At 70.5% G+C, this 42,071-nt stretch carries 41 protein-coding genes; 20 read left to right on the top strand and 21 right to left on the bottom strand.

The window, feature by feature from the left end; translation table 11 throughout:
- Nucleotides 1–187 precede the first annotated feature (187 nt).
- Nucleotides 188–1,417 carry an MFS transporter gene (locus tag AB0B28_RS21605; RefSeq protein ID WP_360124434.1) on the top strand — a complete coding sequence of 410 codons (1,230 nt, stop codon included), beginning with the start codon at nt 188–190 and terminating at the stop codon, nt 1,415–1,417.
- On the opposite strand, the gene AB0B28_RS21600 is transcribed toward AB0B28_RS21605, so the two are convergent.
- Nucleotides 1,412–2,563 carry an ROK family protein gene (locus AB0B28_RS21600; protein WP_360124431.1) on the bottom strand — a complete coding sequence of 384 codons (1,152 nt, stop codon included), beginning with the start codon at nt 2,561–2,563 and terminating at the stop codon, nt 1,412–1,414. The genes AB0B28_RS21605 and AB0B28_RS21600 overlap by 6 nt on opposite strands.
- A 100-nt stretch (nt 2,564–2,663) precedes the next feature.
- Here AB0B28_RS21600 and AB0B28_RS21595 point away from each other — a divergent pair, with 100 nt between their 5' ends.
- Nucleotides 2,664–3,803, top strand: a complete 1,140-nt coding sequence (locus tag AB0B28_RS21595) for an MFS transporter (protein ID WP_360124428.1) — start codon at nt 2,664–2,666, stop codon at nt 3,801–3,803.
- A gap of 44 nt (nt 3,804–3,847) precedes the next feature.
- Here the strand turns inward: AB0B28_RS21595 and AB0B28_RS21590 are convergent, their stop codons facing one another.
- From AB0B28_RS21590 to AB0B28_RS21565, 6 genes are all read right to left on the bottom strand, one after another.
- Complete coding sequence (locus AB0B28_RS21590) at nt 3,848–4,852, bottom strand: TerC/Alx family metal homeostasis membrane protein (protein WP_360124425.1); 1,005 nt, start codon at nt 4,850–4,852, stop codon at nt 3,848–3,850.
- 120 nt (nt 4,853–4,972) lie between these two features.
- Nucleotides 4,973–5,515, bottom strand: coding sequence for a hypothetical protein (locus AB0B28_RS21585; RefSeq protein WP_360124422.1), 543 nt, complete (start codon nt 5,513–5,515; stop codon nt 4,973–4,975).
- A 136-nt stretch (nt 5,516–5,651) separates the two neighbouring features.
- Entirely contained in the window at nt 5,652–6,392 is a 741-nt protein-coding gene (locus AB0B28_RS21580; RefSeq protein ID WP_360124419.1) for an SDR family NAD(P)-dependent oxidoreductase, read from the bottom strand.
- A gap of 155 nt (nt 6,393–6,547) precedes the next feature.
- On the bottom strand, nt 6,548–7,102 hold the full coding sequence (locus AB0B28_RS21575; protein WP_360124416.1) for a TetR family transcriptional regulator: 555 nt from the start codon (nt 7,100–7,102) through the stop codon (nt 6,548–6,550).
- A gap of 131 nt (nt 7,103–7,233) precedes the next feature.
- Nucleotides 7,234–7,626, bottom strand: coding sequence for a YchJ family metal-binding protein (locus AB0B28_RS21570; RefSeq protein ID WP_360124413.1), 393 nt, complete (start codon nt 7,624–7,626; stop codon nt 7,234–7,236).
- Between the two features lie 141 nt (nt 7,627–7,767).
- A complete protein-coding gene (locus tag AB0B28_RS21565; RefSeq protein ID WP_360124410.1) occupies nt 7,768–8,577 on the bottom strand; it encodes an SGNH/GDSL hydrolase family protein in 810 nt (269 codons plus the stop codon).
- Between the two features lie 192 nt (nt 8,578–8,769).
- On the opposite strand from AB0B28_RS21565, the gene AB0B28_RS21560 reads away from it, so the two are divergent.
- From AB0B28_RS21560 to AB0B28_RS21550, 3 genes are all read left to right on the top strand, one after another.
- Entirely contained in the window at nt 8,770–9,792 is a 1,023-nt protein-coding gene (locus tag AB0B28_RS21560) for a LacI family DNA-binding transcriptional regulator (protein ID WP_360124407.1), read from the top strand.
- A gap of 73 nt (nt 9,793–9,865) precedes the next feature.
- Nucleotides 9,866–10,201: a CU044_2847 family protein gene (locus AB0B28_RS21555; RefSeq protein ID WP_360124404.1), complete on the top strand. Its 336-nt coding sequence runs from the start codon at nt 9,866–9,868 to the stop codon at nt 10,199–10,201.
- A 2-nt stretch (nt 10,202–10,203) separates the two neighbouring features.
- Nucleotides 10,204–12,843: a tetratricopeptide repeat protein gene (locus AB0B28_RS21550; RefSeq protein WP_360124401.1), complete on the top strand. Its 2,640-nt coding sequence runs from the start codon at nt 10,204–10,206 to the stop codon at nt 12,841–12,843.
- Here the strand turns inward: AB0B28_RS21550 and AB0B28_RS21545 are convergent.
- Nucleotides 12,833–13,240, bottom strand: a complete 408-nt coding sequence (locus AB0B28_RS21545) for a MarR family transcriptional regulator (protein WP_360124437.1) — start codon at nt 13,238–13,240, stop codon at nt 12,833–12,835. The genes AB0B28_RS21550 and AB0B28_RS21545 overlap by 11 nt on opposite strands.
- A gap of 180 nt (nt 13,241–13,420) precedes the next feature.
- On the opposite strand from AB0B28_RS21545, the gene AB0B28_RS21540 reads away from it, so the two are divergent.
- Entirely contained in the window at nt 13,421–14,248 is an 828-nt protein-coding gene (locus tag AB0B28_RS21540) for an NAD(P)H-binding protein (protein WP_360124398.1), read from the top strand.
- Nucleotides 14,249–14,294: 46 nt separating this feature from the next.
- Nucleotides 14,295–14,711 carry an SRPBCC family protein gene (locus AB0B28_RS21535; protein WP_360124395.1) on the top strand — a complete coding sequence of 139 codons (417 nt, stop codon included), beginning with the start codon at nt 14,295–14,297 and terminating at the stop codon, nt 14,709–14,711.
- A gap of 7 nt (nt 14,712–14,718) precedes the next feature.
- Here AB0B28_RS21535 and AB0B28_RS21530 read toward each other — a convergent pair whose 3' ends face one another.
- Nucleotides 14,719–15,171, bottom strand: coding sequence for a nuclear transport factor 2 family protein (locus tag AB0B28_RS21530; protein WP_360124392.1), 453 nt, complete (start codon nt 15,169–15,171; stop codon nt 14,719–14,721).
- A gap of 304 nt (nt 15,172–15,475) precedes the next feature.
- Here AB0B28_RS21530 and AB0B28_RS21525 point away from each other — a divergent pair, with 304 nt between their 5' ends.
- The 3 genes from AB0B28_RS21525 to AB0B28_RS21515 all read left to right on the top strand — a co-directional run bounded on the left by AB0B28_RS21525 (nt 15,476) and on the right by AB0B28_RS21515 (nt 19,252).
- A complete protein-coding gene (locus AB0B28_RS21525; protein ID WP_360124389.1) occupies nt 15,476–17,347 on the top strand; it encodes a rhamnogalacturonan lyase in 1,872 nt (623 codons plus the stop codon).
- A 132-nt stretch (nt 17,348–17,479) separates the two neighbouring features.
- Complete coding sequence (locus tag AB0B28_RS21520) at nt 17,480–18,241, top strand: TipAS antibiotic-recognition domain-containing protein (protein WP_360124387.1); 762 nt, start codon at nt 17,480–17,482, stop codon at nt 18,239–18,241.
- A gap of 273 nt (nt 18,242–18,514) precedes the next feature.
- Nucleotides 18,515–19,252: a hypothetical protein gene (locus tag AB0B28_RS21515; RefSeq protein ID WP_360124384.1), complete on the top strand. Its 738-nt coding sequence runs from the start codon at nt 18,515–18,517 to the stop codon at nt 19,250–19,252.
- 5 nt (nt 19,253–19,257) lie between these two features.
- On the opposite strand, the gene AB0B28_RS21510 is transcribed toward AB0B28_RS21515, so the two are convergent.
- From AB0B28_RS21510 to AB0B28_RS21500, 3 genes are all read right to left on the bottom strand, one after another.
- Nucleotides 19,258–19,761, bottom strand: coding sequence for a hypothetical protein (locus AB0B28_RS21510; RefSeq protein WP_360124382.1), 504 nt, complete (start codon nt 19,759–19,761; stop codon nt 19,258–19,260).
- A gap of 77 nt (nt 19,762–19,838) precedes the next feature.
- The gene (gene fdhD, locus AB0B28_RS21505) at nt 19,839–20,660 is read right to left on the bottom strand and encodes a formate dehydrogenase accessory sulfurtransferase FdhD (protein WP_360124380.1); all 822 of its coding nucleotides are present in this window, start codon (nt 20,658–20,660) and stop codon (nt 19,839–19,841) included.
- Nucleotides 20,661–20,666: 6 nt separating this feature from the next.
- Nucleotides 20,667–22,976, bottom strand: a complete 2,310-nt coding sequence (locus tag AB0B28_RS21500) for an FdhF/YdeP family oxidoreductase (RefSeq protein ID WP_360124377.1) — start codon at nt 22,974–22,976, stop codon at nt 20,667–20,669.
- A 269-nt stretch (nt 22,977–23,245) separates the two neighbouring features.
- On the opposite strand from AB0B28_RS21500, the gene AB0B28_RS21495 reads away from it, so the two are divergent.
- The gene (locus AB0B28_RS21495; RefSeq protein ID WP_360124374.1) at nt 23,246–23,893 is read left to right on the top strand and encodes a cellulose binding domain-containing protein; all 648 of its coding nucleotides are present in this window, start codon (nt 23,246–23,248) and stop codon (nt 23,891–23,893) included.
- Nucleotides 23,894–24,085: 192 nt separating this feature from the next.
- On the opposite strand, the gene AB0B28_RS21490 is transcribed toward AB0B28_RS21495, so the two are convergent.
- Both AB0B28_RS21490 and AB0B28_RS21485 read right to left on the bottom strand, forming a co-directional pair.
- On the bottom strand, nt 24,086–25,978 hold the full coding sequence (locus AB0B28_RS21490) for a glycoside hydrolase family 3 N-terminal domain-containing protein (protein ID WP_360124371.1): 1,893 nt from the start codon (nt 25,976–25,978) through the stop codon (nt 24,086–24,088).
- Nucleotides 25,979–26,074: 96 nt separating this feature from the next.
- A complete protein-coding gene (locus tag AB0B28_RS21485; RefSeq protein WP_360124368.1) occupies nt 26,075–26,659 on the bottom strand; it encodes a helix-turn-helix domain-containing protein in 585 nt (194 codons plus the stop codon).
- An 86-nt stretch (nt 26,660–26,745) separates the two neighbouring features.
- Between AB0B28_RS21485 and AB0B28_RS21480 the strand changes: the two genes are divergently transcribed.
- Together AB0B28_RS21480 and AB0B28_RS21475 are read left to right on the top strand one after the other, a co-directional pair.
- A complete protein-coding gene (locus tag AB0B28_RS21480) occupies nt 26,746–27,633 on the top strand; it encodes an SDR family oxidoreductase (protein ID WP_360124365.1) in 888 nt (295 codons plus the stop codon).
- A gap of 140 nt (nt 27,634–27,773) precedes the next feature.
- A complete protein-coding gene (locus AB0B28_RS21475; protein ID WP_360124362.1) occupies nt 27,774–28,820 on the top strand; it encodes a GNAT family N-acetyltransferase in 1,047 nt (348 codons plus the stop codon).
- On the opposite strand, the gene AB0B28_RS21470 is transcribed toward AB0B28_RS21475, so the two are convergent.
- The gene (locus tag AB0B28_RS21470) at nt 28,817–29,995 is read right to left on the bottom strand and encodes an aminotransferase class I/II-fold pyridoxal phosphate-dependent enzyme (RefSeq protein WP_360124359.1); all 1,179 of its coding nucleotides are present in this window, start codon (nt 29,993–29,995) and stop codon (nt 28,817–28,819) included. The two genes, AB0B28_RS21475 and AB0B28_RS21470, sit on opposite strands and share 4 nt — an antisense overlap.
- Before the next feature lie 162 nt (nt 29,996–30,157).
- On the opposite strand from AB0B28_RS21470, the gene AB0B28_RS21465 reads away from it, so the two are divergent.
- Nucleotides 30,158–31,267, top strand: a complete 1,110-nt coding sequence (locus AB0B28_RS21465; protein WP_360124356.1) for an FAD-dependent oxidoreductase — start codon at nt 30,158–30,160, stop codon at nt 31,265–31,267.
- Here the strand turns inward: AB0B28_RS21465 and AB0B28_RS21460 are convergent, their stop codons facing one another.
- Nucleotides 31,268–32,026, bottom strand: a complete 759-nt coding sequence (locus AB0B28_RS21460; protein WP_360124353.1) for a sulfite exporter TauE/SafE family protein — start codon at nt 32,024–32,026, stop codon at nt 31,268–31,270.
- Between AB0B28_RS21460 and AB0B28_RS21455 the strand changes: the two genes are divergently transcribed.
- Complete coding sequence (locus tag AB0B28_RS21455; RefSeq protein WP_360124350.1) at nt 32,025–32,657, top strand: GNAT family N-acetyltransferase; 633 nt, start codon at nt 32,025–32,027, stop codon at nt 32,655–32,657. The two genes, AB0B28_RS21460 and AB0B28_RS21455, sit on opposite strands and share 2 nt — an antisense overlap.
- A 46-nt stretch (nt 32,658–32,703) precedes the next feature.
- Here AB0B28_RS21455 and AB0B28_RS21450 read toward each other — a convergent pair whose 3' ends face one another.
- Both AB0B28_RS21450 and AB0B28_RS21445 read right to left on the bottom strand, forming a co-directional pair.
- Nucleotides 32,704–33,774 carry a 3-deoxy-7-phosphoheptulonate synthase gene (locus AB0B28_RS21450; RefSeq protein ID WP_360124347.1) on the bottom strand — a complete coding sequence of 357 codons (1,071 nt, stop codon included), beginning with the start codon at nt 33,772–33,774 and terminating at the stop codon, nt 32,704–32,706.
- A gap of 233 nt (nt 33,775–34,007) precedes the next feature.
- Nucleotides 34,008–34,481: a MarR family transcriptional regulator gene (locus tag AB0B28_RS21445; protein ID WP_360124344.1), complete on the bottom strand. Its 474-nt coding sequence runs from the start codon at nt 34,479–34,481 to the stop codon at nt 34,008–34,010.
- Between the two features lie 219 nt (nt 34,482–34,700).
- Here AB0B28_RS21445 and AB0B28_RS21440 point away from each other — a divergent pair, with 219 nt between their 5' ends.
- From AB0B28_RS21440 to AB0B28_RS21430, 3 genes are all read left to right on the top strand, one after another.
- Entirely contained in the window at nt 34,701–35,516 is an 816-nt protein-coding gene (locus tag AB0B28_RS21440) for an SAM-dependent methyltransferase (RefSeq protein WP_360124341.1), read from the top strand.
- Nucleotides 35,517–35,606: 90 nt separating this feature from the next.
- Entirely contained in the window at nt 35,607–36,149 is a 543-nt protein-coding gene (locus AB0B28_RS21435; RefSeq protein ID WP_360124338.1) for a hypothetical protein, read from the top strand.
- Between the two features lie 51 nt (nt 36,150–36,200).
- Nucleotides 36,201–36,836, top strand: a complete 636-nt coding sequence (locus AB0B28_RS21430) for a LysE family translocator (protein WP_360124335.1) — start codon at nt 36,201–36,203, stop codon at nt 36,834–36,836.
- A 42-nt stretch (nt 36,837–36,878) separates the two neighbouring features.
- On the opposite strand, the gene AB0B28_RS21425 is transcribed toward AB0B28_RS21430, so the two are convergent.
- The gene (locus tag AB0B28_RS21425) at nt 36,879–38,231 is read right to left on the bottom strand and encodes a hypothetical protein (protein WP_360124332.1); all 1,353 of its coding nucleotides are present in this window, start codon (nt 38,229–38,231) and stop codon (nt 36,879–36,881) included.
- A gap of 75 nt (nt 38,232–38,306) precedes the next feature.
- Nucleotides 38,307–38,978, bottom strand: a complete 672-nt coding sequence (locus AB0B28_RS21420; RefSeq protein ID WP_360124329.1) for a haloacid dehalogenase type II — start codon at nt 38,976–38,978, stop codon at nt 38,307–38,309.
- Between the two features lie 123 nt (nt 38,979–39,101).
- On the opposite strand from AB0B28_RS21420, the gene AB0B28_RS21415 reads away from it, so the two are divergent.
- Together AB0B28_RS21415 and AB0B28_RS21410 are read left to right on the top strand one after the other, a co-directional pair.
- Entirely contained in the window at nt 39,102–39,548 is a 447-nt protein-coding gene (locus AB0B28_RS21415) for a hotdog fold thioesterase (RefSeq protein ID WP_360124326.1), read from the top strand.
- 137 nt (nt 39,549–39,685) lie between these two features.
- Nucleotides 39,686–40,372: a hypothetical protein gene (locus tag AB0B28_RS21410; RefSeq protein WP_360124323.1), complete on the top strand. Its 687-nt coding sequence runs from the start codon at nt 39,686–39,688 to the stop codon at nt 40,370–40,372.
- Between the two features lie 84 nt (nt 40,373–40,456).
- Here AB0B28_RS21410 and AB0B28_RS21405 read toward each other — a convergent pair whose 3' ends face one another.
- Nucleotides 40,457–41,263, bottom strand: coding sequence for an isocitrate lyase/phosphoenolpyruvate mutase family protein (locus AB0B28_RS21405; protein WP_360124320.1), 807 nt, complete (start codon nt 41,261–41,263; stop codon nt 40,457–40,459).
- Nucleotides 41,264–42,071: the final 808 nt, after the last annotated feature.

Genomic DNA, 42,071 nt, shown 5'->3' with positions numbered 1-42,071 from the left:
CCTCCCGCCTCCCGCCTCCCGCCTCCCGCCTCCCGCCTCCCGCCTCCCGCCTCCCGCCTCCCGCCTCCCGCCTCCCGCCTCCCGCCTCCCGCCTCGCCGAGGATGCTTGCCGGTCGGCCGGTTGGGTTGGTCACATTGCCTGGTCGCGATGCGAGTTGTGCTCACCACACGTTGGTACGTTCCGGTCGTGCCCAACAATGCCCCTGCCCCGGCGGCGTCCGACTCGTTGCGACTGCGTCGGCTGGTCGTGCCGATCTACGGGCCGACCGTCTTGATCTCGATCGGGATGGGCGCGATCATTCCGCTCATCGCGCTGTCGGCTCTCGACCTCGGCGCCTCGGTCACCCAAGCGGCGATCATCGTGGGGCTTATCGGGTTCGGGCAACTCGCCGGAGACCTCCCGGCCGGAGCGCTCGCGCAGCGGTTCGGAGAGAAACGCGTCCTGCTCGCCGCGTGCGTGGTCGAAGCGGCAGCGATGATCGTCGCCTCCCGCACCGGGTCGCTGTGGGTGCTCGCGGCCTGCGTGTTCGTCGTCGGCGTCTGCGGCGCCGTGTTCGGGCTCGCCCGCCACGCCTACCTCTCCGAAGCGGTCCCGATCGCCTTCCGTGCCCGTGCCCTCTCGACGCTCGGCGGGACCTTCCGCATCGGCTCCTTCATCGGCCCGTTCATCGGCGCGCTCCTCATCGAGCAGCACTCCTTCGGCGCCACCTACGCGTTCGCCGCGTGCACCAGCCTCGCCGGAGGCCTCCTCAGCCTCACCCTCCCCGACCTGCCCGACACGAAGCACCGCTCTCCCGCCGCGCGCGAACCGCGCCGCAGCATGTGGACGGTCCTCGCCGCGCACCGCACCGTCCTCGCCACCCTCGGGACCGGCGTCTTCCTCATCATGATCGCCCGGGCCTCGCGCCAGGCGATCATCCCGCTCTGGGCCGAGTCCCAGCACCTCGACGCCTCGACCACGAGCATCATCTTCGGACTCGCGGCCGGGGTCGACATGCTGCTGTTCTACCCCGGCGGCGCGATCATGGACCGCTTCGGCCGCATGTGGGTCGCGCTCCCGGCGATGCTCGTCATGGGCGCGGGGTTCATGCTGCTGCCGCTGTCGACCACGGCCATGACGATCGGCCTGGTCGCCTGCTTCATGGGCCTGGGCAACGGGATCTCGTCGGGGATCGTGCTGACCCTCGGCTCCGACGTGGCCCCCGACGAGGGCCGGCGTCAGTTCCTCGGCGGCTGGCGGCTGTGCGGCGACCTCGGCAGCGTCGCCGGCCCCGGGCTCATCAGCCTCGTCTCGCTCGCGTTCCCACTGGGCGCGGCCGCGATCGCGCTCGGGGCCATCACCTGGCTGGGCGTGGGCTGGCTCGCGAAATGGGTGCCGGTGTACGACCCGGCGCGCGAGCCTACGAAGGTCTCATGAGGACCGCTCCTCGGTCCAGGCCGCGATGCCGTGCTCGGAAAGGATGAGGTCGAACGCGGCCTCGGCCGCGCCGAGCAGCGACGCGTCCGGCCCGAGCGCCGAGTTCGACAGCCTCGGCGGATCGTCGCGCCGGAAGCCCATGAGACCGGCCTCGTAGGCCTCGGCGAACGCGTCCTCGGCGGCCCGGTGCAGCTCAGGGGCCAAGCCCCCGAGGCTCACCACGGCCGGATCGAACACGTTGACCAGCCCCGCCGCGCCGCGCCCGAGCACCGCCGCGCACTCGGCGACGGCCGCCCGCGCGCCCGGCTCGACCAGCGCGTCGATGAGGTACGCGCGCGGGTCGTCAGGTTCGGGCTCGCCGCGCAGACGGGCCACGGCGCGGCCGTCCACGGCCACGTCCCAGCAGCCGGTCGCCCCGCACGGGCACCGCACCGCCGGGTCGCCGAACGGCGCGTGCCCGAACTCGCCGCCCGCGCCGGACGCGCCGGTGACCGCCCGGCCGCCGTCGACGAAGATCCCGCCGATACCGGTCTCGATCTTGAGGAACAGCACGCTCTCGCCGGGGTGGGCGAGCCGGGCCTCGGCCAGCCCGGCCAGCGTGGCGTCGTTCCCGATCACCTGCGGCACCCCCGGAAGCAGCGGCGGGACCTCGACGTCGCGCCAGTTCAGGACGCTGGCCTGCTCGATCCGGCCGTGGCGGACCGTGCCCGCGGTGGAGACCGAGACGGCACGCACCCGCCCGCCGTGGCGTTCGGCGAGGTCCCGCACGACCTCCCCCACCGCGTCGAAGACCCGGCCGGGGCGCTTGGAGGGGTGCCTTCCGGCGACCGTCTCGGCAAGGCCCCCTTCGAGGTCGGCCAGCGCCACCCGCCAGTCGGACTGGCGGACGTCGACGACGGCCGCGAGTGGCCCGTCGGGGTGGGCGTGCAGCGTGGTGGTGGGGCGGCCGCGCCCGGTGGGCGGGGCGGGGCGCTCGGCCAGGAGGTCGATGGCGCGCAGGCGCGCGGAGATGTCGGTGGCGGTGCCGCTGCCCACACCGAGGTCGCGCGCGGCCTCGGCGCGCGTGATCCCGGGCCGGGCGCGTACGAGTTTCAGCAGGTCGAGCGCGCCGCTCCAGCGGGCGGCCTCGGCTCGGCCGACCTTCACCGGGCCGGCGCCATCGCCGGGCCCTGGAGTTCTCGCTTGCACCGCGTCACCACCACCATTTAGCCTCGACACACGAGTTTAAATTTCCCCGGAGGGCTTCATGCGAAGCTACAGCAACCCCGAAGTCGTCTCACCCCACACGGACGGCCACTCCCCCAACGCGACCCGAGACCCGGTGGACCGGGTGGTGCGGTTCGCGCAGATCGGGTTGGGCTACCTCGTGGCCTCGTTCGGGCCCTACCTGGCCGGGATCGCCGCCGAACTGGAGCGGCCGCGCGGCGAGTTGGTGTGGCTGACCTCGACGTTCGGCGCGGGCCTGGTCATCGCCGCAGTGCTCGGCCCGGCGGTGCTGCGCGCGGGCGCGGGCCTGGTGCTGCGGATCGCGTGCGGCATGGCCGCGATCGGGGCGCTCGGGATGGCGCTCACGCCGGAGCTGGCCCCGGCCGGGGCCGGGTCGGTGCTGGTCGGGCTCGGCTGCGCGGCGATCGCGCTGGCCACACCGTCGCTGCTGCGGGGACCGGGGGCGGCCAAGCGGATCGCGATCGCGGTGGGCATCGCGAGCGCGGCCGGGGTGTGCGCGCCGCTGGCGTTCGGGGCGTTGGAGACCTTGGGGCTGCCGGGACGCTGGGCGATCCTCGTCCCGATCCCGGTGCTGCTCGCGGCGCTGGTGCACGCCACGGTCCGCGGACCGGTGGACGGTCCGGCGCTGCGGGTGAGGCTTCCGGCCGGGCCCGCGGCCCTGGGGTGGCTGCGGATCGTGCTGAGTGTGGCGGCGGAGTTCTGCTTCGTGGTGTGGGCGGTCGCGCGCCTGGTCGACACCGGGGTGAGTCTGGGGACCGCGTCGGCGCTGGGCGCGAGCTTCGGGATCGGGATGGCCGTGGGCCGGCTGGTGGGGCCGCGGTTCCTCGACCGGCCGTGGGCGGTCGGCGCGGCGGCGGCGACCACCGCGGCGGGGACGGTCCTGGTCTACCTGGGCGGGCACGCGGCGGTCGTCACGGCCGGGATCGCGATCGCCAGCGTGGGGATCGCGCCGCTGTATCCGATGATGCTGGCGCGCCTGGTCGAGGTCCCGAACCTGACGGCGCGCCACTCGGCGTCGATAGGGTCGCTGGCCTCGGGCACGGCGATCCTGGCGGCCCCGGCCGCGCTCGGGTGGCTCGACACCTGGATCGGGTTGCGGGAGGCGTTCTTGCTGCCGATCCCGCTCATGGTGGTCCTGTTGCTGCTGGCGCGGAGATGAGGTAGGGCCCCGAGGCGTCGCCTCGGGGCCCGTATCGAAGGTGCTTACGCGTCTTCGGAGTCCTTCGACTTGGTGGCTGAGAGCGACCCGGCGTGGGCCTTCTCGTGGGGCTTGCCTCGGGTCTTGATGAGGCTCGCGACCGTGACCACGACGAGGACGCCGATGACGACGCCGAGGCTGAGCGGCGTCGGGATCTCGGGGACCGAGGTGTTGATGTCGACGTGCAGCCAGTGCATGATCAGCTTGAAGCCGATGAACAGCAGGATGAGCGACAGGCCGGTCGAGAGGTACACCAGGCGGTCGAGCAGGCCCTTCACCAGGAAGAACAGTGCCCGCAGGCCCAGCAGCGCGAACGCGTTGGCGGTGAAGACGATGTAGGCCTCCTGCGTCACGCCGAAGACCGCGGGGATCGAGTCGAGCGCGAACAGCAGGTCGACCGAGCCGATCGCGATCAGGACGATGAACAGCGGCGTCACGAGCCGCTTGCCGTCGACCTTGGCGAAGAGCTTGCCGCCGACGTAGTCCTTGGTGACCGGGAGGAACTTCTTGGCGCCGCGCACCATCAGGTTCGTCTCGATGTCGGGGTCTTCGTCGCGGTGTCGGAACAGCTGGATCGCGGTGTAGACCAGCAGCAGGCCGAACAGCAGGAACATGAACGAGAACGAGTTGATCAGCGCCGCGCCGAGCAGGATGAAGATCGCGCGCATGACCAGCGCGAGAAGGATGCCGAAGGTCAGCACCTTGTGCTGGTGGTGGTCGGGGACGGCGAACGTGGCCATGATGATCACGAACACGAACAGGTTGTCCACCGAGAGCGACTTCTCGATGATGTAACCGGCGAAGTACTCGGTGCCCGCCGAGTTCCCGTAGGCCGCGCCGAACCAGACGCCGAAGCCGATCGCGACGGCGATGTAGAAGACCGACCACGCGGTGGCCTCCTTGAACCCAACGTGATGCGGCCGCAGCGCTGCCAGCAGCAGATCCACCGCCAACAGCAGGACGATGAGTCCGATGGTCACGGCCCAGGTGAGTGGGCTGATATCAAGCACGCTACCTCCGTCAGATTGCCATCACAGCGACTGCGGGATGACATCACCCCCAGTGCACCGCATCCTAACGGCACTCAGCCCGCCGAGTCACGACTACCCCTCGCCCTGTACGCCCATGCCTCACCGGAGGGGCGGATCGGCCCTGAACTCGTCGAGCGCGGCGACCTGCTCGCGGGTGAGCTTGAGGATCGGCTTCTGCGGATTCGGGTAGATCTCGGCGGCGCGCCAGTGCTCGGCCCGGACGCTGGTGGCGTTCCCGATCCGCCGCATGTGCGCGTGCAGGGCGTCCACGAGCTCGAACGCGTCGAAGAGGTACACCCGCTCGATGTTCCAGGGCCGCGGCGCCTTTGACCTGGTCCCCCGGGCCCCTGTCATGACCAGGTAGTAGTCGAGCTCGTCGGTGTCGACGACGTCGAGCAGGCCTTCGTTGCGCGAGTAGTACTTGATGTTCACGGTGCACCCGACGAGCGGCCCGCTCCTGAAGGTCCCGTCCACGATCCTATGAGGAGCGTCGGTGAGCTCCACGTCGAAGATCTGCGCCCCGATCCAATCCGACAGATGCCCATGCGCGACCGGCCGCCCCACGATGTCGGTGATCCGGGCATCGATCCGATCCCGCTCCCGAAGCAGCATGGCGATCGACTTGAGTCCGGCGGTGTCCATCAGCGCTCCTAGGGCTCGACCCCTCCGGCACATGGTACCGACGCGGGGCCTTGGGCGCGAAAAGCAATGCGGACATGGGAAACCGCGCCGCGGAAGCTTCGGTGCTGCGCCTCCGCGGCGCGGTGATCTCGGGGTTCTAGACGGCGTTCCAGCCGCCGTCCGAGGCCAGGACCACGCCGTTGGTGTTGCTGGCGTCGTCGCTGAGGAGCCAGGTGATGGCGGCGGCGAGTTGTTCGGGCTGGGCCGTGGCGGCGGCGTTGGCGAAGTAGGGGCTCAGGCGCTCGAAGCCGAACTGGGACTTCGGGGCCGCTTCGATGTTGGTGGCAACCCCGCCGGGGGCGACCGCGTTGGAGCGGATGCCGTCCTTGCCGTAGACGACCGCGACGCTGCGGGTCAGGCCGATGACGGCGTGCTTGGAGGTCGTGTAGGCCGCACCGGCGGCCGAGCCGCGCAGGCCCGCCTCCGACGAGACGTTCACGATCGAGCCCGAACCGGCCGCGGTCATCACCGGGAGCACGGCGCGGATGAGGCGCATCGGGGCGGTGACGTTGACGCCCATGACCCTCTCCCAGGTGGCGTCGTCGACCTCGCCGGCCGGCAGGAAGCCGTCCATGATGCCCGCGACGTTGGCCAGGCCGTCGATCCGGCCGTCGGCCGCGGCCACGACCCGCGCGATCACGGCGGCGTCGGTGAGGTCGCCCGCCACGGTGCGGACCTCGATCTCGGCCGCGAGCTTGTCGAGGCTCTCCTGGTTGACGTCGACGGCCACGACGCTCGCGCCCTCGGCGGCCAGGCGGAGCGCGGTCGCGCGCCCGATGCCCGAACCGGCTCCGGTGACGATGACGGTCTTGCCGGTGAAGCGGTCTGCGGTGCTCATGTGGTGTCCCCCCTCGGTCGCGCGTCGCGCGGCCCGTGTCGCAGTATCGCCCTCGGGTCGGTCCCGGGGTCGACGATCGGCTTAAATTAAGTCAATCACTTGCCTTAACATTAGCGCCGAAGGGGATATTCCGCCTGGGTGCGGCGGGTATGACGTCAGGAACAGTCGGCTACCGGACGCTTGAGCCCGCCCGCAGCTGCCATGGCGATCCCGCCCACGGCCAGGAGCCGGTCGGCCATCGCCTCGGGGTCGAGGGCCTCGTCGCCCTCGGTCACCCAGGCGGCGACCAGCGCGGTGGTGCCGTTGGCGACGAACACCGCGAAGTCCTCGGCGAGCGGGTCGGCATCGTCTGAGCCGTCACCGGCCTCGAGCGGGGTCAGGACCCGGCTGAGGGCCTTGTTGAACGCGAAGGCGCTGCCGCTGCTGAAGATCGAGCGGTAGAACTCGCGGTGGGCCGCGAAGTGCCGGGCCACGGTCAGGGCCCGCTCGCGCCCGGCCCGGCCGCCGTCCCGCAGGTCCGCGAGGTCGCCGCGGGCGAGGTCGAGCGCGGCTTCGAGGAGGAGGTTCTCGCGGTCGCCGTAGTGGAGGTACACGAGCTGGCGGCTCACCCCCGCGGTGTCGGCGATGTCGGAGACCGGGATGTTCGCGGTGCCGCGATCGGTCACGAGGGCCACCGCGGCGCGCATCAGCGCGGCGCGGGTTCGTCGCACCCGGCGGTCTTTGGCGGGTGACGGAGGGTCGAAACTCACAAGGCGAGGTTAGACAGTTGTTAACGAATCGACAAGTATTCGATGAATTGGGAGGGTTCCCGGCGAGTTGCCGGCCCCGGACGCGTTGGGCGTCAGTCGAAGTCGAGCGCGTCCACGTACAGCCAGTCAGGGCCGACGCGTTCGAACGTGCTGTTCTCGGTCTGGACGCCCGGGCCGTCGTCGTCTACGAAGCGGGCTCGGAAGCGCACCGTCCCGGACGTGTGGAGCGGGCTGCCGCCGGAGGTCTCCAGGATCTCCAGACCGGTGAAGCGGCGGCCGTCGAGGCCGATGCGCGGCGGGCGGGTGCTCGGGTGCCAGGTGCGCAGCAGATAGGCCTCGTCGCCCACGGCGAAGGCGCTGTAGCGCGAGCGCATGAGCGCTTCGGCGGTGGCGGCCTTGGCAACCCCGGAGTGGAGGCGCCCGCAGCAGGCGGCGTAGGTCTGGCCGGAGCCACACGGGCAGGCGGCGGGTTTGGAACGCGGCATCCCAGGATTGTCCCGGAGACGCGAAACCGGCCCGCGGGAACCCCGCGGGCCGGTCAGGTGGGTCTATGCGTTCACGAACGCGCGGCGCATCGGTGCCGTTCGTTCCGACGACGAAGCGAGCGGGCCCCCGGCAGCGGCCGTCTAGTAATCGAGGAACGGCAGGACCGCCTCGGTGTAGGCGTCCTGGCCCGCGGCGGTCGGGTGGAAGGACTCCAGGGTCCCGACGTAGCCGAGGATCCACGGGTCGGCCGAGCAGACGGCGTGGCCGGTGAAGGCCTCGCGCACGTCGGCGAAGTCGAAGCCGTGGTCGGCCGCGACCGCGGCGGTGGTCTCCGCGAGCAGGTCGGCGGTCTCGTTGAGCAGCGCCTGCTCCTCGGGCGTGATCGCGAGCGAGCCCGCGCAAGTGGTGCCGTCGAACAGGCGCGGGTTGCCCACCACGACGATGTCGGCGTCGGGGGCCTTGGTCTCGACCAGGGTGTAGAGCTCGGAGAGCTCATCGGGCAGCGAGGTGGTGATGACCTGCTGCGCGCCCGCGATCGCGGCCTCGCACAGGGCCGTGTCAGTCCCGGCGCACGCGCCGAGGACGGTGGAGAACCCGGCGTCGTTGCCGCCCACGCCGATCGTGACGTGCTCGGTGTTGCCCGGACGGAGGTGGTTCAGCTGGTTCGCGACCACGTCCTCGATCTTCGCGCCCGAACACGCCTCGAACCACAGGCGTTCGCCGAGCTGCTGCGCGGCCTGCTTGGGGTAGGCGTGGGTCGAGCGGTAACAGCCGTCGTCGGCGAGGTAGTCGCCCGCGCCGACGCCCGAGGCGTACGAGTCGCCGAGGGCCACGTACTGCTGGATGGTGATGTCGGCCGAGGCCGAGCCGGCCAGACCGGCGATGCCGAGACCGGCCGCGGCCACGACGGCGGCCACGCGGGTGAGGACGCGGCGAGCCGTTCCTTCCATGAAGGACACTGTGTCTCCTTGCTGTCGTCAGGGCCGGCGGCCGACCTGTGGGCCCCGCCGCCGGAGGACCGCGTCATTATAGGCAGGGAAGTCCATTGTGCCGCAATGAAAACGGTGAGTGAGGTTTCGCCCTCTGAAACAGTTTCCGGGCCCGGTCCTAGACTGTCGACACCATTGAACGACGGGGGTGGGATGAGCGAACGGGTCCGGTTGTCCGAGGTCGCCGCGCACGCGGGCGTCTCGAAGGCCACCGCATCGAAGGTGCTCAACGGGCGCCCGGGGGTGGCAGAGGAGACGCGGCGCCTGGTGAGCGAGGCGATCGCCGCGCTCGGGTACGAGCCGAGCACCGGGCCGCGCGACGCCCCCGCACCGAAGTCGATGCACGTCGTGTTCGACACGATGCTGAACATCTACGCCGTGGACGTGCTCGACGGGCTCATCAAGGGCGGCGCCGAGCTCGGCGTCGAAGTCGTCACCGCTTCGCTCGGATCCGAAGGGCCCGTGCACGAACCGCTCACCACCGCACGGATCGAGCGGATCGCCGCCAAGGGCGGCGCGGGGCTGGTCGTGGTGACCGCGGAGCTCACCGACGCGGAGATCGAGGCGTGCGAGCGCCTGAAGCTCCCGCTGGTGGTCATCGACCCGGCGAACCCGCTCGACGAGCGGGTCACGAGCATCGGGGCGACCAACTGGGCGGGCGGCGTGCAGGCCACGCGGCACCTGCTCGGCCTGGGGCACAACAGGATCGCGTTCGCGGGCGGGCCCGCGCGGTCGGTCCCGGCCAGGGAGCGCCTGCACGGCTACCGGGAGGCCCTGGAGTCGGCCGGGATCGCGGTCGATGCGGCGCTGGTGGGCTCGGGGCGGTTCGGCGCCGAGACCGGCGCTTCCTTCACCGAGCGGCTGCTGGACCTGGACGAGCCGCCCACGGCGGTGTTCGCCGCCAGCGACTCGATCGCGATCGGGGTGTTCCGGGCCGCGCGCCGCCGTGGCCTCGACGTCCCCGCCGACCTCAGCGTGATCGGCTTCGACGACGCCCACAACGCGGCCTGGACCGAACCGCCGCTCACGACCGTGAAGCAACCCCTGCGCCAAATGGGCCGCGCGGCGGCCCGCACGGTCCTCGACCTGGCCTCGGGCCTGGTCCCCGACTCCCACCACGTCCAGCTGGCGACGACCCTGGTGATCCGGGAGTCCACCGCGCCGCCGAGGCGCTGATTCGGGGCCAGCGCACCGGGGTTCCTATTGCTACCGTTGAGGGTTCACCGGCCGCAACCCCTCGGAGGTGCCTATGCGCCAAGTGGTTCCAGTCAAGATCGGCGACGCCGAGTTCCTGGTGGAGACCGTCGACACTGTGGACGATCCGGACCGCGCGAGCGGCGACGGCGGCCTCACCCCGATCGGAGCCGAGTCCGACGCGGACTCGTTCGACCGCCTGCGAGGCATGATCGAGGCCGTCTCCGGTGAGCTGACGGCAGTCTGGGAACGGGTGAGGCCCGACCAGGCGGTGGTCGAGTTCGGCGTCGCCGCCGATGTCAAGGCGGGCAAGCTGACCGGGCTGCTGGTCAGCGGCGGGGCCGCGGCCACGCTCAAAGTCACCCTCACCTGGACTTCGGCCCCGGAGTGACCATGGACGCCGTGGCGATCGACGACCGGCGGCTGTTCCAGTTCGCCGTGCGCGTCGAGACCGGACCGGGCGACGGGACGGGGTTCCTCGGCTCGGGCTTCCTCGCGGCCTCCGGACTGGTGCTCACCTGCGCGCACGTCGTCGGGAAGATCGGCGACGGGGAACCGCTGCGCGTGGTCTCCGAACTGCCCCAAGTGAACACGGCCCGCGCGGTGGTGCTCGCCCGTTCGGCCCGAGCGGCGGGCCCCGACGGACTCTGGGGCTGGCCGGACCTGGCCGTGATCGAACTCCAAGACGCGCAAGGGAACCGGATCGGCGGGCATCCGTGCCCGAGGCTCGACCTCACGGCGACCGAGCCGACCGGGCCCGATGCGCGGCGGGCCGTCGTCGCCGTGCGCGCCAATCCGGGCAGCAGCCGTTCGGTGCCGCGCCTGCGCGGCGTCGAATTCACGTGGGAGAGCCCCGACGACCAGGGTTTCTGGTGGTTCACCGGCGGACACGCACTGCCGGGCATGTCCGGCGGGATGCTCATCGACCCTCGACGGCGCGCGATCTGCGCCGTCGTCAACAACAGCCGGGGGCTGGGGGCGCCCACCGGCGCGGTCGCCACGCCGCTGTCGGCGCTGAAGGAGCTGGGCGCGCATTTCACCGAGGCCGTCACCGGGTTCAACGGGGCCGTCGAATGGGACGCGGCCTTCGACCGGCGGCCCGACAGCCGCTGGAGGGACCACTGGAACCCCGGGATCAGCGGGAGTCACTTCGTCGGCCGCGAAAGGGAACTCGCGCAGCTGCTGGAGGCCGTCGAAGCGGAGGAGGGCGTCGCGGTCATCCAGTCGATCGGCGGTTTCGGCGGCGTCGGCAAGACCGCGCTGGCGGTCGCGTTCGCGGGCCGCTTCCGCGCCCGGTTCGACGGGCGAGTCTTCCACGACTTCGAGTCCTACCGCGGCCAGGCCGCCGACACCGCCGCCGACGCGCTCGGCGCGGTGCTCACCGGCATCGGCGCCGCCACGCCCGGCGAGGTCGAGCTCCTCGACCACCGCGCCCGCGCCGCGCGCTGGCAGGCCGCAGCGGCCGAGCGGCGACTGCTCATGGTGTGGGACAACGTGGACAGCGTGGAGCAGCTCGACGGGCTCATCGTGCGCGGCGAGGGCTGCGTGACCATCGCGACCACGCGCGGGCGGCTGCGGATCGACGACGGGCCGAGCCTGCGTCTGGACGTGTTGGAGGAGGCCGACGCGGTCGCCATGTTCGTGCGGCTCGCGGGCAAGGGCCACCCGCCCGAACTCGTGGCCGAACTCGTGCGCCGCGACCTCTGCATGCCCGTGCTCATCGCCACGCACGCAAGGGAGATCGCCGCCGATGAGGTGGCCCTCGAAGAGATCATCGCCGACCTCCCCGAACCCGATCCGGTGCGGCGCCGGGGCGACCCGGACCTTCAAAAGGACCTCTTCGACCGACTCGCGGGCTCCTACCGGCGTCTCGATCCCGAAGAGCGCCTGGCGTTCCGGGTGTTCGGCGCGCATCCGGGAGCGAGCGCGACCCTCGCCGGGCTCGCCGCGGCGATGGGCTGCGATCTGCGCCGGGCCGAGCGGCGCATGCACGGCCTCGTCACCGCGGGCCTGGCCGACCGCGACTTGAGCCGCACCAGCCGCGAACGCGGTCTGCGGGCCTATCGGGCGCACGACCTGCTGCGGATCTACGGCGGGCACCTGGCCGCGGTCGAGGGCGACCTGGAACCGATCCGAGCCACGCTCGTGCAGCACTACCTCGACCGGCTCGGGGAGGGCTTCGTCGAACATCCGGACTGGTTCGCCGCCGAGGTCGAGACCATCCGCAACCTCGCCACCAGCGGGCAGACCGTGGGGTACGCGCATCTGGCGCGCCACCTCGGCTATCGCGGCCTGCGGTACTGCGCCTACGACGCGGCCGACGCCGGGTTCCGGGCGGCCGAGCGGCTCGACCGCGAGCTGGGCGACCGCAAACGCACCGGCCATTCGCTCTGGGGCCAAGGCGAGATCGCGCGGCTGCGAGGGCAGGTGGACGCGGCGGACCGGCATTACACTGCGGCGCTTGCCTGTTCGGAGGCCGGGGAGGATCCCGGCGGGATCGGGAACGCGCGGCGCGGGCTCGGCGAGGTCGCGCAGATCCGCGGCGACGCCGCTGCGGCCGAGGCGCATTACTCGGCGGCGATGGACGCGTACCGCAAGGGCGGGTTCGCGCACCGGATGATCTATGTGGAGCGTGGGCTCGGACGGGTCGCGATCCTGCGCGGGGAGTACGCGCGGGCGACCGAGCACTTCACGGTCGCGCTCGAAGCGGCCGAGTCCGAAGGGGACACGTACGGGATCGCGTTCGCGCTGTTGGGTGTCGGCGACGCGGCCCTGGCGGCGGGCGATGCAGGCGAAGCGGTGGGCCGATACGAGCAGTCGCGAGAGCTGTTCGACGGGCTCGGCGACCCGGTCGGGGCCGCGAACGCCTTGCAGGGCTTGGGGAAGGCCGCGCTGGCCGAGGGCGACCTCGTGCGGGCCCGGGAGCGTTTCGAGGCGGCCGAGCGGGTGTACCGGGACCACGACGTGGCCCGCAATCTCGCGGACCTGCGCGCCGACTTCGAGCGGCTGGAGGCCGCCGAGTTCAGTCGGTAGCGGGCTCGTCGAGGGCGCGTTCGTACGCGGTGAGGGTGTCGACGAACAGGCGTCGCTGCCCGGCGGTGAGCGGGGCGAGGGCCTGGCGCCAGGCGCGGGCGCTCGCGGCGAGCCAGGTCTCGATGCGGGGGCGGGACTCGTCGGTGATGCTCACGATGCGGCGGCGGCGGTCGGATTCGTCCTCGCGGCGTTCCAGGACGCCTTTGCGGCTGAGCTCGGAGACCATGAGGCTCACCGTGGTCGGCGCGACTTCGAGACGTTCGGCCAGGTCGTTGACGGTGGTGGGGCCGTCGAACAGAAGCAGTGCGAGCAGCGAGAGGTGGCGCGGGCTCAGTTCGAGCGAGCGGATCTCCTCGGGCACGGGCAGGCGTTTCGCGCGCCCGACCATGCGGGGCATGAGCAGCAGGAGATCGCGGACGGCGTCGTCGACGCTCGCTCGGGTTGACACGGGCACACCTCCGAGATACCTTTGCTAGCAAATCTTCTTTGCTTGCAAAGCAAATTGGTTTCAATGTCATGTTACCCGAGCGCACGCAGGACGCTTCGCGTTCGCGTGCCCGAAATCAGGAGACCGCTCATGACCATCCTCGTCACCGGCGCGCGCGGCAACATCGGATCGCGCCTCGTCGGTCGCCTCGCGGGCACGGGCCACCGGGTGCGCGCCACGGCTCGCGATGCCGCCTCGCTCGACGTCCCGCCGGGCGTCGAGACCGCAGCGCTCGACCTCACCGCGCCGGACCCCGCCGCGCTCGACGGCGTGCGCACCGCGTTCCTGTACCCCACGTTCGGCGACATCGGCGGCTTCCTGGCCGCCGCAGCGCAGGCCGAGGTCGAGCACGTGGTGCTGCTGTCCTCCCCCGCCGCGTACGACCCGGTCGAACACGCCGGTCCGATCGGTCTGGCGCACAAGGCGATCGAGGCGGCGGTGCGCGACTCGGGGCTGGAGCACACCGTGCTCTACCCGTCCTGGCTGGCCACCAACGTGACCCGCGACTGGGGCGAGCAGATCCGCGCCGGGAAGGTCGCGATCGCCTACCCCGAGTGGCGGGTCAACCCGATCCACCTCGACGACTACGTGGACGTGGCCGCCGACCTGCTCACCCGCGACCAGTTCAGAGGCCGCAGCCTGATCCTCACCGGCCCCGAGTCCTTGAGCCAGCGCGAGGTCATCGACATCGTGGCCGAGACGCTCGACAGGCCGATCGAGATCGAGGAACTCACCAGGGGAGCAGCCCTCGCGGCCCGGCCCGAGTGGTTCCCCGAAGCGATGTTCGACTCCTTGCTCGAAGTGGCCGCGAACCTTCGGGATCGTCCGGCCACAGTGAACAACAACGTCGAGCGGGTCACCGGGAACCCGGCGCGGACATTCGCACAGTGGGTGCGCGACAACCGCTCCGACTTCTGAGCGGGCTACACCGACTTCGACGCCTGTCGATCGGTACGATGTCCGCATGATCATCGAACGCCAGATCAACGCCAGCCCGGCCGCGGTGTGGTCGCATCTCGGCTCGCTCGATCGCTGGGCCGAGCTGCTTCCCACAGTGGACGGCATCGAACGCGTCGGCGAGGCCGGGCCGATCGCGGTCGGCAGCCGGTTCGTGGTGCGGCAGTCCGGTCTCGCCACGGCCGTGTACGAGGTGACCGATTGGCGTCCCGGGCAAGGGTTCACGTGGACCGCCGCCGCTTCGGGCGTGCGCACCGAAGCCTCGCACGAACTGCGGCCGAGCGGCGAGGGTGCCCGCCTGGTGCTCGCCATCGAGTGGACGGGTCCGGCGGCCTGGTTGGCGAAGGCGTTCTTTTCCCGCAAAGCGCGCGCCTACATGGAACGCGAGGCCGAGGCGTTCGCCGCGCTCGCCGAACAGGGTTGAGACCCGCTCAATCCTCGATCGGCGCGGCCTTCGCCTCGGTGTAGCCCAGTTCGGCGAGGCGGTCGAGGGCTCGTTCGAGGAGCGCGGTGTCCTCCAAGGTGCGCACCTCGATCAGCCTGCCCCACTTGAGGGTCATGAACTGGTGGATCACGTTGCGGTACTCCGTGCCGTCGGGGAGCTTCGCCGAGACGCGCACGGCCGCGGCCACTCTCGTGTTCCACGGCGGTCCCTGCGAGATCACCTGGTCGACGGTGAAAGCGGGCTCGCTGAGCATCGAGAAGACGCGAGTCCACCAGCGCCGCAGCGCGTCTCGGGTATGGCGCTCGCCGCCTAGGGCGTGGTCGCCGTAGAAGCGGTAGGTGAACTCCGGCGCGGTCGAGGCGACCATCGACTCCCAGTCGCCTCGGCTGATCTTCGCGAAGGTCTCCCTGACCTTGGCCGCCACGATTCGCTGGTACACAGTGGGCCTCCCGGTGGGGTGTCGGGGCGCGGTGCCTTCATCTTCGCATTCGACAGGGGCACTTGAGGAAGCGCCCGCCGATCAGGCCCGCGATCGTGGTCCTGGGCGGGGATTGCCATGAGAGCGTTCTCAGGCTATGCTGAGCCGATATCATTATATCGATTCAATCCAATGTCTCGATTTTTGGGAGCGGTTGCCGAGGACCCGGCACGGTCGGTCTCGCCGCCCCCTCCGGACACCGCGACAGGGCCCCGCCCTGCGGTCGCGCGCGCCCGGACTCCCTTCACAGCATTCGGAGCACCACATGCGAGAACCCACTCGAATCCACAAGAGACATATACGATGGGTCGCGCTGGCCGCGGCCCCGCTCGCCGGACTCACCGCGCTCGTCGCACTCCCCCACGCGTCGGCCCAGGTCGACGGTGACGAGGTCGGGGCGAGCCAGACCGGCGCGATCATGGAGGACCTCGGCCGCGGCGTGACCGTGGTGCCCGCCGGCGGCGGGAACCTGGTCTCGTGGCGACTCCTGGGCACCGACGCGGCGAACACCGCGTTCAACGTGTACCGCAACGGGACGCTGCTCAACCCATCGCCGCTCACCGGCGCCACCAACTACCTCGACACCGGCGGCAGCGGCACGTACACCGTGGCGGCCGTGAACGGCGGCAGCGTCGGGCCGCAGGCCAGCGCCGAGGCCGTGTTCAATGCGAGCGGTTACCGGGACATCCCGATCCAGCGCCCGGCCGGAGGGACCACTCCGGACGGTGTCTCCTATACCTACGACGCCAACGACATGAGCGTGGGTGACCTCGACGGGGACGGGCAGTACGAGTACCTCGTCAAGTGGGACCCCACGAACGCCAAGGACAACTCGCAGTCCGGGTACACCGGCAATGTGTTCATCGACGCGTACGAGCTCGACGGGACCCGCCTGTGGCGGATCGACTTGGGCCGCAACATCAGAGCCGGGGCGCACTACACGCAGTTCCAGGTGTACGACTACGACTCGGACGGCGACGCGGAGATCGCGATGAAGACCGCCGACGGGACCGTATCGGGCACCGGGCAGGTCATCGGGAGCTCCACTGCGGACCATCGCAACGGCAGCGGGTACATCCTCGCCGGGAGCGAGTACCTGACGATCTTCAACGGGGTCGACGGCGCGATCATCGACACGATCGACTACCAGCCCCCGCGCGGCAACGTCTCCAGCTGGGGCGACAACTACGGCAACCGGGTGGACCGGTTCCTCGCCGGAACGGCCTATCTGGACGGACAGCACCCGAGCATGGTGTTCGCGCGCGGCTACTACACGCGCTCGGTGATCTGGGCCGTCGACTTCAACGGCACGGACCTGGTGTCGCGCTGGGTGTTCGACTCGAACTCCGCGGGCAGCCAGTACACCGGGCAAGGGGCGCACAGTCTCTCGATCGCCGACCTGGACGGCGACGGCCGCCAGGACATCGTGTACGGCGCGATGGCGGTGGGCTCGGGCGGGTCGGCGCTGTACACCACCGGCTTCGGGCACGGCGACGCCCTGCACGTCTCGGACTTCGTGCCGAGTCGCGCCGGGCAGGAGGTCTTCATGGTCCACGAGGACGGCAGCAAGCCGTCCTCGCATCTCAACGGCGGCAACGGGTCCGTGATCTTCCAGACCAGTCCCAGCGGCGACAACGGACGCGGCGTGGCCGCCAACGTGCTGGCGAGCAACCCCGGGGCCGAGTACTGGTCCTCGGCCGTGAGCGGCCTGCTCGACGCGTCCGGTTCGAACGTCGGCTCCAAGCCCGCGTCGACGAACTTCTTGTCGTGGTGGGACGGCGACGGCGAGCGCGAGCTGCTCGACGGCACGCAGATCACGAACTACCCGTCCGGGACGCTCCTGTCCGGGTCGGGCGTGGCGTCGAACAACGGCACGAAGGCCACGCCGGGCCTGTCGGCCGACCTGTTCGGCGACTGGCGCGAGGAGGTGATCTGGCGGACCAGTGACGGTAGTGCGCTGCGGATCTACGCCACGAACCACACCACTGACCTGCGGATCGCCACTCTCATGCACGATGCGCAGTACCGGGTCGCGATCGCGTGGCAGAACACCGCCTACAACCAGCCGCCTCATCCGAGCTTCTACATCGGCAGCGACGTGACCTCGTATCCGTTCCCGACGATCCAGACGCCTTAGCTCTCCTCCAGGGGCCCGCGACTCGCGACGCGGGCCCCGTTTCCGTGTTCGGCGTCACCTCGAATCGGTGTTGCGGTTGACGTAACGTCAACTTTTAGTGTCGGAGGCACACGGAGAACGGGAGGTCAAGGCATGCGGACGTGGTCTACGGCCGAGGTCGTGAAGCTGACGGGCGTCACTTCGCGCACGCTGCGCCATTACGACGCGCTCGGGCTGCTGACCCCGGCCGAGACGGGCCACGGCGGTCTGCGTCGCTACGGCGAGGCCGAGCTGCTGCGGCTCCAGCGGATCCTGCTGCTCAAGCGGCTCGGGCTGCGGCTCGACGTGGTGGCCGAGATCCTCGAAGGCGACCTCGCCGAGGTCGAGGCCCTGCGCCGCCACGCGGCCCAGCTCGCCGCCGAGCGCGAGCGCCTCGACCGCCTCGCCGCGACCGTGGACACCACCATCCGACAACTCGAAGGAGACCAGTCGATGACACCCGAGACCTGGTTCGACGGCCTCGACGCCGGCAAGCAGGCCGAATACGAGGCCGAGGCCCGCCGCCGCTGGGGCGACGACGTGGTCGACGCGGGCGAGGCGGCCGTCAAGGCCATGACCGACGACGAGCGCCGCGCGATCCCCGCCAAGTTCGAGGACTTCCACCGCCGCCTGGCCGCGCTCCAAACCGACGGCGCGACCGCCGCGTCACCCGAGGTCCAGGCCGTGATCGCCGAGCACCACACCTTCATGACCCGCCTCTGGGGCACCGCCCCCACCGCCGAGGCCTACAAGGGCCTCGCCGCCCTCTACACCGACGACCCGGCCTTCACCGCCACCTTCGACGAGGTAGCCCACGGCCTGGCCGCCTTCCTCCGCGAAGGCATGAACCACCACGCCGACACCAAACTCCAATAACCAAAAAGCCCGCCCGCCAACGCGGACGGCCCCGTTGAATCCGAGCCCGCCGCCTCTCTCCGGGCCCTCGCGAACGCCTGGCCCAACCGGCCTTGGAAACAAACCGTCCCTTCGCCACCAGACCAGCAGCCGCCAACGTCCGAAGCAACGCCGGCTCGGCAGCCATCGGCGCGGGTCGGTCACTCACACAACGAGTCTCGCGCACCGCTGGGGGTGCTAGCGCCGAGGGGCTATGTTTGTCGGTGCCCTCGTTCTAACCCTCAGGAAGTCGTCATGTCTGATCAGCAGTTCGCGCCGCAGTATCCGTCGTCCGGGCATCCGGTTCCGCCTCCCGTCAAGAATGCTGAGCAGGCGTTCGAGGATCGGATCAGGTTGGGGCGGGATCTGATCGTCGGGGTGGTGTTGGTGCTGGCCGGGACCGGGTTCATCGGGGCTTCGGCGTGGTACTCGATGTTCAGGGCCGACTCGTTCTGGACGACGGTGCCGTTGTCGCTGTTGGGGATCGGGGCGTTGTTCTTCCTCGCTCAGGTCTGGTACTTCGTGCTCCGCGAAGGCCTCTCGGCGAAGATCGCGGCCGCGATCGGGGTCCACCTGATGCTGTTCGCGATGCCGATCCTGGTCTTCATCGGCGTCAACGAGCAGGTGCTGAGCGAGCGCGGAGTCACCGAGTCGTGCACGGTCACTTCGCAGGAGAAGGTCTACGTCAAGTCCGGCGGCGAGCGCAAGCCCAAGTACGAGCACACCTTGGAGTGCCCGACGGGCGGGGAGCTCACCCAGCGCACCTCCCCGCACAACAAGTTCGAAGTCGGGGGGTCGGTGACCATCACCTACGACCCCGAAGGCCGCGCGGCCCACCGCACCGGCGAACCGAACGGCGCCCCGCTAGCACTCTTCGGCGGCATCGCGGCGGCCGCGTTCGTGGTCGGCACCGCAATCCGCGCCGTCTACCTGAACTGGCGCCTCAAGAAGGGAGCCCGGCGCCGCGCTGCGTTCGCGGCGCCGGGGTATTGATTTTTCTAGGGTCTTCGGGATGCGGTGATGGCGTTGGCGGCTTTTGCTGCTCGGCGGGGGAAGTCGGGGTCCTTTCTGGGGTTGGGGCCGCTCATGTTGCGGCGGCGGGATAGGGATTCGTTGAGCCAGGTCTGCCAGGCTTTGGTGGACTCGGCGCGGGCGACGGTTTCGGCTCGCCACAGTGGCATCGGCTTGTAGCGCCGGTGATGCGGGTTCGGGCGGGTGCGTTCCGGGGCGGGCAGGTGTTTGCGGATCGCGTCGTCGGTCCAGCCTCGGGCGTGGAGGATGGGGCGCGTGATCCACACGGTGGACGGGGCCCGGGCGGCGGGCTTGGACGGTGGTCTGGTCTCGCGCCTGGGGAAGTTCTCGCCGTAGAGGCGTTCACGTTCGGCCGGGTCGGTCGCCCCGGCGTAGCGCTCGGCGAGCGACGGGCGCCGGGGCCGGTTCAGGCGGCGCTGGATCTCGGATTCGTCCAGCACGACTCGGGTTCGGTTCTCTGACGTGCACATGTTGCCCCCGTTCAGGTTTGTCCTGATCGAGAGCTTAGTTACCGGAGAGTAGGGACAGTGGCGACACGCCGGAGGGCTCAGATGATTCGACCTGGGTGGGTGTAGAGGTTCATCGTGGCCCCGCGCAGGAACCCCGCGAGGGTGAGGCCCGATTCGTCGGCGAGGTCGGCGGCCAGGGAGGACGGGGCAGAGACCGCGGCCAGGACCGGGATACCGGCCATGACGGCCTTCTGGACCAGCTCGAACGAGGCCCGGCCGGAGACGGCGAGCACGGTGCCTCGCAACGGGACCAGGCCGGACTGGAGGGCCCAGCCGATGACCTTGTCCACGGCGTTGTGGCGGCCGATGTCCTCTTTGGAGGCGAGGAGTTCGCCGTCGGCGGTGAACAGGCCCGCGGCGTGGAGTCCGCCGGTGCGGTCGAAGATCTTCTGGGTGCGGCGCAGGCGCTCGGGCAGGTCGGCCAGGAGCTCGGCGTCGACGGTGGTCGAGTCCTCGGTCAGGTCCCACGCGGCCTTCGTGCGCACGTCGTCCAGAGAGTCCTTGCCGCACATGCCACATGAGGAGCTGACGGTGAAGTTGCGTTTCGCGGCCTTCGCGGGCGGCTCCACGCCCGGGGCCAGCGCGAGGTCGAGGAGGTTGTAGGTCTGCTCGCCGTACTGGTCGGCCCCGGCGCAGTACCGCATCGAGACCAGGTCGTCGGGTTTGGAGATCACGCCTTCGGACAGGAGGAACCCGGCGGCGAGTTCGAAGTCGTCGCCGGGGGTGCGCATGGTGATCTGGAGGGACTCACCGCCGACGCGAAGCTCAAGGGGCTCTTCGACGACGAGGGTGTCGACGCGGTCCGAGCGGCGGCCTTCGTTGAGGCGGACGGTCTTTCGGCGGACGGTGACGCGGCCCATCGGGCTTCAGCTCCCCTGCGTTTCGGTCGCGCTGTCGGGTTCGAAGCGGACCACAATGGACTTGGAGGTGGGGGTATTGCTGGTCTCGGCCACCGAGTCGAGCGGGACCAGCACGTTCGTCTCGGGGTAGTACGCGGCGGCGCAGCCGCGCGCGGTCGGGTAGTGCACGATCTTGAAGTGCCTCGCGCGGCGGTCGCCGTCGGCCCATTCGCTCACGAGGTCGCAGTAGGCGCCTTCGGCGAGGCCGAGTTCGGCGGCGTCCTCGGGGTTGACGAGCACGACGCGGCGTCCGTCGTGGATGCCGCGATAGCGGTCGTCGAGGCCGTAGATGGTGGTGTTGAACTGGTCGTGGCTGCGGAGGGTCTGGAGCAGGAGTCGGCCTTCGCCGACCTCGGGTGAGGTCACGGGGTTGACGGTGAAGTTGGCTTTGCCCGTGGCCGTGGGGAAGGCGCGTTCGTCGCGGGGCGAGTGCGGGAGCGGGAAGCCGCCGGGGACGCGGGCGCGGGCGTTGTAGTCGGCGAAGCCGGGGACGACGCGTTCGATGCGGTCGCGGATGCGGTCGTAGTCGGCGGCGAGGTCGTCCCAGGGCACGGGGTCGTCGGGGCCGAACACGGCGCGGGCGAGACCGGCGATGATGTCCACTTCGGACTTCATGTGTTCGCTGAGGGCGGGGACGCGCCCGCGCGAGGCGTGCACGATGCCCATCGAGTCCTCGACGGTGACGAACCGCTCGCGGCCGTCGCGGAGGTCAAGTTCGGTGCGTCCCAACGCGGGCAGGATGAGCGCGCGAGTGCCGGTGACCACATGCGAGCGGTTGAGCTTGGTCGAGACGTGCACAGTGAGGCGGCAGCGGCGCATGGCCGCCTCGGTGGTGTCGGTATCAGGCGTGGCGGCAACGAAGTTGCCGCCCATGGCGAAGAAGACCCCGATGCGGCCGTCCCTCATGGCGCGGATGGTGTCGACGGTGTCGAGCCCGTGGTCGCGCGGCGGCGCGAAGTCGAACTCGGTGCCGAGCGCATCGAGGAAGGCGTCGGGCACGCGTTCCCAAATGCCCATCGTGCGGTCGCCTTGGACGTTGGAGTGCCCGCGCACCGGGCACACGCCCGCGCCGGGGCGGCCGATGTTGCCGCGCAGCAGCAGGAACGCCACGATCTCGCGCAGGGTCGGGACGGCGTGGCGGTGCTGGGTCAGGCCCATGGCCCAGCAGACCACGATCTTGTCGGCGACCAGGACCATCGCGAGGAGGCGTTCGATCTCGGCCGCGGACAGGCCGGTGCGCCTTTCGGCGTCGGCCAGCACGCACGCGTCGTCGCCTTGGGCGTGGTGCTGGGCGAAGGCCGCGAAGCCGTGCGTGTATCGCTCGATGAACTCGCGGTCGAGCGCGGTCGGGTCCTCGGAGGCCAGGAGCATTCGGTTGAGGAGGCTGAACAGCGCGAGGTCGCCGCCGACCTTGATCTGGAGGAACAGGTCGGTGAGCTCGGTGCCGCGCCCGGCGAGGCCGCGCAGGGCCTGCGGGTTCTTGAAGCGGCGCATCCCGGCTTCGGGGAGCGGGTTGACGGTCACGATGCGCGCCCCGGCGCGTTTGGCCCGTTCCAGCGCGGTGAGCATCCGCGGGTGGTTGGTGCCGGGGTTCTGGCCCGCGACGATGATGAGGTCGGCCTGGTGCACGTCGTCGAGGCTGACGCTGCCTTTGCCGACGCCGATGGTCTCGGCGAGGGCCGAGCCGGAGGACTCATGGCACATGTTGGAGCAGTCGGGGAGGTTGTTCGTGCCGAACTTGCGGGCGAAGAGCTGGTAGAGGAACGCGGCCTCGTTACTGGTGCGCCCTGAGGTGTAGAACGCGGCCCCGTCAGGGGTGTCGAGCGCGTCGAGTTCGGCGGCGATGAGCTCGAAGGCCCGGTCCCAGCCGATCGGCTCGTAGTGGGTCGCGCCTTCGGCGAGGTGCATGGGCTCGGTGAGGCGGCCCTGCTGGCCGAGCCAATAACCGGACTTGTCGGCGAGGTCGGCCACGGGGTGGGCGGCGAAGAACTCAGGGCCGACGGTGCGGCGGGTGGCCTCCTCGGCGATGGCCTTCGCGCCGTTCTCGCAGAACTCGGCGGGGTGGCGGTGGCCGGGTTCGGGCCAGGCGCAGCCGGGGCAGTCGAAGCCGTCGGTCTGGTTGACGCCGCGCAGCAGGGGCAGGCCGCGCCTGGCACCGGCTTCGGCGCCGACGAACCGCAGGGAGTTGACGACCGCGGGCAGGCCCACGGCGTGGCGCTTGGGGCGGCGGACGTCGGGATCGTCCTGGGCGGGGTCGCGCTGCGGTGCCTTGCTCATCGGGCCAGTGTAGGTCGGAACCCGGGGGTGCGGCGGGGGCTGGAGGTTGAGCGATACACGGGTCCCGACCTGGTGAGGAAGCGTGAACGTCCCTTTCGGATTAGCCGCGAATCGGTACGAGAACGGGCCGAAATCGCAGTTCACCGGGTATCGGGGCGAAACATCGCGGACCGTCCGGGGAGGGTGCGGCCGGTATCCTGGACGGGCGGCCCGGCGCGGACTCCGCTCTCCCGGCGCCGCTTTCGACTCCTCAGTGGAAGGTGGTGGGCATGGACGAACCGGTGGACGTCCCGGCCCGGCGCGGACGCCTGCACGGCCGCCTGCTGCAAGTCCTGGGACTGTTCTCGGCGGTGGTGACCGCGGTGGCCCTGTGGCAGTTCGGGGTGTTCGGCGGCGACTCCGAGCGCGACCCCATCGGGGTGGCCGAGGGGCTCGACACGGCCTGGCTCGCGGCCTCGGCCGCCGAGGCCGGGATCGAGGAATCGAAGTCGGCCGCGAGCGTCGAGCCCGAGTCCCCTTCGGCCTCAACGGAAGCGCCCGCTTCTGAGTCGCCGAGCGAAGTGCCGAGCTCGGAGGCCGCGGCGACTACCACGCCTGCGGCCGAGGCCGCGCAGGCGACGCCGAGCTGCACGGCGAACCTGATCGTGAACCAGCAGTGGAACCGCTCGATCGACGTGACCGTCGAGGTCGTCAACTCAGGCAACGCCGAGTTCGACTCCTGGACGATCGACCTCGACATCGACGACATGGAGATCTACAACTACTGGAACATGCAGGAGCTAGACCACGACTGGTACGGCAGCGAGAACTGGAACGGCCGCCTCGACCCCGGCGAGGACGCCGTGACCGGGTTCCAGGCCGACACGAGCCGCGGCTTCGATCTTCCGGCCACGGTCACCTGCGAGGCTGACGACTAGGCGGCGGTTACGAACTCCCGGCGAGTCGGTATCCGAGTCCATTCGTTCGGTCGCTGGGCTCATTTGCGGCTCGCAAGCGTCGCCGAGGCCGCGGAAGGCCGCCCGAATTCCGGTGTTGTATTCGGGCGGCCGACAACGAAGCGAGCGGGCGAATGGGCCGGATGACGGCCGGCGGGGGTTCGTAACCGCCGCCTAGGTGGTCTGGAGCCCGTACCCGTACGGGTACAGCGGGTCGTAGTCGGCGTCGCCCACGTTGAGCGGCTCGTCTTCGAGCAGGCGCGGCCAGCTCACGGGAAGGCGGCCGTCGTAGGGAGTGAGGCCGAACAGCGGGTCGGCGACGCCGGTGCCCTCGCTGCCGGGCAGCCAGGCCGCGACCAGCGCGTCGACCTCGTCGAGGTGGGCCTCGATCTCGATCGGGCGGCCGGAGACGACGATGACGACGCAGTCGATCGCGCCGCAGACCGTCTCGATCGCGGCCGCGTCGGATTCGGAGACGCGCATGTCGTGGTCGCCCGCGCCCGCGTCGCCCACGCCTTCGGCGTAGGGGTCCTCGGCCACGACCACGATGCCGACGTCGCCGACGACCGGTTCGGAGGCGTTCTTGCTGTAAGTGATCGCGGCGTCCGGGGCGACCGCTTCGAGGCCTTCGAGGATCGTGGTGCCCTCGTGGATCGCCTGGACCGAGCCCTGCCAGGAGCCGGACCAGCCGCCGAGCTGGCGGCCGAGCGAGTCCGCGCCGGACCCGGCCACGTAGATCGACTCGTCGCCGCTGAGCGGGAGGAGGTCGTTCTCGTTGCGCAGCAGGGTCTGTGACGCGGCGGCGGCCTCGCGGGCGATCAGGCGGTGCTCCTCGGAGCCGATCGCGTCGGACCCGGTGGTGTCGGAGTAGGGCTGCTCGAACAGGCCGAGCGCGAACTTCTGGGTCAGGATGCGCGAGACCGCGTCGTCGATGCGGTCCTCGCTCACGCCGCCGGACTCGATCTCGGCCAGGAGCGTGGTCACGAACAGCTCGTATTCGAAGGGCACCATGACCATGTCGATGCCCGCGTTGATCGCGGTGCGCACCGAGACGGCGTAGTCGTCGCTGATCTGGTCGACGCCTTGCCAGTCGGAGACCACGAAGCCCTCGAAGCCGAGCTCGCCCTTGAGGACGTCGGTGATGAGGTACTCGTCGGCGTGGTTCTTGAGCGGGCCCTGCCCGAGGTCGTTGGAGGAGTAGGTGACCATGACCGAGCCGACCCCGGCGTCGACGGCTTCCACGAAGGGCGCCAGGTGGATCGCGCGCAGTTCGTCTTCGGTGAGGGTGGTGATGCCCTGGTCGAGGAGGTAGTTCTCGGTGGTCGAGGTGCCGTAGCCGGTGCCCCCGTCGCCGACGAAGTGCTTCGCGGTGGCCAGCACGCTCGTGTTCGCGGTGAGGTCGTCGCCCTGGTAGCCGTGGACGATCGGCCCGGCGTACTCGATCGCGAGGCCCGGGTCCTCGCCGAAGGACTCGTACGTGCGGCCCCAGCGGCTGTCGCGGGCGACGCAGATGCACGGCGCGAACGTCCAGTGGACGCCGGTCGTGCGGGTCTCGGCGGCGGTGACGGCCGCGACGCGCCCGGCCAGGTCGGGATCGTGCGCCGCGCCCAGGCCGATGTTGTGCGGGAAGATCACCGCGGTCGGCAGGGTCGCGTTGCCGTGTACGGCGTCGACGCCGTACAGGAGCGGGATGCCCAGACGCGAATCGAGGGCGGCCCGCTGGTAGCCGTCGATCATCTCGGCCCAGTCCTCGGGGGTGTCGCGGAGCGCGTCCGAGCCGCCGTTGAGCAGGGAGCCGATGCCGAGGTCGGTGATGTGGCCCGGGTCGGCGTCGATCGCGGCCACGGTGGCCTGCGTCATCTGGCCGACCTTCTCCTCGATCGTCATGCGACCCAGGAGGTCCTCGACGCGTTCGGCGATCGGCGCGTCGGCGTCCAGGTAACCCGCGCCCGAAGAGCGGCCGGGGATGACGACGAGCGCGGCGATCACCGCGGCGACGAGGGCGACGGCCAGCGCGGACCAGAGGATCGCGGGACGGCGGAGAAGTGCGGGCAGGCTCGCGCCCATGAGATCGGCTCCTTGAGGGATGTACTGGTGGCATGGCCCCAACCTCGGTTCACCCTAGCGGAAAAATCGACTGGGGTAAATGGGTGCGAAGCGGTCTCAAGCAGTGGTGCGGAGGCCGTCGATGAGGATCTCGACGTAGCGGGTCGTGGCCTTGCGGTTGGTCGCTTCGGGCAGCTCGGGCATGCGGCAGGTGACGAGGCTGATGAAGCGGAGGAGGTCGCCGCCGCCGATGTCGGTGCGCATCGCGCCTTCCTTCTGGGCCTTGCGGACGGCTTGTTCGAAGCCTTGGAGCCACTGGTCGGCGAGGGCGCGGAGTTCGGTGTCGCGGTCGCGGTGCTCGGCGAGCCAGGGGCGCAGGGCGGCCGAGAGCGCGCCGAGGCCGGGTTCGGCGCAGTGGCGGACGAGGAGCACTACGGCGTCCCAGCCGGTGGGCTGGTTCGCGACGGTGTCGGCGGCGAGGGCCGCGACGCGTTCGAACATGTCGGCGGCGACTTCGCGGATGAGGCTGTGGCGGTCGGGGAAGCGGCGGTAGAGGGTCCCGACGCCGACGCCTGCGCGGGCGGCGATCTCCTCCATGGGGACGTCGGGGCCCTTTTCGCTGATCACGTCGACGGCTGCGGCGACGATGCGTTCGCGGTTGCGCTGGGCGTCGGCGCGCAGGCGCGGTGCGGTCGTGGTCATGCCTCCATCGTAATGGACGATTTTCTTCCGCTTATACTAGCGTCGAATAAGCGGAGGAAATTCCTCCATTTGAGTTCGGAGGCGACATGATCCTGGTGACCGGCGCGACGGGTTCGACTGGGCGGCAACTGGTGTCGCAGCTACGCGAGCGCGGCGCGGCTTTCAGGGCGCTGGTGCGCGATGAGGCCAAGGGACGGGCGCTGGGCGCCGAGTACGCGGTGGGCGATTTCGAGGACCGAGCTTCGCTCGCGGCGGCGATGGACGGCGTCGAGCGGGTGTTCCTGGCCTCGCCGGGCGCGCAGGCCGAGGCCCCGGGGGGCGAGCAGCCGATGATCCGGTGGGAGCGGAACGCGATCGACGCGGCGAAGGCGGCCGGGGTTCGGTACGTGGTCAAGCTGTCGGTGCTCGACGCGAAGGTCGGCGGCCCGATGTCGGCGGGCGGGCACGGCGCGACCGAGGCGTACTTGAAGGAGTCGGGGATGGAGTGGACGATGCTCCAGCCGGGCGGGTTCATGCAGAACTTCCTCGACCCGGCCGCGAGCTTGGCCGACGAGGACGGGAACCTGCTCGGGACGGCCGAAGACGCCCGGGTGGCGTTCATCGACTGCTACGACATCGCCGCTTGCGCTGCGGTGCTTTTGACCGGGGAGGTCGGGCGGGGCGCAGCACTGCCGCTCACAGGACCCGAAGCGATCTCGTACCAGGAGGTCGCCGCCGAGTTGACGAGAGCTTGGGGCCGCCCGGTCGGGTACCGAGTGGTGTCGGAGGAGGCGATCGCGAAGCGGTTGCGGGGCTTCGGGCTTGAGGCGGGTCTGGCCGAGGAGTTGGCGTCGCTGTACGCGGGGATCGGAGAGGGCCGATACAGCGCGGTGACGGATGCGGTGCGGGACTTGACCGGTCGCGGGCCGCGGAGTTTCGAGCAGTTCATGGCCGCGCACCCAGAGGCGTTCCCGGGTCTGGCGATCCGGGACTGAGCCCTGGGCTCGGCCGAGTCGCCGCTCGGGAGGCACGACCTTTTGCGCCGACCCAGCGCCGGTTCAGGGACTGCCTGCCGAGGTGCGGTGTGGGAGGGTGGCGCGGTGAATGATGCACGCTTCTCCCCTGGACTTCGCCGATGAGTTTTCAGACGTATGCGCGGCGGGTGCGCGATGCGAGCCTGCCGATCGAGCGGCGGCGGGCCGACCTGCGGGGCGCGGTGTCGTCGTATCGGCGACTCGGGTACCGGGACACGCTCGAATACCTCGCGGCGGTGACGGGGCCTCGTCCGGACGAGGCCGCCCTGCTGGCCGGACTGGATCTGTTGGAGCGCAGCAGGAATGCGTGGCTCGTTGAGATGGCGGCCTTCGGCGAGCGGCGGAAGGCGCAGAAACGGGTGCGGTTGCCGGTCGATCCGGCGGAGGTCCGGTACCGCTCAGGGCCGCGCTGGCCCGGACCCGACGCGTCGACCGCGATGCGCGGCGCGGTGGCTCGGATCGCGGAGCGGGGTGGGCTGCGCGAAGGCGCGGCCATGCCACCGGGATTGTCCCCCGCTGCATTGGGGGCGATCGTGGAGGCCTATCTCGACAGCGGACTGGACGCCGCGCATCGGCGGCGCGTCGGTCGCGTCGTCGCCGACGCGCTGAAAGCGCAAGCGCGCCACAGCGGTCCGTGGCCCGCATGGCCTGCCGGGGCGCCATGGCGGGCGGTGCAGCTCATTCGCAATGACGAACTGCCGCTGGTGCGGCGCGGGTGGGTCGGGGACGCGCCCGTGCTGACCGAGGTGCATTGGGCGGCACGCGAACAGATGGCGTATCTGCCTGCGCTGCATACGTTCGAAGAGACTACATGGTGGATGCGGGAGGTCGTGGTGCCGCAGTCGGAGATTTGGGTCGCCGAGCGGCACGGGGTGCCGGTCGCTTTCGCGGCGCTCAACGGGGACTGGCTCGACCACCTGTACGTGGCGCCCGCCGCGCAGGGCCGAGGAATCGGCGAGGCGCTGCTGGCGAAGGTCAAGCGCCGAAGGGACACATTGGACTTGCACGTGTTCGCTCAGAACACCGGGGCACGGGCCTTCTATGCGCGGCACGGGTTCTCGGTGGTCGGCGAAGGCGACGGCTCGCAGAACGAGGAAGGCCTGCCCGACCTGCACCTGCGGTGGCGGGCCGGGCGCGGCGTGCGTTAACGGATCGAGGCGCCCATGCGCTCGACCGCCTCGGTGAGGATCTCCGGCGTGGTGGCGTAGTTGAGGCGCACGTGTCCCTTGCCGCCGGTGCCGAACGGGATCCCTGAGTTGAGGGCCACGCGGCCCCTTTCCAGGAAGTGCTCGGCCGGGTCGTCACCGAGACCCAGTGCGCGGCAGTCGAGCCAGGCCAGGTAGGTGCCCGGCTGGGGCGTGTACCCGACGGCGGGCAGGTGCTCCGCCAGGAGGTCGGCGAGCAGGGCGCGCTGCTCGGCGAGGCCGGTGAGCAGCGCGTCGAGCCAGGGTCCGCCGTCACGGAAGGCGGCGGTGTGGGAGATCGCCCCGAGATGGCTGGCGCGGTGGCTCATCTCGCCGGGCACGCGTGAGAGGTCTTCGGCCGCTTCGGGTCCGGCGACGCCCAGAGCGGCGTGCATGCCCGCGAGGTTCCAGGCCTTCGCGGCCGACAGGACCGCGAGCCCGTTCTCACCGCCGGGAACCGAAAGGTACGGGGTGAAAGTCGTTCCGTGGCCGACGAGGGGCGCGTGGGCTTCGTCGGAGACCACGCGCACTCCGTAGTCGGCGGCCAGGCGCGCGACCCGCGCGAGTTCGGTGGCGGTGTGGACGGTCCCGGTCGGGTTGTGCGGGTTGCAGAGCAGGTACGCGGCGCGGCCGCCCCGGCCCAGCGCGAGCTCGAACGCGGCGGCGAGCGCGGCGAAGTCGATGCGGCCGTCCTCACCGAGCGGGGCTTCGATCACCTTGCGGCCGTTGATGGTGCAGAAGTGGTAGAAGGGCGGGTAGACGGGGCTGTTGACGATTACGGCGTCGTCGCGACGCGTGACGAGTTTGAGCAGTTCCACGAAACCGAGGCTCACGTCGGGCAGGAGCGTGGCGTGGGAGGCCTCGAAGGTCCAGTTCCAGCGCTCGGCGGCGAAGGCCGCGACGGCCTCGGCGTAGGCGGTCCCGGAGGGGTAGCCGGTGTCCCCGGCGGCGACGGCGTCGCCCACGGCCTTGGCGATGGGTTCGGCGAGGAGCACGTCCATCTCGGCGACCCACAGCGGCAGGACGTCGGCCGGGTAGGCGCGCCATTTCTCGCTGGTGCGTTCGCGCAGGCGTTGCAGGTCGAGGCCCCGGAGCGGGTTGCCGGGGGCTTCGGTGGGGTCATTCGTGGTGACGCTCATGGCGATCACGGTAGCGGAGTTGCCGCATCGTGTCACCTTGTCGCAACCGGGATCTCACTAGTGAGCGTCGTCACCGAAAACCGTGCCGCTCGATCCTTGTAGTTCGTATTACGAACTATTATGGTTCGTTGTACGAACTAGTTTACCCGGGAGAGGGAGACCATGACTGAGCAAGGTCGCAATGACGGGAAGCCCACGGTCGCCGTGGTCGGCGGCGGATACGGCGGGGCGGCGGTCGTCAAGGCGCTCGACGATCACGCCGACGTGGTGCTCATCGAGCCCAAGGACGCCTTCGTCAACGCCGCCGGGCTGCTCCGCGCGCTGACGCAGCCCGAGTGGGCCGAGCGGATGTTCCTCGGCTACGACTCACTGCTCCAGCAGGGCAGGCAGATCCGCGAGTACGCGTCCGGAGTGGACGAAAGCGGCGTGACCCTCGCCTCGGGCGGACGGGTCGAGGCCGACTACATCGTGCTGGCCACCGGCTCGGGCTACCCGTACCCGGCCAAGACCCGCGCCGACTCGGCCGCCGACGCGGTGGCCGAGCTCAAGGCCACCCACGCCGACCTGGCCGGGGCCGAGCGGGTCCTCATCGCCGGGGCCGGGCCGGTGGGCCTGGAACTGGCCGGGGAGATCCGCGCGGCTTGGCCCGGCAAGCGGATCACGCTGATCGATCCGACCCCGGAGCTGCTCGCCGGATACGAGACGGATCTGCGCGCCGACCTGCACCGCCAGCTCGACGAGCTCGACATCGAGGTGCGCCTGGGCGCGGCCTTCGACCGCGAGCCCGAGCTCGAACCAGGCCGGGCCGGGAACGTGGTGGTCTCGGCGGGCGGCGAGAAGATCGAGGCCGACATCTGGTTCCGCGCGTTCGGCGGCGAAGTGAACTCCGCATTCCTGGGCGAGACGCTCGCTCCGCGCAATGCCAAGGGGCAGTTGCCGGTCGACGCGAAGCTCAATGTGGACGGCCACCGGCACGTGTACGCGATCGGCGACCTCACCGATGTGGCCGAGGAGAAGCGGGCCGGGTTCGCGATGCAGCACGCGGAAGTGGTGGCCGCCAACATCATCGCCCAGATCGGCGGCAAGGAGCCCGAGAGCGAGTACCGGCCCTCGCCGGTCCCGGTGGTGCTGCTGCCGCTCGGTCCCGAGCACGGCGTCGGGCAGTTCCCTTCGGAGGAGGGCGTGACCGTGCTTCCGGCCGAGGCCGTGGCCGAGTGGAAAGGCCGCGAGCTGATGACCGGGAAGTTCCTGGAGCTGTTCAACCTGGCCTGATCAGACCATGAGGAGCGCGGCCCCCACCCCGGTCATCGCGAGGGTCGCGACCTCGAACTGGCGCTGGTCGACCTTCTTGACCACGGCCCGCCCGGTGAGCGCGCCGACGGCCACGGCGGGCAGGAGCAGCGCGGTCATGATGAGCGTGGTCCAGGAGATGAGACCCAAGCCGACGCTGATCGGGACCTTGACCAGGTTGACCGCCAGGAAGAACCAGGCCATCGTGCCGAGGAACTGAAGCTTCGAGAAGCCCGAGAGGAACAGGTACAGCACCATGACCGGACCGGCGGCGTTCGCGAGCATCGTGGCCGCGCCCGCCGCCGTCCCGGTCGCGGCACCGGCGCCGTGGCGCAGCAGCGGCGGCAGCGGCGGGCGCTCCGAATCCCGCCGCTGGGCCTTCATGAGCAGTTGCAGCGCCAAGAGCGCCAACAGGATCGCGCCGATGATGGGACGCATGGCCGCGTCGTCGGCGTAGTAGAGCACCACCGCTCCGGCAGCGGTGCCGATCGCGACCCAGGGGGCCAGGCGCGCGAGCAGCCGCCACTCCACGTGCCGCGAGTAGTAGCGGATCGCGAACAAGTCACCGAGGATGAGCACGGTCAGCAGCGCCCCGGTCGAGGCCTTCGGCGGCATCACGGCCGCGAACAACACGATCGCGATCGAGGAGGTGCCGCTGATCCCGGCCTTCGCGAAGCCGACGAGCGCCGCGCCGACCGCGAGGGCGACCCACGCGAGCGCGTCGGCGGGGAGGGTGGTCATGGTCCCGCATCCTCGCATGTGCGACGATCCGGCGGCCACCGGAGAAAGGGACCGCATGACATTGACCACCTGGTACTTCGAGATGCGCGACCGGGCCGAGCTGCGGCCAGCCAAGGCCCCGGCCGAGCCGGTCGAGTTCATCCGGTCCCAGAGCCCGAGCCCCGAGTTCAGCCGCTTCCTGTACACGGCCGTGGGCGGCCGGTGGCAGTGGATCGACCGCCTGCCGTGGACGTGGAACCAGTGGAGCGAGTACCTCGAACAGGACGGGGTCGAGACCTGGGTCGGGTACGTGCGCGGCACCCCGATCGGGTTCGCCGAGCTCGACGCCTCCAAAGCCGGGGAGGTCGAGCTCGCGTACTTCGGGCTCCTGCCCGAGTTCACGGGCCGAGGGTTGGGCGGGCACCTCTTGAGCGAGGCCATCGGGCGGGCCTGGACGCTCGCCGACCGGTGGCCCGGCATCGCAGCGCCGCGGCGGGTGTGGGGCCACACCTGCACATACGACTCCCCTGTGGCACTGCGGAACTACAAGTCGCGCGGGTTCACCGTGTACAAGACCGAGACCGACGAGGCGGCCGTGCCGGTGGCCTCGCCGGGACCGTGGCCGGGCGCGGGCGTTCCCGGACTGCTGTGAACGGTGTCGCCCGCGGGCGACACCGTTCAGCGCGAGCCCGCCCCGCTCAGGCCCGGCGGCCTGCGCGGACCGCTTCGGCCAGTTCCCCCAGCAGCGCCTCGGTCTGGTCCCAGCCGATGCACGCGTCGGTGACGCTCCTGCCGTAGGCGAGCGTGTCGAGCGGGCCGGGCTCCTGGCGGCCCGGTTCGATGAAACTCTCGACCATGACCCCGGCGAGTCCAGGTTCACCGGCGGCGATGCGGGCGGCCAGTTCGCGCACCACTTCGGCTTGGCGCACATGGTCTTTGCCGCTGTTGGCGTGCGAGGCGTCGACCACGAGCCGCTCGGGCATGCCGTGCTTGGCCAGCAGCGCGAGGGCGTCGCGCACGTCGTCGGGCCCGTAGTTGGGGCCGCCCCGGCCGCCGCGGAGGATGATGTGGCAGTCGGGGTTGCCGCTGGTGGAGACGATCGAGGCGCGGCCGTCGCCGTCGACGCCGAAGAACACGTGCTCGCCCGCGGCGGCCCGGCAGCCGTCGATCGCCGAGACCAGGTCGCCGTCGGTGGTGTTCTTGAAGCCCACGGGCATCGACAGGCCCGAGGCGAGCTGGCGGTGGACCTGGCTCTCGGTGGTGCGGGCGCCGATCGCGCCCCACGAGACCGCGTCGGCCAGGTGCTGCGGGCTGGTGGGCTCCAGGAATTCGCAGCCGACCGGCAGGCCGGTGTCGAGGACGTCCAGGAGCACGCGGCGGGCCAGGCGCAGACCGAGCTCGACGTCGTGGCTGCCGTTGAGGTGCGGGTCGTTGATGAGACCCTTCCAGCCGAGGGTGGTGCGGGGCTTCTCGAAGTAGACGCGCATGACCACCAGGAGGTCGTCGGCCAGCGGGGCCGCGGCGGCGGCGAGGCGGCGGGCGTAGTCGGCCGCCGCGTCGGGGTCGTGGACCGAGCAGGGGCCGACCACGAGCAGGAGCCGGTCGTCGGTCCCGGCCAGGACGTTGTTCACGGCGCGGCGGCTCTGCTCGACCAGCGCGGCGCGCTCGGGGCCGAGCGGGAGTTCGGCGCGGAGAGTGTTCGGGGGCACGAGCGGCTGGAAGCCGGTGACGCGCAGATCGCCGGTCTGCGGGGCGTCGGACAAGGTCATCGGGTGGTGCTCCTCTTGGTTCAAGAGGCGAGTCCCCGTCTCGGTGCCGGCCCGCCTCAACGACGAAAGGCAGAGACGGACGTCTCTGCCTTGCTGGCTCCGGGTGTTCGTCTGGTCAGCGCACTTGACCACCGGCTCCACCCGGAGCCAGCGTAAAGCGCCAATACAGACGAGTTGCGGACATGCGGGAACGGTAGCACGGCCCGGGCGCGGCGGCGAGGGGCTGTGCCCGGTCACTCACCGCAGGCGGCGTTCGGGCATTCGGTGAAGACCTCGGGGACCCCGTTGCCGGCCACGACGCGGGCGAGCAGGCCCGTGAGGGTGTCGCGCTCGGATTCGGAGAGGTCGTGCGAGAGGTCGGCCACGCGGCGGGTGATCTCGGCGTGGAGCTCCTCGGCGAGCTGGGCGCCCTTCGCGGTGAGCGCGACGCGGAAGGCGCGGCCGTCGCCGGGGTCGGCCTCGCGTCGCACCAGGTCGCGCTTGGCGGTGCGGTCGACCAGGCCCGAGATGCTGGACTTGGCCACGCCGAGGGTCTTGGCGAGCTCGAACATGCCGTAGGGGCGGGCTATGAGGACGCACAGGAGCTGGCCCTGCTGGACGGTGAGGTCCTTCTCGCGGGCGGCCTCGGTGTACTCGGCGTCGACCAGGAACGAGGTGCGCACGAGCGCGGTGCCCAATCCGATCGGCTCGTCCGCGTGTTCGTCCATGCCCCAAGCGTACTCGCAGGCCACGACACCGGGCCGGTGTCGCCGGCCACCCGGACGCGCGAGTGATCACCTGAGCGTGTCCGCATTGGGCGACGAGTACGCTGAAGCGACGTCCCGCTCCGGCGCCGGGACCGTTCGCGGCCCCCGGCCGCGGACCGCCGCGAGACCCATCGCGGCTGCGATCCCCGAGTGAACCCCATGCCACGCGATTGGACCGCCGTGAACGACGCAGACCCCCTCCCGGACCTCGACCCGCTCGTGCCCTCGACCGCCCGCGTCTACGACGCGCTCCTGGGCGGCCGGGACCATTTCAAGCCCGACCGCGAAGCCGCCGACGTGTTCCTCAGCATGGTCCCCCACGCCCGCGAAGCGGCCCTGGTCAACCGGGACGCATTTCTGCGCGGCGTCCAGTACATGGTGCGCGAGGCCGGGATCGACCAGATCCTCGACATCGGCTGCGGCCTGCTCACCAAGCAGCGCACCCACGAAGTGGCCCAGGAGATCGACCCCGAAGTGCGGGTCGTCTACGTCGACAAGGACCCGATGGCGCTCACCCACGGCCGCGCGCTCATCGACACCGGACAGACCACGACCGTGGTCACCGGCGACCTGCGCGACCCTTCGGGCATCCTCGCCCATCCGCAGGTGCGCGCGGGCCTGGACTTCGAGCGGCCGATCGGGCTCATCGTGTGGATGCTCATGCAGGTCGCCGAAGCCGAGGACCCTGACGGGATCGTCGCGACCCTCATGGCGCCCTTGGCCTCGGGCTCGCACCTGTTCATCGTCACCTGGCCCGACACGGGCGATCCGGCGCAGCGGGCGCTCTCGCAGGCGTGCCTGGAAACGCTCGGGAACGGCTGGGCCCGACCCGTGGACCGCGTCCTCAAGCACTTCCAGGGCATGCCGATGGTCGAGCCGGGCCTGGAATTCGTGCCGCGCTGGTATCCCGGGGACCCGGGCCGGGAGGTGCCCTCGGCCGAGGACCTGAAGCCGTTCGAACGCACCCAGATCGCCGGAATCGCCGTCAAACCGTGAGGTGATCCACCCGAAGGGCCGTTGCGGCCCAGCCCGTAGGGCGACTTAACCTTAAGTGCGCACGCCGGTCGAGTAGAGAAGAGAACGCCCATGCCCATGCTCGAAATCCGACGGCACAGCAAGCGCAACGGCGACGAGGCGGTGCACCTGTCCCAGGAGGGCGTCGAACTCGCGCGCTGGTCGGGGACGCTCATGGGCCCGTTCCAGGTGGTGGCCACCAGCGTCGCGCCGCGGGCGCGCGAGACGGCCATCGCGATGGGCTTCGCGGTCACCGTCGAACTGCCCACGCTCGCGAACGTCAACGCGTTCCTCCAGGAGTCGCAGAAGGTCGTCGCCGAGACCGGGGCGCCGTTCACCAGGCTCGCGAAGCTGGTCAGCCGCCGCGGCAGCGCCGTCAGCGACTACGCCAACGCGCTCGCCGCGCAGTGGGGCGAGCTCATGTCGCCGCTCGGGCCGGGCGACGCGGGCCTGGTCATCGGGCACGGCGGGCACCTCGAATCGGCGCTCGTGGCACTGTTCCCCGACGCCGACCACGAGGAGTGGGGACCGCTGTTCGGGTACATGGAGGGCGCGCGGCTCCACTACGACACCGCGGCGCGCAGGTTCCACGACATCGAAGTGGTGCGGGGTTGACCTCGCCGAAATGAGGTTGCCGGGCCGGGGCGGCGGTGCTTCGATCGGTCCATGCCAAGCACCGCGCAATTCCTGGCGTTCGTCGTCGCCTCGCTCGTCATCATCCTCATCCCAGGGCCGTCGATCCTGTTCGTGATCGGGCGCGCGCTCTCGCACGGACGCAGGCAGGCGGTGCTCACCGCGTGGGGCAACGCGATCGGCACGTTCTTCGCCTCGGCGGTCGTGGCGGTCGGGCTCGGGGCGCTGATCCAGGAGTCGGCGCTGGCGTTCGCGATCGTGAAGTACACGGGGGCGGCGTACCTGGTCTACCTGGGGGCCAAGACGTTGCGGGACCGCAAGGGGCTCATGGCCGAATCGGTGGAGGTCTCCGGTGAGTCGAAGCGGGTGGTCGCCACGATGGGCGAGGGCTTCGTGGTGGGGTTCCTCAACCCGAAGTCGATCCTGTTCTTCCTGGCGATCCTGCCGCAGTTCGTGAACACGGGCGCAGGTTCGATCGCGGTGCAGATGCTGCTGCTGGGCGCGACGTTCTCGCTGATCGCGGCGCTGTGCGACACCGGGTGGGGCATCGTGGCGTCGGCCGCGCGGGACCTGCTGCGCAGGCCCAAGCCGAAGCTGGTCATGTCCCGCGCGGGCGGGACCGCGCTCATCGGGCTCGGGATCGCGACCGCGGCGGGCCAGCGGACATGACGGACGGGCCCCCGAGGAATCGGGGCCCGTTCGCGTTGCGGCTCAGTCGATGACGAGGGTGGTCACCGAGCGGGCCGGGAGTTCGACCGAAGTGGACCCGGCGGTGACGGCGGCGGTGCCGTCAGAGTGCGGGGCGCGATCGGTGTCGGTGGAGCGCCAGATCGCGGCCGAGCCTGTGTCGAGACCGGTGAACGCGAGGTCGGCGGTCACCGCTTCGGTGCCGGTGTTGACGATGACCACGTTCTCGCCTCCGGTGGAGGCGAAGACGTACAGCAGCGGGTCGGCGCTCGTGGTCTCGACCATTGTGGAGCCGAAGCCGCGGAACAGGCCTTCGCCGGAGAACATGCCGATGCCGTGGTAGATCGGCAGGGGCTCGTTCTGGTCCACGAAGTCCGATCCGGTGCCCTCGCCCCATTCGCCGGTGAGCCCGAGGCAGCCGTTCTTGTCGCCGTAGACGAGCGCGGCTGCGTCGGATTCGAGGATCGTGCCGAGTGCGGCTGCGCCCCATACGGTCGGGAGGTGCGTGGTCATGGACGCGCAGTCGGGGCTCGCGTCGGCCCAGTCCATGTTCCATTCGCCGATCTGGATGCCGATCTCGTCGGCGCGGGCGGGGACGGCGGTCTCAATGAGGGCCCGGACCTCGGCGATGTCGGTCTCGTAGTCGGCGACCTCGGCGAGGAGCTGTTCGGGGCTCTTGGCCTCGGGGCCTTTGCCGTAGTCGTGGTAGTCGACGAAGTCGACCAGCTCGCCCGAGCCGTTCAGGAAGGTCTGGAGGTAGGCGAGGTTGTTGTACGCGGTGCCGGGGCCGCCGACCTCGACGGCCGGGGCGAGGGCCTTGAGGTCGGCCGCGATCTCGTTGAAGCGGGCGCTGTAGGTCGCGGCGTCCATTTTGGGCGGATCGCCCGCGTCGAGTTCATTGCCGACGATGACCTTCGTGACCGGTTCCTGGGCGTTGAAGTGCGCGAAGATCGCGGCGGCGTCGACAGGTTCGGCCGGGAGCACCAGGATCGGTTCGGCCCCAAGGGAACGGATGGCGTCGACCCACTGGTCGCCGTCGAAGTCGGTGTGGCACCAGTCGCCGCCGCAGACGATGCGGCTGGCGTGGTCGCCGGGGGTCTCGTAGGCGAGCTCGATGCGGAGCGCGGTGAAGCCCTGCGCGGCCATGGCGGCGCGGTGCTCGTCACTGTCCACGATGTAGTTCAGGCCGCCGTAACCGGTGATGGAGGCGCCGAAGTCGCCCGGTTCGATCTCGGCGACCGGGGTCGTGAAGTCCACAGTGATCGTGGTGTCGGCGGCGTTCGCGGAGGGTGCGAGGGCCACGGCGGCAACGCCCGCCAGGAGCGCGGCGGCGGCACCGACGGCGATCCGGGAGCGTGGGGACCGAAGAGGATTCAATCCAGTGACCTTTCGTGCCAAGGGGAAGCGGTGCGGCGATTCTTGCACGGCAGTGCGAATGGCACTAAGGGCGACTTATGCACCCAATGCGGTGGCGAGGTCGGCGAGGTTGCCTGCCCGGTAGTCGAAGTCGTCGGACTCGCGCGGCGGGTCGCCTACGGGGCGTTGGACATAGGCGGTGCGCATGCCGACCGCCTGCGCGCCGCGCAGGTCCCAGGAGTGGGCCGCGACCATGAGCAGGCGGTCGGGCGCGGTGGCGGCGAGGTCGACGGCGAGCTTGTAGACCTCGGGGGCGGGCTTGTACGTCCGCGCGTCCTCGGCCGAGAGCAGGAAGTGCCAGCGCAGGCCCGCGGCGGAGTTCAGGTGCGGCAGGGCCGAGCGGCTCGCGTTCGACAGGCCCACCAACGGGAATCGCTGCGCGAGGCGTTCGAGGGAGGCCGCGGTGTCGGGCCAGGGGTCGAGCCGTCGTTCGGCCTGGGCGAGGCGGGCGATGGCGGCCGGGTCGGTGACGCCGCACGCGGCGGCCACGATCTCGGCGGCCTCGCGGTCGATGATGTCGCTGGGCACGAACGGTTCTCGTCCGTCCACTATGGCTTCTTGTTTCACGGTGACGTGGTTGAGCCACAGGTCGGCGAGTTCCTCGATGCCTTCGGTGGCGATCTCGCCGATGGCGCGGTGGAGGCCGCCGGGTTCGTCGACGAGGGTGCCGAGGATGTCGAAGACGAGCAGGTCGAAGTCTGCGGTCATGCGATGCGGCCTTCCGGATGGTGGGTCTCGGGCGTCCGGGTCGAGGCTACCGTCCGGTAGGTCGGACGCGGCCCGGTGTTCGGGGTCCTAGACTGAGCCCGACACGGATTGGAGCCGCCTGGTATGACCGTTTTTCCTCCTGAAGTCATCGCCCGCTACGCCGACGCCGGTGTGGATCTCGAGAAGCTGTACTCGGCGGGCGAGCTCGGCGAGCGCATGGGCATCGAGGTCCTTGAGGCCGCGCCCGAACGGCTCACGGCGCGCATGGAGGTCGAGGGCAACCGGCAGCCGTACGGGCTCCTGCACGGCGGCGCTTCGGGGGTGCTGGTCGAGACGCTCGGCTCGGTCGGGTCGATGCTCCACGCGGGCCCGGGCAGGATCGCGGTCGGGGTGGACCTGAACGCCACGCACCACCGGTCGGTGCGGTCGGGCACGGTCACCGCCGAGGCGACGGCGATCCACCTTGGGCGGTCGACGGCGACGTACGAGGTGATCGTGAAGGACGAGGAAGGGCGTCGGCTCTGCACGGGCCGCCTGACTTGTTTGATTCGCGACGAACCCAAGGCGTGAGATTGGGATGAGCCTCGATGACCAGCGGAAACGCTGGGTGTCGGGGCTTTTTCGTGCACTCATGGCGGACTCGTAGCCGATTCGTAGCGGAGGGTCGCATGATCGTGGGCGTCATCCAATCCGAAGGAGGGATAGCGATGAAGCTCATCCGAATGCTCGGCGTCGCAACGCTGAGCGCGATCTTGGTGGCGACGAGCGCCACGGGGGCTGTGGCGGGAGACGATCACGGTGCGCCCGGCGCCGGTTTCAATGCCACTGGAGACAGCAGCGGAGCTCCGGGCGGCACCGATTTCGCCACTGCGGGCGATAGCTCCGGCTCTCCCACAGGCGGTTTCATCGCCTTGGGGGACGGTCACGGCGCCCCCGGCAGTGCCGGGTTCACAACCACGGGAGAAGGCAGCGGCTCCCCTGGCGGCACCGATTTCGCCACCACGGGCGACGATCACGGTTCGCCCACGGGCGGTTTCACCGCCACCAGCGAAACCAAGGCGGCCGACACGCCGGACGGCAAGCCCGTCGGGGTCCTCTGCGACCTGCACCGGTACGGCTCGTTCAACTGGAACGACTACGCCGATGACGACCACAGCAAGGACATCGACAACGTCACCGTCTACGACCAGCCGGGCGACGGCTATTCGCTCAAGGTCAAGGTGTTCAACAAGACCAATGGTCGGTCCAAGACTGTCTATGCGAAGTACGGTGGGCGAATCTCGGTCGATGTCGGCAACGTCAAGAACGGCGATTACGTCGACGTCGAGGCTTGGCCTTGGGAGGGCAAGCACCAGGCCTGCGCTCCGAAAACCACCTACAGGTTCTGGGAGTAGCACTTCGAGCGCCTACGCGGCGATTGAACCGGCCGCATTCGCGCCGGTCGGCAGAACCTCGTCGACCGGCGCGATCGACTGCGGTCAGCGGGTCAGGAGGCCCTGCATCGTGCCGTAGTCAAGGCCGCCTTCGACCGCGTCGTAGGAGTCGCCTTCGAGAAGCGCCGCGGTCGCCCGCTGCGCCGCCGCGTATGCGACAGCCGCGATGCCCGGGCCGAGGCTTACCCGAGCGACACCGAGGCGTTCCAGCTCCGACGGCGCGGGAGCGCCGGGACCAGCCATCACGTTGAGCGGCAAGCGGATCGCGGTGGCGAGGGTCGCGATCGCCTCAGGGTCGGTGAGTCCCGGAACGAAGATGCCATCGGCTCCGGCCTCGGCATACGCGGCGGCGCGGGCGATGGTGGCGTCGAGGCGAGTCTCCGGGTCGCCGATGGCAGCCAGGTAGAGGTCGGTGCGGGCGTTGATGAAGAGGTCGGGGCCAGCGCCTTCACGGGCGGCGGCGAGGCGTTCGGCCTGTTCGGCGGGAGTCCGGAGAGAACCGGGCGCTTCGGCGACCGAGTCCTCGATATTGACCCCGACAGCCCCGGCCGCAGCGACCGCGCGGAGGGTGTCGGCGACGTCGTTCGGCGTTGCGCCATAACCGGATTCGATGTCGGCAGAGACCGGCACGTCCACAGCGCGAACGACGCGGGCGATGGCCGCGACGGCGGTCTCACGGTCGAGGGCATCGCCATCGGGAAGCCCGAGGCTCCAGGCGACACCGGCACTGGTGGTGGCGACGGCGGGAGCACCGGCAGAGGCGATGACGGCGGCGCTGGCGGCGTCCCAGCAGTTCGCCAGGCGCAGGATGGGGCCGGTGTGGAGGGCGCGAAAGCGTTCGGCTTTGGTCATGGGGCCAATAGAACCAGCGTTGTCGAATGATGGCTGGCCGATTTTCGACATCACCGTTCCCAAGCGAACACGTCGATCCGAGCCACACCCCAGTTCGGCCGCCACCCAGCCCGGACGACCCCGAGCTACCAGTGCCACGGGGGCGTGGAGGTCTAGACCTCGGCGTGGCCGGTGGCGGTCACGGTCCTGCCAGCTCTACGGCGGCGTGGCGGTAAGGCCGGGTGCGGCCAGCCCCGCCACCCTCTCGCTCCCGTGCCACCTCAGCCCTCACCGCTCGCCGCCACTCGCTCGCGTGCCCCCTCCGCCCTCTCCTGTTGCGGCCAGCCTCGCCCTCCCACGACCGGTGCCGCCCCGGCCTCTCCTCATGCGGTTGGGCGCCCTCTCACCGCCCGCCACCGCAACCTCCGCTCCGGCACCCGCTGCGGCGGCTCTGCCCGTGCCGCTCGCTCCCCCTGCTCTGCACTCGCTCGTGATCGCGCGCCAACGCCTTTGCGGGGTGGTTGTCGGGCCGCATCCGGCCCGGCAACCACCGCCCCGGCTGCTCCACAGGCGACCGCCTCCCACATCTAGGTAGCCGTGGCACAAGACGGATCGCCGATTCTGGCCCGGGGACGGCCCGCCTCCCGTAGCGTGCCTCCCGCGAGATTGCGCAGCGATGACGATGGGGCGCATTGCGCCCCATCGCCATCGTGCGGCGCTGTCGTGCGGCGCTGTCGTGCGGCGCTGTCGTGCGGCGCTGTCGTGCGGCGCTGTCGTGCGGCGCTGTCGTGCGGCGCTGTCGTGCGGCGCTGTCGTGCGGCGCTGTCGT

The sequence above is a fragment of the Glycomyces sp. NPDC046736 genome (assembly GCF_040645615.1).
Taxonomy (GTDB): domain Bacteria; phylum Actinomycetota; class Actinomycetes; order Mycobacteriales; family Micromonosporaceae; genus Glycomyces.
This window is presented reverse-complemented; position numbering and strand designations above follow the sequence as displayed.

Bases quoted from the DNA above. Each gene is read 5' to 3' on its own strand.
- AB0B28_RS21415 (WP_360124326.1), top strand. From the start codon at position 39,102: ATGACCGTTTTTCCTCCTGAAGTCATCGCCCGCTACGCCGACGCCGGT.
- AB0B28_RS21435 (WP_360124338.1), top strand. From the start codon at position 35,607: ATGCCCATGCTCGAAATCCGACGGCACAGCAAGCGCAACGGCGACGAG.
- AB0B28_RS21420 (WP_360124329.1), bottom strand. From the start codon at position 38,978: ATGACCGCAGACTTCGACCTGCTCGTCTTCGACATCCTCGGCACCCTC.
- fdhD (WP_360124380.1), bottom strand. From the start codon at position 20,660: ATGGGCCGCGTCACCGTCCGCCGAAAGACCGTCCGCCTCAACGAAGGC.
- AB0B28_RS21465 (WP_360124356.1), top strand. From the start codon at position 30,158: ATGACTGAGCAAGGTCGCAATGACGGGAAGCCCACGGTCGCCGTGGTC.
- AB0B28_RS21580 (WP_360124419.1), bottom strand. From the start codon at position 6,392: ATGAGCACCGCAGACCGCTTCACCGGCAAGACCGTCATCGTCACCGGA.
- AB0B28_RS21555 (WP_360124404.1), top strand. From the start codon at position 9,866: ATGCGCCAAGTGGTTCCAGTCAAGATCGGCGACGCCGAGTTCCTGGTG.
- AB0B28_RS21490 (WP_360124371.1), bottom strand. From the start codon at position 25,978: ATGGGCGCGAGCCTGCCCGCACTTCTCCGCCGTCCCGCGATCCTCTGG.
- AB0B28_RS21455 (WP_360124350.1), top strand. From the start codon at position 32,025: ATGGTCCCGCATCCTCGCATGTGCGACGATCCGGCGGCCACCGGAGAA.
- AB0B28_RS21450 (WP_360124347.1), bottom strand. From the start codon at position 33,774: ATGACCTTGTCCGACGCCCCGCAGACCGGCGATCTGCGCGTCACCGGC.
- AB0B28_RS21525 (WP_360124389.1), top strand. From the start codon at position 15,476: ATGCGAGAACCCACTCGAATCCACAAGAGACATATACGATGGGTCGCG.
- AB0B28_RS21550 (WP_360124401.1), top strand. From the start codon at position 10,204: ATGGACGCCGTGGCGATCGACGACCGGCGGCTGTTCCAGTTCGCCGTG.
- AB0B28_RS21565 (WP_360124410.1), bottom strand. From the start codon at position 8,577: ATGGAAGGAACGGCTCGCCGCGTCCTCACCCGCGTGGCCGCCGTCGTG.
- AB0B28_RS21480 (WP_360124365.1), top strand. From the start codon at position 26,746: ATGATCCTGGTGACCGGCGCGACGGGTTCGACTGGGCGGCAACTGGTG.
- AB0B28_RS21495 (WP_360124374.1), top strand. From the start codon at position 23,246: ATGGACGAACCGGTGGACGTCCCGGCCCGGCGCGGACGCCTGCACGGC.
- AB0B28_RS21470 (WP_360124359.1), bottom strand. From the start codon at position 29,995: ATGAGCGTCACCACGAATGACCCCACCGAAGCCCCCGGCAACCCGCTC.
- AB0B28_RS21405 (WP_360124320.1), bottom strand. From the start codon at position 41,263: ATGACCAAAGCCGAACGCTTTCGCGCCCTCCACACCGGCCCCATCCTG.
- AB0B28_RS21500 (WP_360124377.1), bottom strand. From the start codon at position 22,976: ATGAGCAAGGCACCGCAGCGCGACCCCGCCCAGGACGATCCCGACGTC.
- AB0B28_RS21515 (WP_360124384.1), top strand. From the start codon at position 18,515: ATGTCTGATCAGCAGTTCGCGCCGCAGTATCCGTCGTCCGGGCATCCG.
- AB0B28_RS21430 (WP_360124335.1), top strand. From the start codon at position 36,201: ATGCCAAGCACCGCGCAATTCCTGGCGTTCGTCGTCGCCTCGCTCGTC.
- AB0B28_RS21560 (WP_360124407.1), top strand. From the start codon at position 8,770: ATGAGCGAACGGGTCCGGTTGTCCGAGGTCGCCGCGCACGCGGGCGTC.
- AB0B28_RS21570 (WP_360124413.1), bottom strand. From the start codon at position 7,626: ATGCCGCGTTCCAAACCCGCCGCCTGCCCGTGTGGCTCCGGCCAGACC.
- AB0B28_RS21535 (WP_360124395.1), top strand. From the start codon at position 14,295: ATGATCATCGAACGCCAGATCAACGCCAGCCCGGCCGCGGTGTGGTCG.
- AB0B28_RS21595 (WP_360124428.1), top strand. From the start codon at position 2,664: ATGCGAAGCTACAGCAACCCCGAAGTCGTCTCACCCCACACGGACGGC.
- AB0B28_RS21410 (WP_360124323.1), top strand. From the start codon at position 39,686: ATGAAGCTCATCCGAATGCTCGGCGTCGCAACGCTGAGCGCGATCTTG.
- AB0B28_RS21485 (WP_360124368.1), bottom strand. From the start codon at position 26,659: ATGACCACGACCGCACCGCGCCTGCGCGCCGACGCCCAGCGCAACCGC.
- AB0B28_RS21540 (WP_360124398.1), top strand. From the start codon at position 13,421: ATGACCATCCTCGTCACCGGCGCGCGCGGCAACATCGGATCGCGCCTC.
- AB0B28_RS21520 (WP_360124387.1), top strand. From the start codon at position 17,480: ATGCGGACGTGGTCTACGGCCGAGGTCGTGAAGCTGACGGGCGTCACT.
- AB0B28_RS21460 (WP_360124353.1), bottom strand. From the start codon at position 32,026: ATGACCACCCTCCCCGCCGACGCGCTCGCGTGGGTCGCCCTCGCGGTC.
- AB0B28_RS21445 (WP_360124344.1), bottom strand. From the start codon at position 34,481: ATGGACGAACACGCGGACGAGCCGATCGGATTGGGCACCGCGCTCGTG.
- AB0B28_RS21475 (WP_360124362.1), top strand. From the start codon at position 27,774: ATGAGTTTTCAGACGTATGCGCGGCGGGTGCGCGATGCGAGCCTGCCG.
- AB0B28_RS21545 (WP_360124437.1), bottom strand. From the start codon at position 13,240: ATGCCCCGCATGGTCGGGCGCGCGAAACGCCTGCCCGTGCCCGAGGAG.
- AB0B28_RS21585 (WP_360124422.1), bottom strand. From the start codon at position 5,515: ATGGACACCGCCGGACTCAAGTCGATCGCCATGCTGCTTCGGGAGCGG.
- AB0B28_RS21510 (WP_360124382.1), bottom strand. From the start codon at position 19,761: ATGTGCACGTCAGAGAACCGAACCCGAGTCGTGCTGGACGAATCCGAG.